53 protein-coding genes, 1 tRNA gene and 3 pseudogenes (2 of these 57 cut by a window edge) are annotated in these 55689 nt (G+C 71.1%); 30 read left to right on the forward strand and 27 right to left on the reverse strand.

The annotated features are described in order from the left end of the window. Together ACFYNL_RS28075 and ACFYNL_RS28080 are read right to left on the reverse strand one after the other, a co-directional pair. A protein-coding gene (locus tag ACFYNL_RS28075) for an ABC transporter permease (RefSeq protein WP_388807872.1) crosses the window boundary here: on the reverse strand, nucleotides 1–2240 show its 5' portion. It extends 295 nt beyond the left edge of the window; only the first 2240 of its 2535 coding nucleotides appear in the window; its start codon is at nucleotides 2238–2240; its stop codon lies off the left edge, out of view. After that, entirely contained in the window at nucleotides 2240–3010 is a 771-nt protein-coding gene (locus ACFYNL_RS28080) for an ABC transporter ATP-binding protein (RefSeq protein ID WP_388807874.1), read from the reverse strand. Before ACFYNL_RS28080 ends, ACFYNL_RS28075 begins: the two co-directional genes overlap by 1 nt. Before the next feature lie 413 nt (nucleotides 3011–3423). Here ACFYNL_RS28080 and ACFYNL_RS28085 point away from each other — a divergent pair. The 3 genes from ACFYNL_RS28085 (at nucleotide 3424) to ACFYNL_RS28095 (ending at nucleotide 5996) form a co-directional block, all read left to right on the forward strand. After that, nucleotides 3424–3507: transfer RNA gene (locus tag ACFYNL_RS28085), tRNA-Leu, on the forward strand. 202 nt (nucleotides 3508–3709) lie between these two features. Continuing rightward, complete coding sequence (locus ACFYNL_RS28090) at nucleotides 3710–4885, forward strand: 4-hydroxybenzoate 3-monooxygenase (RefSeq protein ID WP_388807875.1); 1176 nt, start codon at nucleotides 3710–3712, stop codon at nucleotides 4883–4885. Between the two features lie 214 nt (nucleotides 4886–5099). After that, nucleotides 5100–5996: a Bax inhibitor-1/YccA family protein gene (locus ACFYNL_RS28095; protein WP_388807876.1), complete on the forward strand. Its 897-nt coding sequence runs from the start codon at nucleotides 5100–5102 to the stop codon at nucleotides 5994–5996. Between the two features lie 81 nt (nucleotides 5997–6077). On the opposite strand, the gene ACFYNL_RS28100 is transcribed toward ACFYNL_RS28095, so the two are convergent. Further along, entirely contained in the window at nucleotides 6078–6308 is a 231-nt protein-coding gene (locus tag ACFYNL_RS28100; protein WP_030049879.1) for a DUF4287 domain-containing protein, read from the reverse strand. A 94-nt stretch (nucleotides 6309–6402) separates the two neighbouring features. On the opposite strand from ACFYNL_RS28100, the gene ACFYNL_RS28105 reads away from it, so the two are divergent. Continuing rightward, nucleotides 6403–6714, forward strand: a complete 312-nt coding sequence (locus ACFYNL_RS28105) for a hypothetical protein (RefSeq protein WP_388807878.1) — start codon at nucleotides 6403–6405, stop codon at nucleotides 6712–6714. Nucleotides 6715–6768: 54 nt separating this feature from the next. Here ACFYNL_RS28105 and ACFYNL_RS28110 read toward each other — a convergent pair whose 3' ends face one another. From ACFYNL_RS28110 to ACFYNL_RS28120, 3 genes are all read right to left on the reverse strand, one after another. Continuing rightward, complete coding sequence (locus ACFYNL_RS28110; RefSeq protein WP_388807880.1) at nucleotides 6769–7590, reverse strand: hypothetical protein; 822 nt, start codon at nucleotides 7588–7590, stop codon at nucleotides 6769–6771. Nucleotides 7591–7874: 284 nt separating this feature from the next. Then, nucleotides 7875–9095 carry an acetyl-CoA C-acetyltransferase gene (locus ACFYNL_RS28115; protein WP_388807882.1) on the reverse strand — a complete coding sequence of 407 codons (1221 nt, stop codon included), beginning with the start codon at nucleotides 9093–9095 and terminating at the stop codon, nucleotides 7875–7877. A gap of 212 nt (nucleotides 9096–9307) precedes the next feature. After that, nucleotides 9308–10360, reverse strand: coding sequence for an SGNH/GDSL hydrolase family protein (locus ACFYNL_RS28120; protein WP_388807884.1), 1053 nt, complete (start codon nucleotides 10358–10360; stop codon nucleotides 9308–9310). 159 nt (nucleotides 10361–10519) lie between these two features. Between ACFYNL_RS28120 and ACFYNL_RS28125 the strand changes: the two genes are divergently transcribed. Then, on the forward strand, nucleotides 10520–11908 hold the full coding sequence (locus ACFYNL_RS28125) for a cystathionine beta-synthase (RefSeq protein ID WP_388807885.1): 1389 nt from the start codon (nucleotides 10520–10522) through the stop codon (nucleotides 11906–11908). A gap of 463 nt (nucleotides 11909–12371) precedes the next feature. On the opposite strand, the gene ACFYNL_RS28130 is transcribed toward ACFYNL_RS28125, so the two are convergent. From ACFYNL_RS28130 to ACFYNL_RS28145, 4 genes are all read right to left on the reverse strand, one after another. Then, nucleotides 12372–12803: a hypothetical protein gene (locus ACFYNL_RS28130; protein WP_388807989.1), complete on the reverse strand. Its 432-nt coding sequence runs from the start codon at nucleotides 12801–12803 to the stop codon at nucleotides 12372–12374. Between the two features lie 295 nt (nucleotides 12804–13098). Further along, nucleotides 13099–14046 carry a DUF389 domain-containing protein gene (locus ACFYNL_RS28135; protein ID WP_388807887.1) on the reverse strand — a complete coding sequence of 316 codons (948 nt, stop codon included), beginning with the start codon at nucleotides 14044–14046 and terminating at the stop codon, nucleotides 13099–13101. Nucleotides 14047–14087: 41 nt separating this feature from the next. Then, a complete protein-coding gene (locus ACFYNL_RS28140; RefSeq protein ID WP_388807888.1) occupies nucleotides 14088–14348 on the reverse strand; it encodes a hypothetical protein in 261 nt (86 codons plus the stop codon). A 137-nt stretch (nucleotides 14349–14485) separates the two neighbouring features. Further along, complete coding sequence (locus ACFYNL_RS28145) at nucleotides 14486–14851, reverse strand: hypothetical protein (protein ID WP_388807890.1); 366 nt, start codon at nucleotides 14849–14851, stop codon at nucleotides 14486–14488. A gap of 224 nt (nucleotides 14852–15075) precedes the next feature. Here ACFYNL_RS28145 and ACFYNL_RS28150 point away from each other — a divergent pair. The 3 genes and pseudogenes from ACFYNL_RS28150 to ACFYNL_RS28160 all read left to right on the forward strand — a co-directional run. Next, nucleotides 15076–15414 (forward strand): annotated as a pseudogene (locus ACFYNL_RS28150) (histidine ammonia-lyase); the annotation flags it as partial. Further along, a complete protein-coding gene (locus ACFYNL_RS28155; RefSeq protein ID WP_388807892.1) occupies nucleotides 15411–16271 on the forward strand; it encodes a MurR/RpiR family transcriptional regulator in 861 nt (286 codons plus the stop codon). The pseudogene ACFYNL_RS28150 and the gene ACFYNL_RS28155, both read left to right, overlap by 4 nt. A gap of 79 nt (nucleotides 16272–16350) precedes the next feature. After that, the gene (locus ACFYNL_RS28160; RefSeq protein ID WP_388807893.1) at nucleotides 16351–16944 is read left to right on the forward strand and encodes a hypothetical protein; all 594 of its coding nucleotides are present in this window, start codon (nucleotides 16351–16353) and stop codon (nucleotides 16942–16944) included. A gap of 24 nt (nucleotides 16945–16968) precedes the next feature. Here the strand turns inward: ACFYNL_RS28160 and ACFYNL_RS28165 are convergent, their stop codons facing one another. The 5 genes from ACFYNL_RS28165 to ACFYNL_RS28185 form a co-directional block, all read right to left on the reverse strand. Continuing rightward, entirely contained in the window at nucleotides 16969–17343 is a 375-nt protein-coding gene (locus ACFYNL_RS28165) for a hypothetical protein (RefSeq protein WP_019756493.1), read from the reverse strand. A 14-nt stretch (nucleotides 17344–17357) separates the two neighbouring features. Beyond that, nucleotides 17358–17876: a roadblock/LC7 domain-containing protein gene (locus ACFYNL_RS28170; RefSeq protein WP_388807895.1), complete on the reverse strand. Its 519-nt coding sequence runs from the start codon at nucleotides 17874–17876 to the stop codon at nucleotides 17358–17360. Between the two features lie 79 nt (nucleotides 17877–17955). After that, nucleotides 17956–18750: a transcriptional regulator gene (locus ACFYNL_RS28175; RefSeq protein ID WP_388807896.1), complete on the reverse strand. Its 795-nt coding sequence runs from the start codon at nucleotides 18748–18750 to the stop codon at nucleotides 17956–17958. Further along, nucleotides 18747–19139 (reverse strand): hypothetical protein, encoded by a 393-nt coding sequence (locus ACFYNL_RS28180; protein ID WP_388807897.1) that lies wholly within the window; start codon nucleotides 19137–19139, stop codon nucleotides 18747–18749. The genes ACFYNL_RS28175 and ACFYNL_RS28180 overlap by 4 nt, the downstream gene beginning before the upstream one ends. 181 nt (nucleotides 19140–19320) lie before the next feature. Further along, complete coding sequence (locus ACFYNL_RS28185) at nucleotides 19321–20715, reverse strand: diaminopimelate decarboxylase (protein ID WP_388807990.1); 1395 nt, start codon at nucleotides 20713–20715, stop codon at nucleotides 19321–19323. 166 nt (nucleotides 20716–20881) lie between these two features. Here ACFYNL_RS28185 and hutU point away from each other — a divergent pair, with 166 nt between their 5' ends. The 4 genes from hutU to hutI are packed head-to-tail and all read left to right on the forward strand — an operon-like array spanning nucleotide 20882 to nucleotide 26428. After that, nucleotides 20882–22546: a urocanate hydratase gene (gene hutU, locus ACFYNL_RS28190; RefSeq protein ID WP_388807899.1), complete on the forward strand. Its 1665-nt coding sequence runs from the start codon at nucleotides 20882–20884 to the stop codon at nucleotides 22544–22546. 50 nt (nucleotides 22547–22596) lie between these two features. Beyond that, on the forward strand, nucleotides 22597–23799 hold the full coding sequence (locus ACFYNL_RS28195; protein ID WP_388807991.1) for an allantoate amidohydrolase: 1203 nt from the start codon (nucleotides 22597–22599) through the stop codon (nucleotides 23797–23799). After that, nucleotides 23790–25142, forward strand: a complete 1353-nt coding sequence (locus ACFYNL_RS28200) for a formimidoylglutamate deiminase (protein ID WP_388807992.1) — start codon at nucleotides 23790–23792, stop codon at nucleotides 25140–25142. The genes ACFYNL_RS28195 and ACFYNL_RS28200 overlap by 10 nt, the downstream gene beginning before the upstream one ends. Beyond that, on the forward strand, nucleotides 25139–26428 hold the full coding sequence (gene hutI / locus ACFYNL_RS28205) for an imidazolonepropionase (protein WP_388807900.1): 1290 nt from the start codon (nucleotides 25139–25141) through the stop codon (nucleotides 26426–26428). The genes ACFYNL_RS28200 and hutI overlap by 4 nt, the downstream gene beginning before the upstream one ends. 21 nt (nucleotides 26429–26449) lie before the next feature. Here hutI and ACFYNL_RS28210 read toward each other — a convergent pair whose 3' ends face one another. Beyond that, the gene (locus ACFYNL_RS28210) at nucleotides 26450–28015 is read right to left on the reverse strand and encodes a ricin-type beta-trefoil lectin domain protein (protein ID WP_388807902.1); all 1566 of its coding nucleotides are present in this window, start codon (nucleotides 28013–28015) and stop codon (nucleotides 26450–26452) included. A gap of 317 nt (nucleotides 28016–28332) precedes the next feature. Beyond that, on the reverse strand, nucleotides 28333–29274 hold the full coding sequence (locus tag ACFYNL_RS28215; protein ID WP_388807903.1) for an RNA polymerase sigma factor SigF: 942 nt from the start codon (nucleotides 29272–29274) through the stop codon (nucleotides 28333–28335). Nucleotides 29275–29513: 239 nt separating this feature from the next. On the opposite strand from ACFYNL_RS28215, the gene ACFYNL_RS28220 reads away from it, so the two are divergent. From ACFYNL_RS28220 to ACFYNL_RS28250, 7 genes are all read left to right on the forward strand, one after another. Beyond that, nucleotides 29514–29900: an STAS domain-containing protein gene (locus ACFYNL_RS28220; protein WP_388807904.1), complete on the forward strand. Its 387-nt coding sequence runs from the start codon at nucleotides 29514–29516 to the stop codon at nucleotides 29898–29900. A 237-nt stretch (nucleotides 29901–30137) separates the two neighbouring features. Then, nucleotides 30138–30650, forward strand: coding sequence for an ATP-binding protein (locus tag ACFYNL_RS28225; protein ID WP_388807906.1), 513 nt, complete (start codon nucleotides 30138–30140; stop codon nucleotides 30648–30650). A 354-nt stretch (nucleotides 30651–31004) separates the two neighbouring features. Beyond that, complete coding sequence (gene serS, locus ACFYNL_RS28230) at nucleotides 31005–32294, forward strand: serine--tRNA ligase (RefSeq protein ID WP_388807907.1); 1290 nt, start codon at nucleotides 31005–31007, stop codon at nucleotides 32292–32294. Between the two features lie 134 nt (nucleotides 32295–32428). Next, nucleotides 32429–33115: an LPXTG cell wall anchor domain-containing protein gene (locus ACFYNL_RS28235; RefSeq protein ID WP_388807908.1), complete on the forward strand. Its 687-nt coding sequence runs from the start codon at nucleotides 32429–32431 to the stop codon at nucleotides 33113–33115. Nucleotides 33116–33144: 29 nt separating this feature from the next. After that, a complete protein-coding gene (locus ACFYNL_RS28240; protein ID WP_388807909.1) occupies nucleotides 33145–33579 on the forward strand; it encodes a hypothetical protein in 435 nt (144 codons plus the stop codon). Then, nucleotides 33576–34661: a hypothetical protein gene (locus ACFYNL_RS28245; protein ID WP_388807910.1), complete on the forward strand. Its 1086-nt coding sequence runs from the start codon at nucleotides 33576–33578 to the stop codon at nucleotides 34659–34661. Before ACFYNL_RS28240 ends, ACFYNL_RS28245 begins: the two co-directional genes overlap by 4 nt. A 62-nt stretch (nucleotides 34662–34723) precedes the next feature. Next, nucleotides 34724–36007, forward strand: coding sequence for a hypothetical protein (locus ACFYNL_RS28250; RefSeq protein WP_388807994.1), 1284 nt, complete (start codon nucleotides 34724–34726; stop codon nucleotides 36005–36007). A gap of 129 nt (nucleotides 36008–36136) precedes the next feature. On the opposite strand, the gene ACFYNL_RS28255 is transcribed toward ACFYNL_RS28250, so the two are convergent. Then, a complete protein-coding gene (locus ACFYNL_RS28255) occupies nucleotides 36137–37648 on the reverse strand; it encodes a peptide MFS transporter (protein ID WP_388807911.1) in 1512 nt (503 codons plus the stop codon). A 486-nt stretch (nucleotides 37649–38134) separates the two neighbouring features. On the opposite strand from ACFYNL_RS28255, the gene ACFYNL_RS28260 reads away from it, so the two are divergent. Together ACFYNL_RS28260 and ACFYNL_RS28265 are read left to right on the forward strand one after the other, a co-directional pair. Then, a complete protein-coding gene (locus ACFYNL_RS28260; protein ID WP_018566970.1) occupies nucleotides 38135–38812 on the forward strand; it encodes a response regulator transcription factor in 678 nt (225 codons plus the stop codon). Nucleotides 38813–38844: 32 nt separating this feature from the next. Beyond that, nucleotides 38845–40119, forward strand: coding sequence for an ATP-binding protein (locus tag ACFYNL_RS28265; RefSeq protein WP_388807913.1), 1275 nt, complete (start codon nucleotides 38845–38847; stop codon nucleotides 40117–40119). Nucleotides 40120–40252: 133 nt separating this feature from the next. Here the strand turns inward: ACFYNL_RS28265 and ACFYNL_RS28270 are convergent, their stop codons facing one another. Beyond that, nucleotides 40253–40816, reverse strand: coding sequence for a GtrA family protein (locus ACFYNL_RS28270; protein WP_388807915.1), 564 nt, complete (start codon nucleotides 40814–40816; stop codon nucleotides 40253–40255). 164 nt (nucleotides 40817–40980) lie between these two features. Here ACFYNL_RS28270 and ACFYNL_RS28275 point away from each other — a divergent pair, with 164 nt between their 5' ends. The 3 genes from ACFYNL_RS28275 to ACFYNL_RS28285 are packed head-to-tail and all read left to right on the forward strand — an operon-like array spanning nucleotide 40981 to nucleotide 43855. After that, entirely contained in the window at nucleotides 40981–42141 is a 1161-nt protein-coding gene (locus ACFYNL_RS28275; RefSeq protein ID WP_388807917.1) for a 5-(carboxyamino)imidazole ribonucleotide synthase, read from the forward strand. Beyond that, nucleotides 42138–42665, forward strand: coding sequence for a 5-(carboxyamino)imidazole ribonucleotide mutase (gene purE, locus ACFYNL_RS28280; RefSeq protein ID WP_388807918.1), 528 nt, complete (start codon nucleotides 42138–42140; stop codon nucleotides 42663–42665). The genes ACFYNL_RS28275 and purE overlap by 4 nt, the downstream gene beginning before the upstream one ends. 5 nt (nucleotides 42666–42670) lie before the next feature. Continuing rightward, nucleotides 42671–43855 (forward strand): dipeptidase, encoded by a 1185-nt coding sequence (locus ACFYNL_RS28285; protein WP_388807919.1) that lies wholly within the window; start codon nucleotides 42671–42673, stop codon nucleotides 43853–43855. Here ACFYNL_RS28285 and ACFYNL_RS28290 read toward each other — a convergent pair. Further along, nucleotides 43804–43977, reverse strand: a pseudogene (locus ACFYNL_RS28290) (alkene reductase); the annotation flags it as partial. The gene ACFYNL_RS28285 and the pseudogene ACFYNL_RS28290 overlap by 52 nt on opposite strands. A 17-nt stretch (nucleotides 43978–43994) precedes the next feature. Here ACFYNL_RS28290 and ACFYNL_RS28295 point away from each other — a divergent pair. Together ACFYNL_RS28295 and ACFYNL_RS28300 are read left to right on the forward strand one after the other, a co-directional pair. Then, nucleotides 43995–44347 (forward strand): annotated as a pseudogene (locus tag ACFYNL_RS28295) (MerR family transcriptional regulator); the annotation flags it as partial. 113 nt (nucleotides 44348–44460) lie between these two features. Then, entirely contained in the window at nucleotides 44461–45597 is a 1137-nt protein-coding gene (locus tag ACFYNL_RS28300) for a dipeptidase (RefSeq protein WP_388807920.1), read from the forward strand. A gap of 51 nt (nucleotides 45598–45648) precedes the next feature. Here the strand turns inward: ACFYNL_RS28300 and ACFYNL_RS28305 are convergent, their stop codons facing one another. Beyond that, nucleotides 45649–46035, reverse strand: coding sequence for a VOC family protein (locus tag ACFYNL_RS28305; protein WP_388807922.1), 387 nt, complete (start codon nucleotides 46033–46035; stop codon nucleotides 45649–45651). A 47-nt stretch (nucleotides 46036–46082) separates the two neighbouring features. Beyond that, a complete protein-coding gene (locus tag ACFYNL_RS28310) occupies nucleotides 46083–46442 on the reverse strand; it encodes a VOC family protein (protein WP_388807923.1) in 360 nt (119 codons plus the stop codon). A gap of 118 nt (nucleotides 46443–46560) precedes the next feature. Here ACFYNL_RS28310 and ACFYNL_RS28315 point away from each other — a divergent pair, with 118 nt between their 5' ends. Next, a complete protein-coding gene (locus ACFYNL_RS28315; protein WP_388807925.1) occupies nucleotides 46561–47061 on the forward strand; it encodes a CGNR zinc finger domain-containing protein in 501 nt (166 codons plus the stop codon). 151 nt (nucleotides 47062–47212) lie between these two features. Here the strand turns inward: ACFYNL_RS28315 and ACFYNL_RS28320 are convergent, their stop codons facing one another. After that, the gene (locus ACFYNL_RS28320; RefSeq protein WP_388807926.1) at nucleotides 47213–48556 is read right to left on the reverse strand and encodes a UDP-glucose dehydrogenase family protein; all 1344 of its coding nucleotides are present in this window, start codon (nucleotides 48554–48556) and stop codon (nucleotides 47213–47215) included. A 189-nt stretch (nucleotides 48557–48745) separates the two neighbouring features. Here ACFYNL_RS28320 and ACFYNL_RS28325 point away from each other — a divergent pair, with 189 nt between their 5' ends. Beyond that, entirely contained in the window at nucleotides 48746–49903 is a 1158-nt protein-coding gene (locus tag ACFYNL_RS28325) for an acyl-CoA dehydrogenase (protein WP_388807928.1), read from the forward strand. A 67-nt stretch (nucleotides 49904–49970) separates the two neighbouring features. On the opposite strand, the gene ACFYNL_RS28330 is transcribed toward ACFYNL_RS28325, so the two are convergent. Beyond that, complete coding sequence (locus ACFYNL_RS28330; protein ID WP_388807929.1) at nucleotides 49971–50528, reverse strand: acyl-CoA thioesterase; 558 nt, start codon at nucleotides 50526–50528, stop codon at nucleotides 49971–49973. Nucleotides 50529–50646: 118 nt separating this feature from the next. Between ACFYNL_RS28330 and ACFYNL_RS28335 the strand changes: the two genes are divergently transcribed. Beyond that, complete coding sequence (locus ACFYNL_RS28335) at nucleotides 50647–51915, forward strand: LCP family protein (protein ID WP_388807930.1); 1269 nt, start codon at nucleotides 50647–50649, stop codon at nucleotides 51913–51915. 60 nt (nucleotides 51916–51975) lie between these two features. Here ACFYNL_RS28335 and ACFYNL_RS28340 read toward each other — a convergent pair whose 3' ends face one another. Together ACFYNL_RS28340 and ACFYNL_RS28345 are read right to left on the reverse strand one after the other, a co-directional pair. Beyond that, complete coding sequence (locus ACFYNL_RS28340) at nucleotides 51976–52338, reverse strand: four-helix bundle copper-binding protein (protein ID WP_388807931.1); 363 nt, start codon at nucleotides 52336–52338, stop codon at nucleotides 51976–51978. A gap of 207 nt (nucleotides 52339–52545) precedes the next feature. Continuing rightward, complete coding sequence (locus ACFYNL_RS28345) at nucleotides 52546–53997, reverse strand: LCP family protein (RefSeq protein WP_388807933.1); 1452 nt, start codon at nucleotides 53995–53997, stop codon at nucleotides 52546–52548. 142 nt (nucleotides 53998–54139) lie between these two features. On the opposite strand from ACFYNL_RS28345, the gene ACFYNL_RS28350 reads away from it, so the two are divergent. Beyond that, entirely contained in the window at nucleotides 54140–55168 is a 1029-nt protein-coding gene (locus ACFYNL_RS28350) for a glycosyltransferase family 2 protein (protein ID WP_388807935.1), read from the forward strand. Nucleotides 55169–55196: 28 nt separating this feature from the next. Here ACFYNL_RS28350 and ACFYNL_RS28355 read toward each other — a convergent pair whose 3' ends face one another. After that, nucleotides 55197–55689, reverse strand: the 3' portion of a protein-coding gene (locus ACFYNL_RS28355; protein ID WP_388807936.1) for an LCP family protein. 1094 nt of this gene lie beyond the right edge of the window; only the last 493 of its 1587 coding nucleotides appear in the window; its start codon lies beyond the right edge, outside the window; it ends in the stop codon at nucleotides 55197–55199.

Raw genomic sequence — 55689 nt, forward strand, 5'->3', positions numbered from 1 at the left:
ATCTCCTGCTGCCGTTCGAAGACCGACATCGCCAGGGTGTTGACGACACCCAGCACGGCGATGATGAGGGCCATCGCCAGAAGGCCGTACATGATGTTCAGCATGGTGTTGATGGCACCGCCGAACTCGTTGCGGATGTCCTGCCGGTCCATGACCTTGATCGCGGGACTGTCGCCCAGCGCGTCGACGAGAACCTTCTCGTTGGCCGCGGACTGGCCGCCGTCCACCTTCACGAAGATCTGCTGGATGGACGGCTGCACCTCGTGCGGGTTCACGACCTTCGTGTCGACGAGGACGGGGGAGAGGAACTCGCTGTCCTTGAAGACGGCCCCGACCTTGAGCGTGTCCTTCTTCTCGTCGCCGAAGGTCACGGAAACGCTCTCGCCGGGCTTCCAGCCCTTGCTCTTGGCCGTCTTCTCGGCGACCGCGATCTCGCCCCGGGCGAGCGAGCCGATGTCGCCGTTGACGACGTCGACGTTCAGGACCCGCTCGATGTCGCCCGGTGTGACCGCCGAAGCGGACACGTAGTCCTCGTCACCGACCTGGAAGTAGACGCTCTGCTGCGGTGATACCGCGGAGACGCCCTTGGCCTTCTCCAGCGCCTTGAGCGCGGACTCGTCGAGGGACCCGCCGTTCGCCATCGAGACCATGTAGTCGGCCTTGATGTTGTCCGTGGTCATCTTGTCGATGGCCGTGCCGACCGTGGCACCGAGCACCGAGAGGCCGGTCACCAGGGTCAGTCCGATCGCCAGCGCCGAGGCGGTGGCGCCGGTACGGCGCGGATTGCGGACCGCGTTCAGGCCGGCCAGCCTGCCCGCCACCCCGAAGGGGCCGACGAGCAGCGGACGGACGAGCGCGATCACGGGCCGGGACAGCAGCGGGATCAGGATGATCACACCGACCAGCGCGAAGAACGCGCCCGCCGCGATGTACATCCGGCCGCTGTCGCCGCCGGACGAGGCACCCGCCATGATCCCGACCGCGCCGAGAGCGGTGACGGCCGCGCCGATGGAGTTGCGGACCACCAGCGACTTGGTGGTCGCCGCCGCGTGGACGCTGCTCATGGCCGCCACCGGCGGGATCTTCGCTGCCCGGCGGCCGGGCAGCCAGGCGGCGAGCATGGTGATCAGCACACCGACGCCGATCGCGGCGAGCACCGGCGTGGCGGACAGGATCAGCGGGCCGTCCGGGATCTTCATGCCGAACGCGGCCATTCCGGACCGCAGCCCGACCGCGAGACCGACGCCGAGGACGAAGCCGATCAGCGAGGCGACCAGGCCCACCACCGCGGCCTCGGCCAGCACCGAACGGGTGACCTGCCGGCGCGAGGCGCCGACGGCCCGCATCAGCGCGATCTCCTTGGTGCGCTGGGCGACCAGCATCGTGAAGGTGTTGGAGATCAGGAAGATCCCGACGAACAGCGCGATGCCCGCGAAACCGAGCAGCACCTGCTTGAGCGAGCCCATGCCCTGTTCGATCTGCTCGGCCTGCTCGTCCGCGAGCGCCTGGCCGGTCTTGGCCTCGGCACTGTCCGGCAGCAGCGGCTTGACCTGGCCCAGGATCTTCGTGTCGGAGGCGCCGGGGGCGGCGGTGACGGTGGCGCTCGCGAAGTAGCCCGGCTTGAGGTACTGCTTCTGGGCGACCGCGGTGTCGAAGAGGACGAGGCTGCCGCCGGCGTTCACGGCGCCGTCCTCGGTGGTGAACACGCCGCTGAGGGTGTACTCCTTCACCGGCCCGTTGGTGGCGACCCGCACCCGGTCGCCGACCTGGTACTCGCCCTTGGCCGCGGAGTCCTTGTCCAGGGCGATCTGATCGTCCTTCACCGGGCCCGAGCCGTCGGTGAAGGTGTAGGCGGGGTCCTTGCCGTCCTTGCCGGGGGCGAAGTTGGAGCCCTTGTTGGACCAGCCGACGCCGATCAGCTTCCCGTCGGGGTCGGCGACCCCGGCGAAGCCGTCGACGCGGCCGTACGCGGCGGCGACGCCGTCCACCGAGGAGATCTTGTCGAGGGTCTCGCGGGAGAGGCCGGGCTCTTCCTTGGCGTTGTCGGGGTCGGCGTACGAGGTGACGGCGACGGCGACGTCGTCGTAGCTCTTGGCCGACTGGTTGCGGAAGGCGTTGGAGAGGGTGTCGGCGAAGACCAGGGTGCCGGAGACGAACGCGACGCCGAGCATCACGGCGAGCACGGTCATCAACAGCCGGGCCTTGTGCGCGAGTACGTTGCGCAGGGCGGTGCGGAACATCAGCTGGTGCGGCCCTTCGCGTCGAACTGCTTCATGAAGTCGAGGACGTTGTCCGCGGTGGGCTTGTACATCTCGTCGACGATCCGGCCGTCCGCGAGGAACACCACCCGGTCCGCGTACGCCGCGGCCACCGGGTCGTGCGTCACCATCACCACCGTCTGCCCCAGCTCCCGAACGGAGTTGCGCAGGAAGCCGAGCACCTCGGCGCCGGAGCGCGAGTCGAGGTTTCCGGTCGGCTCGTCACCGAAGATGATCTCGGGCTTGGAGGCCAGGGCGCGGGCGACGGCGACGCGCTGCTGCTGGCCGCCGGAGAGCTGCGCGGGACGGTGGCTCAGGCGATCGGCCAGGCCGACCATCCGGATGACCGAGTCCACCCACTGCTTGTCCGCCTTGCGGCCCGCGATGTCCATCGGAAGGGTGATGTTCTCCAGGGCGGTCAGCGTGGGCAGCAGGTTGAACGCCTGGAAGATGAAGCCGATCTTGTCGCGGCGCAACTTGGTGAGCTGCTTGTCCTTCAGGGAGCCCAGCTCGGTGTCGCCGATGCGCACGGAGCCGGAGGAGAAGGTGTCCAGGCCGGCCACGCAGTGCATCAGCGTGGACTTGCCGGAGCCGGACGGGCCCATGATCGCGGTGAACTCGGCCTGCCGGAACTCGACGGAGACCCGGTCCAGCGCGACCACCTGGGTCTCGCCCTGTCCGTAGATCTTCGACAGATCCGTGGCACGCGCGGCCACGGCGGTGGTCCGGCCGGCGATGGATGAGGTGGTCACGAGTGAAACGCTCCTGAGGGACGACGATGTGTTCGAAGGACTCGTCCATCGTCCCGGTCGTGAGCCGCCGTGTAGTCAGTCGCTGTTCCGGTTCCGAAGACAGACTGCGGATGGACCGGACGGGGCGGCGTCATACCTGAGGATGACGAGGACCCCTGAGGAGCCGACGGGCCGCCGGCTGACCGCACTCGTGCCGTAACAGGTGGAGCGTCCTCCTTTGGACGGTGAAATTCCGTCATTCCGCATGCGTCACGGACCGTCACACGCAAGGCTATTGGCAAGTGCGGATGGCGTGTTCCCGGGGCTGATGCACCCTCAGACGTCAATAAAATAAGACAACATCGGTCCGCCCGTCCGCTGTTCGGGGGAGGTATCCCGATAGGCTCGGGACCTCGATGCGGAGCCCATGGCCTGCCCAGATGGTGGAATGCAGACACGGCGAGCTTAAACCTCGCTGCCCCTTCGCGGGCGTGCCGGTTCAAGTCCGGCTCTGGGCACTTCCGATCACCACTTCCTCCCCGCCGGGCTCCCCTTCGTTGGTGCGTCGCCCGTTCAAGAGTTCACGTACGACCGTTGACAGCAGACGTGTGCGGTCGGAGACTCACGTCAGAAGATGGTGAATAAAAGTTCACCACGCGAACGCAGGGGCAGCGGTCCACGGAAGACAGGGACAGCGGTCCACGGAAGAAGGGACGACCGATGCGCACCACCGTCGGCATCATCGGAGCAGGCCCCGCCGGGCTCCTCCTCGCCCGGCTGCTCCACAACGCCGGCATCGACTCGGTCGTCCTGGAGAGCCGCGACCGCGCCTACGTCGAGAACCGCCAGCGGGCCGGGATCCTGGAGCAGGGCACGGCGGACGTGCTGCGCGCGGCCGGCGCCGGGGAACGCATGGACCGCGAGGGGCTCAGGCACGACGGCATGGAACTGCGCTTCGCCAGGCGGCGCCACCGCGTCGACTTCCCCGCCCTCACCGGCGGCCGGTCCGTGACGGTCTACGCCCAGACCGAGGTCTGCAAGGACCTCATCGCCCTCCAGCTCAAGGAGGGCGGTCCGCTGCTGTTCGGGGCGGAGGCGCTGGCGGTGGAGGGCGCCGACACCCGGAACCCGCGGGTGCGCTTCCGTCACCAGGGCGTCGAGGACGTCCTCGTCTGCGACTACGTCGTGGGCTGCGACGGCTTCTGGGGTGTGGCCCGAGGAGCGATCCCCGCCGAGCTGACCCAGGTCTTCGAGCGGACGTACCCCTTCGGCTGGCTCGGCATCCTCGCCGACGTCGCCCCCTCGCACGACGAGCTGGTCTACGCCCGCCACGACCGCGGCTTCGCCCTCCTCTCCATGCGCTCCCCGTCCGTCTCCCGCCTCTACCTCCAGGTCCCCGAGGGCACCGACGCGCGGAGCTGGGCCGACACGGAGATCTGGGACGAACTGGAGCGCCGGTTCGAGACCGCCGACGACTGGCACCTGGAGCGCGGCCCCATAACCCAGAAGTCGGTCACACCCATGCGCTCGTACGTCCACGAGCCCATGCGGTACGGCCGCCTCTTCCTCGCCGGCGACGCGGCGCACATCGTGCCGCCGACGGGTGCCAAGGGGCTCAATCTCGCCGTCGGGGACGTCGTCACCTTCGCGCGGGCGCTGACGCACGAGAAGGAGACGGGTTCGGCCGAGCTCCTCGACGCCTACTCCGAGACCTGTCTGCGCAGGGTCTGGCAGGCCGAGCGGTTCTCCTACGACATGACCACGCTGCTGCACCGCGCCCCCGGCGCCACGCCCTTCGAGGACCGGCTCCAGCTGGCGCGACTGGAGCGGCTCACGCAATCCCGGGCGGCCGAGACGGACCTCGCCGAGGGGTACACGGGGTTTCCGTTCGGGTGAGCGCACGCGGGGTCCGGGCGAGTGATCTCCGATCGGTTCCGGCCACGTCGCAGCTTGGTCATGAATGATCCCCTCCGTGGCTGGGAATCACCGAGCCGCGTAGCGTGTTGCGCAGCACGACGAGGGAAAGATCCTCCCCAAGCACTAGGGTCAATCCTTTGCCTACCTATTACTCTTGAGCCAAGGCCACGCACGGTGGCCATGGAGGAGTGAAATGAGGAGCAGCAACCCGGTCTTCTCGCGACGGGGGTTCAGCCGCGACAACGGCTACGCGGGCTTCAACACCGCGCCGCAGGCCGGGGGCGCCGCTGTCGGCACGCAGGGCAACCCGTACGCCCAGCCGCAGGCGGGCAACCCGTACGCGCAGAACCCTTACGCCCAGCAGGACCTTCAGTACGGCGCGCCGCCGCAGGCCCCGGCCACCACCGGCAGGATGACGATCGACGACGTCATCCTGCGCACGGGCACCACGCTCGGCACGCTCATCGTCACGGCCGCGCTCGCCTGGGCGCTGCTGCCGGTCGACGCCGCGAACATCAACCGGTCCTACGGCATCGCCATCGGTGCCGGTCTGATCGGCATGGTGCTGGCGCTCGTGCAGTCCTTCAAGCGCAAGGCCTCGCCGGCGCTGATCCTGGCGTACGCCGCGCTGGAGGGTGTCTTCCTCGGCGTCGTCTCCAGCATCGTCGACACCCACATCGCCAGTGGCGCGGCCATGCAGGCGGTGCTCGGCACGATGGCGGTCTTCGCCTCGGTGCTGGTGGCGTACAAGGCGGGCTGGATCCGCGTCAACCGCCGCTTCGTCGGCTTCGTGATGGCGGCAGCCCTCGGCTTCATCCTGCTGATGGCGATCAACCTGCTGTTCGCCGTCTTCGGCGGCGGTGACGGCCTCGGCTTCCGCAGCGGCCCGCTCGGCATCGTCTTCGGCATCGTCGGCATCCTGCTCGGCGCCTGCTTCCTCGCCCTGGACTTCAAGCAGGTCGAGGACGGCATCGCCTACGGCGCGCCGCGCGAGGAGGCCTGGCTCGCGGCCTTCGGTCTCACGATGACGCTGGTGTGGATCTACATGGAGTTCCTGAGGCTCATCTCGATCCTCAACAGCAGCGACTGACTCTCGACGCCGTAGCGCGGCGACGGTCGAAGGCGAAAGGGCCCCGGGTTCGTCCCGGGGCCCTTCGTCGTCTGTGCGCGCCTAGAGGAATTTGCGCGCCGCCCTCCTCAGGTCGTACTCGTGGACGATCGCCTTCGCGTGGCCGTACGCGAGGTCGTACTCGTGGCGAAGCCAGCTGACCTTCTCCTCGAAGCGAACGAGGGCCGGTCCTTCTTCTACGGTGCGGAGCCAGTCGGAGACTTCACGACCGGTGCAGTGGGGGATGCGGGCGAGCATGTTGCGGTGGGTCTCCTCGGAGAGGACGTGGGACATCGGCGCCTCCGGACGCAAAGGGGATGTAAGCCGGTCCTTCAGGTCACCGTGCCTGAGCGTTCGCCCGTTGGCAACAGTCGCGTACGCTCACGGCGTGGTTGATACGACGCCTCTGACTCGTGCCGTTGATCATTTCGCTGATCGTCTGCGGGCCGCGCCGCAGAGCCGGCTGCAACGAAGTGCGGCTTCGGAGGCGCTGGGACTGGCCAGAGAGCTGGCCCGCAGGGCTCAGGTCCTGGAGGCGCCCGAGGTGGAGCCCCGGGTCATGCCGGACGCCGGGATGTTCGCGGCGGCGGACCAGATCACCGTCGCCGTGCACGACTTGGCGACGGTGATCGAGACGGAGGCCGAAGTCCTGGAAGCGGTGCGGCTGGTGGAGGAGGCGCAGAAGCGGGCGGGGGTGTGATCCGCGGCCTCCGCCCCAGGGCCTGTCGTTCGGATCGTGCCGGCGTCGCGGTTCCTAGAGGGACGCTATGACGCGGTCCGCCAGGATGTAGACGTTCTCCCCGCCGCACGCGAAGGTCAGCGTGTAGGCGCCGGAGACTCCCGACCCGCCCAGCAGCACCGGCGTCTCGCCCGCACGCAGGGCCGCCGCCAGCCGCTCCGCCGTCTCGCGGTGGCCCGGCGTCATGCACAAGGTGGTCCCGTCGGCGAAGACGTAGACGTCGAGGGTGCCCAGCGGGCCCGGCCGGACATCGGTCAGTTCGACGGCGGACTCGGCCAGTTCCTCAAGGGTGGCCACGGTGCGCTCGTGGTCGTTCACGGCCGGTGAGGAGACCGGGACGAAGTCCGGGTGGGAGGGGTGGCGGCGGCGCGCCGCGGCCAGTTCGGGCGACTCACTGGGGGTGGTGCCCTGGACGAAGTCCTTGGCGGCCACCTCGTCGGCGTCCGCGCTCGGCTCCGTCACCGGCTCCAAGTGCTCCAGGCCCGCGAAATCGGCCTGCCGGGGCAGGAACAGCTCGCTGTCGGTCAGGCCCAGCAGGGTGGGCGCGTCCGAGGCGTCGCGGGCCTCCTGGGCGGCCCAGAAGGCCCGGGCCTCGGCCAGTTCCCGCTCGCGCTCCTCGGCGAGTGCCTCGGCCACGGCCGCGCGTATCTCATCGGCGTCCGCGGAGATGCGGGCGGGCGGGACGAGACCGCGGGCCGCGGTCGCGTTGCTCTGTGCCAGCTCGGTGTGCAGGGCCGCGACCTGTCGACGCAGCACCATGAGGGTGCGCAGGACGGCGACGCCCACGGCGCCGGTGGCGGCCGTGGTGAGCAGCAGGGCGATCGGCATGGCGCTCACGGACGTACTCCCGGTTCAAAGTCGACCCCCGACTTCCTACATCAGCTTGAAGGGCGGACTATCCAGCTGTCAGTGCGTAACGTCACGAAACGGACAGGTCTTTGGGCCTGGGGTTTGGTGGTGCAACGGCTCTGAGCTGCGCGGATCCCTCCGTGGAGGGAGATAGGTCACATCCTGGGGGAGATTGGATCACAAAACGGCCCAGAACCAAGGGGTTTCCCGGGTTCTGGGCCGAAGCCTCACGCTGGGTCGTGACTTGACTACGCGGAGGGTCGCTCGGTGACTCAGCTCAGGCGCTCGATGACCATCGCCATGCCCTGGCCCCCGCCGACGCACATCGTCTCCAGGCCGAACTGCTTGTCGTGGAACTGGAGCGAGTTGATGAGCGTGCCGGTGATGCGCGCGCCCGTCATGCCGAAGGGGTGACCGACGGCGATGGCGCCGCCGTTGACGTTCAGCTTGTCGAGGTCGATGCCCAGGTCGCGGTAGGAGGGGATCACCTGGGCGGCGAACGCCTCGTTGATCTCGACCAGGTCGATGTCGTCGATGGTCAGGCCGGCCCGGCGCAGGGCCTGCTGGGACGCCTCGACCGGGCCGAGACCCATGATCTCGGGCGACAGGCCCGAGACACCGGTGGAGACGATGCGGGCGAGCGGGGTCAGGCCGAGCTCACGGGCCTTGGTGTCGGACATGATCACGACCGCGGCGGCGCCGTCGTTGAGCGGGCAGCAGTTGCCGGCGGTGACCAGGCCGTCGGGGCGGAAGACCGGCTTCAGGCCGCCGACCGCCTCCATGGTGACGCCGGCGCGGGGGCCGTCGTCCTTGCTGACGACGGTGCCGTCGGGGAGCGTCACCGGGGTGATCTCGCGCTCCCAGAAGCCGTTCTTGATGGCTTCCTCGGCGAGGTTCTGGGAGCGGACGCCGAACTCGTCCATGTCCTGACGGGTGATGCCCTTCCAGCGGGCCAGGTTCTCGGCGGTCTGGCCCATCGCGATGTAGGCGTCCGGCACCAGGCCGTCCTCGCGCGGGTCGTGCCAGGTGGTGCCTTCCTGCTCGGCGACCGCGGCGGTGCGGGCCTCGGCCTCCGCGAAGAACGGGTTGTGCGTGTCCGGGAGGCTGTCGGAGTTGCCCTTGGTGAAGCGGGAGACCATCTCGACGCCGGCCGAGATGAAGACGTCGCCCTCGCCGGCCTTGATGGCGTGCAGCGCCATGCGGCTCGTCTGCAGCGACGAGGAGCAGTACCGGGTGATCGTGCAGCCCGGCAGGTGGTCCATCCCCATCTGCACGGCGACGATACGGCCGAGGTTGTTGCCCTGCTCGCCGCCGGGGAGGCCGCAGCCGAGCATCAGGTCGTCGATGTCGCGCGGGTCCAGCTCGGGGACCTTGGCGAGGGCGGCCTGGATGATCGTGGCGGTGAGGTCGTCCGGACGCAGGTCCTTCAGGGAGCCCTTGAAGGCGCGGCCGATGGGCGAGCGGGCGGTCGAGACGATCACGGCTTCAGGCATCACGGCTCCAGTCGAAAGGTGCGGGCGCGCAGCGCCTCGTTCAGGGGTGGTGGTCGGGCGGCGGTGGGCATACCGGAGGGTCGGGCAGGGCTGTGAGGGAAGTTACCCGCACGTAGCGGCGGGGTCACGGGCAGGGCGGTGTGACCCTTGCCGCAATTTTCTAAGCGCTTGCTTGGCTCGGGTGCCCGGTCTCCCGGAACGGGGCCTCGTCCTCAGGGTCCCTCGGCGGCGGAACCGCCGTACAGACCGGACGGCGTGGACGCCGGCTCCACTTCCTGCACCCGGCGCCGACGGCGCCTCTTGAGCAGGGCCCAGGGCCCCTTCGGGCCGGTCGGCATGGCCGCCGTGACCTCCGTGCCCGCCTCCGACGCGGCCTCCGCGGCCGCACGGGCGACCGGCAGGAAGCCCTCGCGACGGGTGACGTCGGGGCGTTCCTCCTCCGCCGGCCACAGGCCCAGCGCCGCGCAGACCGTCGGCAGAACCGCCATGGCCGCGGTGGCGTAGCCCTCCGCCGAGGGGTGGTAGTTGTCGGGGCCGAACAGCTCACGCGGGTTCGCCGCGAACTCCGGGCCCAACAGATCGCCCAGCGACACCGTGCGCCCGCCCTGCTCGACGACGCCGATCGTCTGGGCGGCCGCCAGCTGCCGGGAGGCCCGGCGGGCCAGCCAGCGCAGCGGCTGCTGGACGGGCTCGATCGTGCCGAGGTCGGGACAGGTGCCGACCACGACCTCCGCGCCGGCCGTGCGCAGCCGCCGTACCGCCGCGGAGAGGTGCCGGACCGAGCGCGTCGGCGGCATCCGGTTCGTGACGTCGTTCGCGCCGATCATGATCACGCAGATGTCGGGCGTCAGGGCCGGGTCGGCGAGCACCAGGGCCACCTGGCGGTCCAGGTCGTCCGAACGGGCCCCCGGCAGCGCCACGTTGCGCAGCAGCACCGGCCGTTCCGCCACCGCCGCCAGCCCCGACGCCAGCAGCGCCCCCGGCGTCTGCCCCGCCCGGTGGACGCCCTGTCCGGCGGCGGTCGAGTCACCCAGCAACGTCAGCCGCAGCGGCGCCGCGCCGACGGTGCCGTACAGACGGCCGTACCGGCCGTCGGCGTTCGGCACGTGATTGTTCGTCCCGTTGCCCACATGGCGCCTGGCCAGCCGCACCTCGGCGAGGAGCAGACCCACGCCCGCCGCACCCACCAGCCCGATCCCGCCGCCGCCGTACGCGGCGCCCGCCGCGATCCGCCGGGCCACCCTCGCCCTCGACATGCTCGTCATGCGTCGCCGCCACCTCCTCGTAGCCGTACATCAACTGCTTGCCCCGCACGGACCGTGGCCCAATCCCAACGAGCAGTGAACGACCGTCATGGGCTCCGCGCAGGCCATAGGCTGGCGGAACCACTAAGACCATTTCTTTTGCAGCATCCGGAGACAACGGTGCATTTCCACGACTCGATGATCAGCCTCGTCGGCAACACCCCGCTGGTGAGGCTCAACAACGTGACCAAGGGCATCCGGGCGACCGTCCTTGCCAAGGTGGAGTACTTCAACCCGGGCGGCTCCGTGAAGGACCGCATCGCCCTGCGCATGATCGAGGCGGCGGAGGAGAGCGGCGCGCTCAAGCCCGGCGGCACGATCGTCGAGCCGACCAGCGGCAACACCGGTGTCGGGCTCGCCATCGTGGCTCAGCAGAAGGGGTACAAGTGCATCTTCGTGTGCCCCGACAAGGTCAGCACCGACAAGATCAACGTACTGCGGGCCTACGGCGCCGAGGTGGTCGTCTGCCCGACCGCCGTCGACCCCGAGCACCCGGACTCGTACTACAACGTCTCCGACCGGCTGGTCCGTGAGACGCCGGGTGCCTGGAAGCCGGACCAGTACTCCAACCCGAACAACCCGCTGTCCCACTACCACTCCACCGGTCCCGAGCTGTGGGAGCAGACCGAGGGGAAGATCACCCACTTCGTGGCGGGTGTGGGGACGGGCGGCACCATCTCCGGCACCGGTCGCTATCTGAAGGAGGCCAGCGACGGCAAGGTGCAGGTCATCGGCGCCGACCCGGAGGGCTCCGTGTACTCCGGCGGCTCCGGGCGGCCGTATCTCGTCGAGGGCGTCGGCGAGGACTTCTGGCCGACCGCCTACGACCGGACCGTCGCCGACGAGATCGTCGCCGTGTCCGACAAGGACTCCTTCCAGATGACCCGGCGGCTGGCCCGCGAGGAGGGTCTGCTGGTCGGCGGTTCCTGCGGGATGGCGGTCGTGGCCGCGCTGGAGGTCGCCGAGCGGCTCGGCCCGGACGACGTCGTGGTGGTCCTGCTCCCGGACAGCGGCCGCGGCTACCTCTCCAAGATCTTCAACGACGAGTGGATGGCCGACTACGGCTTCCTGGAGGACGAGGGCCCGAGCGCGCGCGTCGCTGACGTCCTCAACGACAAGGAGCACGGCGCCATCCCGTCCCTCGTCCACATGCACCCGGACGAGACGGTCGGTCAGGCCATCGAGGTGCTGCGCGAGTACGGCGTCTCCCAGATGCCGATCGTGAAGCCGGGCGCCGGTCACCCGGACGTCATGGCGGCGGAGGTCGTCGGGTCGGTCGTCGAACGGGAGCTGCTGGACGCGCTGTTCACCAAGCGGGCCTCGCTCGACGACCCGCTGGAGAAGCACATGTCGGCTCCGCTGCCGCAGGTCGGCTCCGGTGAGCCGGTCGCGGATCTGATGTCCGTGCTGGGCGCGGCCGACGCGGCGATCGTCCTCGTCGAGGGCAAGCCGACCGGTGTGGTGAGCCGTCAGGACCTGCTGGCCTTCCTCGCCAAGGGCGGGAAGTAGCGGCGAACGTGCGGTGAACGGGCCGCGTCCGGAGCGAACCCACGATGACCGGGGCTGCTCGGAACGTCGCGGAACTGGTACGAGCGCGTCACGTTCACGCAGCACCCGCTTAACACGGGTCCGGCAGATTAGGGGATGTCGGCAGGGCGGCGGCACGACCCGGGTGTTGAGCACTCGGGGAGGCTTCCCGCCCGGTCGGCGCCGAACGGCGCCAAGGACCTCCGGAGCGGCTCCCGGACCTCCATGGACGCCACGGACGCGCAAGCCCGGCCCTGACCCGGCCCGCGTCCTTCGCGGGGACCGCCGTCGTCCCGCCCCCCGGCAACGGGGGAGCGGCGGTCCCCGCGCACCTTCCTTCTGCGGCTGAACCGCCGCCGCTCTCGCGGACGTGGTTGCCCGCCGTCGGAGTTCCTCGATGGATGGGTGCGGTGGTCGTCGTCCTCTTCCGGCGACCTGGGGCCGGTCAGTCCTCCCAGCTGTCCCCGTCCTTCGCCGGCCTGCGCCGCCAGCCGCGGAAGAGACCGGGGTTGGTACGGGCGGCCTGGACGACGTTGATGCCGACGATGCCGATCCAGGCGACGAGCAGACCGCGCAGGCCGGCGACACCGCCGCCGATGCCGGACAGCGGGATCGCCATGACCAGCGAGATGATGCCGAATCCGAAGCGCTCCCCGAAGGAGTCCGTCGTCACCGGGGACCGGGTACCCCGTGCCGCCGCCATCTGCTGCTCGGCCACCTGACGGCGCATCCGGCGCTCGACCGCCCCGTCGATGCGCTGGTCGACCTTCTCCATGAACGAGTCGACCAGCGCGGACTCGTACTCCTCACCCAGCTCCCTGCGGGCCTGCAGGGTGGCGTTGAGTTCCTTCTTGAGCTCGGTGTCCCGCGCGTCCATTCCCGTCATGCCACCCACGGTAGGCAGCGGGGACGAGCGGTGCACTGGGGTTAGCCCCCCTGTCGGTGCGGGGGGCGCCGGGAGCGGGGGAGCCCGCCGTGGCCCTTCCCCGCCGTGGCCTGTCCCGCTCGCTGGCCGCGTCTCCGGTCGTGGCCCGTCCCATGCCGTGGCCCGTCCCCGGTCGTGGCCCGTCCCCGGTCGCGGCCCGTCCCCGGCCACAGCTCGTTCCAGGGCCTGGGACCGTTCCAGGGCCTGGGACCGTTCCAGGGCCGGGGACCGTTCCAGGGCCGGGGACCTAGGAGGGGGACTGGATGCGCAGCCCGAAGCGCGCCCAGAGCAGACGTTGGATCAGCAGCGTGAGGACGCCCGCGATGATCATGCCCGCGAGGTTCACGCCGAGCTGCTTGAGAGACGCCCCCACCTCCCCCCAGTGCGCCAGGGGGATGGCGACGGCGATGTTGCCCGCGGCCGGTACGGTCGTGACGGAGATGAAGACCCCGACCAGCACGGAGGACTTCCCCGCGGTCAGCGACAGGATCCCGGCGATACCCGCCAGCAGCGCCACGATGAACGACCAGCGGTCGGGATGCGCGATGAACTCCGTCATCGGCCTGTCGTCCAGCATGTCCGGCGTGATCCAGCCGAGCAGGCGGCTGACCCCGGCGCACACCGTGGTGACGGCGATCGCGACCGCGAAGCCCACCACCAGCGCACGTAGGGCGGTGCCCATGAGAACGGGACGGCGCCGCAGGATCGCGAAACACAGTGCGGCCACCGGGCCGAACTCCGGGCCGAGCACCATGGCGCCGACGATCAGGATCGGCTGGTCCAGGAGGACACCGATGCCCGCGATCTGCGTGGCCAGAGCCAGGAAGGCCAGGTAGGACCAGTTCAACCGGGTGTCGGCGGTGACCCTGGCCTCCAACTCCGCCCACACCACGGCGTCCTGCGGATCTCCGGGCGCAGCCTTCTCGGCCCGCTCCGCCGCCGCCGAGAGGGCGAGGTCGATCTGCTCGACCGTGATCGAGCCACTGTCCTCAAGGCCCAGCTCGCGCAGCTGGTCGAATATCGCGTTCGCGGCCTCCCTGGTGACGACGAACTCGACCACATCGCCCTCGGGCGACGTGGCGGCACCGGGGAACTTGACGACGTTGACGGCTCCCGGGCAGTCCAGGGCGGTGCGAAGCACCTCTGCCGTCCGGTGGGCGGGACTGATGACTCGTACATGCAACACGCTGCGCATTGTGCCCCGCCCGCTTCTCCACCGGAACGCGCGGTGGCGGGTCAGTTCGCCGATCGTCGGCCCAGCACCTGGGCCACCAGCAGGCCCGCCAGCAGGGCCCACGCCACGACGCCTCCACCCATGTGGGGCCAGCCGAGGGCGGCCAGGGACGCTGCGGTCAGCAGGCCGCCGGCCCAGGCGACCCGGTCCGTGACGAACGTCCACTCCCGTCGAGCGCTGCCGGGATCACGCAGTTCCAGTACCGCGGCCCTGATCACCAGCGCGGCGGCGATGACCACCACGGTCGTCACTGAGGGGTCCACAGCCGGTTCCTCCGCTTCGTGTTCCGGGGACCGCAGGGCATCCGTCGTGCGGGCGGCCAGGATCCCGCTGCGCTGTCCGACCCAGTGTGCGCCCCCGGCCCCGGCCGGCCACCCGACGCGGCGCTCCTGTGCCCTGTTCACCGCTCAGCGGATCGGCCCAGGCTCTTGATCTTCTCGAAGGGGTAGGCACCCACGATCACCACGGCCAGTCCGTAGAGGGCGAGAACCACCAGTCCCCGGGTGCCGACCGATCGGCCACCGCCGCTCATGAGGACCGTGCCGATCGGCACCAACGGGGCGAAGCCGAGCACCGCGGCCCCGGTGCACCAGAAGGCCACCAGGTCGTTCGCCCGTTTCCTCAGCTCGGGGTCCGCCTTCACCTGTGCCGGGACGTCGTACCCGTCGGACCTGTCACAGACCTTGCCCCGGTACCCGGTGCGTGCGGCCAGTGCGCCGGCCAGGCCCAGCAGGAGGAAACAACCGAAGACGAACGCGTAAGCCATGGATGCCCCAGGGGTGGTGCGATGCCGAGCAGCGGCAGCGGCTGTACTTGATGATGAAGGCGATCACCCTGCCCGGGGGCGTCGTGGGCGCACTCAGCGCCCAGCTGCTCCACCAGCCGCCCCTTGCCGGACTGTATAAGGTCATGCAGAGTTCTTGCTATCTGAATAGGCCGGGCCTCCGGAGTGAGGGGTGAGTGGGCTTCATGTCGGCTCCGACCATGGACGCGCGCGGCTCCCTGCGTACCGCCCCCGCGTCGCTCGGGCACGCTGTACTCTCCCGGGGCGTGGCGGAGCAGGGCGGCTGCGCCTCACTCGCCGCGCGGCGGACACCGCGCGCCTGCCGCGCGTACCGTCTTGCCGTGGGCCGCGAACTCGTCTCCACCGTACGGGCCTTGCGGCAGCGCGGCCTCGGACCCGACCCGGAGCGCAGGGTGGGCCGGGCAGCGGTGCCGGCCGGGTCGGTGCTCGACGACGACCTGCACGACCGGCCGCTCACCGGCGATGCGGCGGCGGCAGAACTGCTGGACCGGTTCACGGACATCTGGAGGGGAAGCGCGGCATGAGCGCGGACAGGAACACCACCGGGACGGACAGCCCCGCCGCGCGGCTGCAGGCGCTCTTCGAGGGGCACCGGCTGACGCCGACCCAGCGCCGTATCGCGCACAGCATGGTGCGGCGGGCCGCCGATGTGCCGTTCCTGTCCAGCGTCGAGCTGGCCGAGCTGGCCGGGGTCAGCCAGCCGTCCGTGACCCGCTTCGCCGTCGCCCTCGGCTTCGACGGCTACCCGGCGCTGCGCCGGCACCTGCGCGAGGTGGCGCCCGTCGAGCAGCCGGTGGACGCCGGCTCGTACAACGAGTACCAGCAGGCCGTGGAGGCCGAGATCGAGAACCTGCGGCATCTGGCCGAGGTGCTCGCCGACCCGCGGCCCGTGCAGAAGGCCGGGCGGCTGCTCGCCGCCTCGCGTCCGCTCCCCGTCCTCGGCCTGCGCGCCGCGGCCTCCCAGGCGTACGGCTTCGCCTACTTCGCCGCCAAGGTCCACCCGGACGTACGGCTGCTGCACGAGGGCGGCACCATGATCCACGACCGGGTCGACGCGGCCGTCCGGGCCGGTGCGACCGCCCTGCTGTGCTTCGCGCTGCCCCGGCATCCGCGGGAGGTCGTGGACACGCTGGCGTACGCCAAGAAGGCCGGTCTGACGGTGGTGACGGTGGCCGACTCCGCCTTCGCGCCGGTCGCCAAGGTCTCCGACCTGCTGCTGCCTGCGGCCGTCGGCACGGGCCTCGCCTTCGACACCGCCTGTGCGCCGATGCTGCTGGGCCGGGTCCTGCTGGAGGCGATGTGCGACGACCTGCCGGACGCCCAGGCCCGGCTTGAGGAGTTCGACGCGCGGGCGGCGGCACGGGGGCTGTTCGTCGAGTGATTTCTTAAGACTCGTCTCACGTTCCTTCACTAATCTGCCCGTCCGACAGAACTGTGCCAGGACGACGAGGAGGCGGAACGTGGCACGCGGAGATCGCAGAGCTCAAGGTCTGACTCGGGTGGCGGTCGTCGTACGGTCCGGGGCGGCGCCGTTGTGGTGGGTCGGGGTGGTCGCGGCGGGCGTCGGGATGCTGGTGCCGGGGCTGACGGGGCGCCGGATCGGCGTGACGGCCGGGGCCGCGCTGTTCATCGTCGCGCTGGCGGTCGCGGCGTACGCACGTCGCGGGCGCTACAACGACCTGATCCGCACGGCGGTCCGCGCCGGCAAGCACGATGTGCTCCAGGACCGCGCGGTGACCGCGCGCAACTGGCGCCGGGGGCACCGCTGGTGGCTGGTCCTCGCGTTCCTCGCCGCGCTGGGCGGCGCGTTCGCCGTGCCGGCGGCGGGCGGGATGCTGCTGGCGGGGTGCGGGGCGGGGCTGTGGCTCAAGGCCGCGTGGCTCGGCCGGCGCGAGCGGGACGAGAACGCCCTGCTGTGGGTGCGGGTGGACTGGCTCGACCGGCGCGGCGGCAGGCCGGCGGGCAAGGCGGTCAAGGCCTACCGCAGTACGGGGATCGCCGCGGGCGACGCGGCCCCCGGTGGGGCCCGCCGCCGCACCGCGGCGCTGGTGTAGGTCGGGCTTCGCGGCTGCCGCGCGTCAGACCTCCAGCTCCTCCTCGATCTTCCGCAACTGGTGCCGGGCCATGGCCAGGTTGGCGCGCTTCGCGTCGAGCACCAGGTACAGGAAGAGGCCGTTGCCCCCGCGTCCGGTGATCAACCGGATCAGGTGGTACTGGTCGCTGAGGGTGATCAGGATGTCCTCGATGCCGCCCTTGAGGCCGAGGTGCTCCATCGTGCGCATCTTGGCGCGGACGACGTCGGTGTTCCCGGCGGCGGCGACGTTCAGGTCGAAGGTCTTGCCGCCGCCCAGCGTGCCGAGCGCCATCCCGCTGGTGTAGTCGACCAGTGCGGCTCCGGTCGCGCCCTCGATCGAGGCGAGGCATTCCTTCAGCGTGGTCTCGGTGTTGGCCATGATGGTGTGTCCTTTCAACTATCCGTAGTGGTACGCGCGTTGCCGGAACTTCCGGCGTTGGTGGCAGTGGTGCGTGAGGCGCGCGCGGTCCTCGGGCGGGTGGTCAGGGGTCTGGCGGGCTCCTCGGCGACGTCCTTGGCGGGGCCGCGCCGCAGGGGCACCGCCTCGGCGTCGACGAGCTCGCCGATGCGGGCGCCGGCGCGGCGGCCCTCCAGATGGAGCCGGCCGACGTTGACGTTGTCCTGCGCGAGCAGCGTCAGGACGGCGGTGCGGCCCGCGGCGTACGTCGCCACGTAGCCGCCCGCCCCGCGCACGAGCAGTTCGCGGAAGTCGCCCCGGCCGGTCGCGTCCGCCACCCGCACCGCGACGCCGAGCGCGGCGGCGGTGAGGGCGGCGAGGCCGTCCGGCTCGACACCGGGGGTGTCGTGGGCGAGCACCAGGCCGTCCACGCCGGCGGCGAGCGCGCCGGTCAGCTGGGGCACGCGGGATCTGAGTCGACGGAACTCGTCGAGTATCGGTGGCTCGGCCGCCATCAGGCGTCTCCTCTCGGCGCCGGACCGCTGCGACGGGCGCGGCGGCCCGGTCTGCTCGCGGTCCTCGAAGGGTTTGCGGTCAAAGGGCCTCCAGCGCATCCCTGACCCTCTTCAGCAGCGCGATATAGGGATCGGCGGCGTCGGGTGGTGGTGGGTGGTCCTCGGCGGGCGGGGCCTGTGGGGAGACGAGCCCCGCCGCGGCCAGCCGCCGGATGTGCACCAGCGTGTGGAACGCCGGCCTGCCCAGCTCCCGCGCGATGTCCGTGGCCCGCCGTACGCCGTCCACCCGGGCCAGTACGGCGGCCTGCCGGGGCGGCACCGCGGGCGCCGCGAGCGGGTCGGCGCGGATCAGGGGTGCGGCGTCGGTCGCCGGGTCGGGCCAGATGCGGCGCAACAGGGCGCGGCGGCGCAGCGTCTCCCGCTCCAGGCCGGCCACCGGCACGGGGTGCACGGCGGCGAGCCAGTGCGCGGTGCCGTAGCGGAACCGGCCGGGCGTGCTGCTGGGGGCGAGCGCGAAGTACGCGGCGTCGTACAGGGCACTCGCCTGGGCCAGCTCCAGTGCGCCCGGGGTGACGCCGTGGCCCAGGAGCCGGGATCCGTCGGCGCTGTCCTCGGCGGCCCGCCAGGTCCCGGCGTCCAGGGTGCCGTGGGCCGTGAGGACCACGTCGAGGCCGGGAGCGAGGGGGCTCTCGGCGTGCACCACCCTGCCCTCGGCCAGGTGGAGCGTGCCGTGCTCGCGGACCAGGACGCCGGTGGCACGCTCGTCGGCGAGCCGGGTCAGCATCGGGGACAGGATGCCCCGGACCCGCTCATGGGCTCCGGCGCTGTCCCGGACCGGCAGCGGAGGCGGCGGGGTGGTGTCGACGACGGTCATGCCAGCACCAGCCGTTCGGCCATCTCGCCCAGCCGGATACGGGCCAGTGCGAGGTTGCCGTCCGAGCGGGCCAGCCACAGGTACAGCACCACGCTGCTGTCGAAGGTGGTCGGTACGAACCGCAGCACGTGGTAGCTGTCCCGGTTGCTGAGGATCACGTCCTCGACGGGCGGGTCCGCTGCGCCCGCGTCGTCGGCGGGCCCGAACGCGTGCTGCTCGGCCGCCAGCCGTGCCAGTTCCGCCGCTTCCGCCGCCGCCACCTCGTGGTCGCCGCCGGGAGGGTCGCCCACCGTGCCCAGGGCCAGCCCGCTCGTCCAGTCGACCAGCGCGGCGCCCCTGGCACCGGGCAACCGCATCGTCTCCAGCAAGCACTCGTCGATTCCGGGCACCGTCGCTCCCCTCCCGCCTGGGGTCCGGCTGAGTGACCGCCAAACTACGCAACGTGTGTGCGGCGAGTGAGCGTTCGGGCATTTTCCAGTGGAACATGCGCGAAGTGGCTAGGGTGGGTCAACTGAGCTCGTTTTCAAGCGGGTTGATCACCCCTGTCCTGCCGGTGTTTCTCGGTGTGCGTCAACGGCGCTTCGGCGCGGGCAGGGTGGTGAGCGAGGCGGCGTGCGCCGCACCGGATTCGGCCACGATCTCGTCGAGGGACTGAGGTTCGCGCACGGTGGCGAAGGCGACTCCCTCGGAGCCGTCCGGGGCGAAGCCGTAAATGCCGGGCCGAGCAAGGGAGTTGTAGGCGTAGTGATGCGCGAAGTAGTACGCCCCCGTGTCCAGCGCCGCCACATGGTCGCCCTGCTCCAGCAGCGGCAGCGCGCACCCCTCGGCCAGCAGGTCGCCCGAGAAGCACGCCGGACCGGCCACGTCCTGCACCACGGCCGGGCCCTCCTTCGGGCGCCCCTTGCCGTCGTACGCCCTGATCCGCAGCGGCCAGCTCCCCGGCGCGTACACCGTCCGCGTCGCCACCTGCACACCCGCGTGGGTGACCGCCACCGGGCGACCTCCGGCGCTCTTGGCGTACTCGACCCGCGCCACCACCGTCCCGTGCTTGGCGAGCAGTGAGCGGCCGAATTCGGTCACCAGGCCGTACCGGCCGTCGAACAGCCCTGGCACGGCCTCGCGCAGCAGTCGCGCGTACTGCGCGTAGGTCGGCGTCGTGGCGTCCGAGGCGAAGTTCACCGGCAGTCCGCCGCCGATGTCGAGCGTGTCGATCTGCCGCCGGCCGATCCGCCGGTTGATCTCCTCCGCGAGCGCGTACGCCTGCGCCACCCCCTGGGCCATGAGTGACAGCGGGATGCCCTGCGACCCGGTGTGCGCATGCAGCCGGGTCAGCCACGGACGGTCCTGATAAGCCCGTACGACCCACTCCCGCGCCCCCTCGTCGCGCAGCGCCACACCGAACTTCGAGGTCGCCGTGGCCGTGGACGTCGACTCGATGGAACCGCCTCCGATCTGCGGGTTCACCCGGATCCCGAGAGGGGACCGGCTGGACGCCGACCTCATCAGGCCGTCGATGCGGTCCAGCTCCTGCGGGTTGTCCGCGTTGACCGCGATGCCCAGCGCCAGCGCCTCACGCAGTTCTGCCGGTGTCTTGGCGGGGGAGTCCAGCACCGTCATCTCCGGGCGCACCCCCGCCGCGCGCGCCAGCGCCAGCTCGCCCGGGCTGGCCACCTCCGCGCCGACGCCCTCCTCGCGCAGCAGCCGCAGCACCGGTACCAGGGGAGTGGCCTTCACCGCGAAGGCGTGCAGCACGGGGGTGCCCGGCGCCACCACCGCCTCGAACGCCGCTCGCAGCGCCGCCGCCGACTCCCGGATGCCGGTGACGTCGAGCAGGCCGACGATGGGGGAGCCGGGCCCGAGCAGCCCCTGCTCCACGACGGCCCGCACCGCCTCGTCCCGCCGTGCCACCCTTTCGGCGTCACCTGTCGGCATCCCGGCCCCGCTGTCCACCGTGCCCCCCGCCATGTGGTTCACCCGCCCCGTCCCGTCGTCGTCCGAGCCCATGCATCCAGCCAAACATCCCCGGCAGGGAGACGCGGGCGCCCGCACGTATTGACTAGTTCTATTCAGACCGCCAGGATGTGAATACCCACTTCAACAGTCCGCAGTCACAGTCCGCTGGAGGCAGACCATGTCAGGACCCCGCCCCGTCCGAGCGCCGCGCGGCACGGAACTGAGCGCCCTGGGATGGCAGCAGGAAGCCGCCCTGCGGATGCTCCAGAACAACCTCGACCCCGAGGTCGCCGAGCACCCCGACAAACTCGTCGTCTACGGCGGCACCGGAAAGGCCGCCCGCGACTGGCGGTCCTTCGACGCGATGGTCCGGACGCTGAAGACCCTCAAGCAGGACGAGACGATGCTCGTCCAGTCGGGTCGCCCCGTCGGCGTCATGCAGACCCACGAGTGGGCTCCGCGCGTCCTCATCGCCAACTCCAACCTCGTCGGCGACTGGGCCAACTGGGAGGAGTTCCGCCGCCTGGAGCAGCTCGGCCTGACCATGTACGGCCAGATGACCGCCGGCTCCTGGATCTACATCGGCACCCAGGGCATCCTCCAGGGCACCTACGAGACCTTCGCCGCCGTCGCCGCGAAGAAGTTCGGCGGCACCCTGGCCGGGACGATCACCCTCACCGCCGGCCTCGGCGGCATGGGCGGCGCCCAGCCGCTCGCCGTGACCATGAACGACGGCGTCGCCCTCTGCATCGACTGCGACCCGCGTGCCATCGAGCGCCGCATCGAGCACCGCTACCTGGATGTGCAGGCCGACTCGCTCGACCACGCGCTGCAGCTGGCCACCGAGGCCCGCGACGCCCGCCGCCCGCTGTCCGTCGGCGTCCTCGGCAACGCCGCCGAGCTGGTGCCGCAGCTGCTCGCCATGGGCGCCCCCATCGACATCGTCACCGACCAGACCTCGGCCCACGACCCGCTGTCGTACCTGCCGCTGGGCGTGGCGTTCGACGAGATGGCGTCCTACGCCGCGAAGGACCCGGCGGGCTTCACGACCCGGGCCCGGGAGTCGATGGCCCGGCATGTCGAGGCCATGGTCGGCTTCATGGACGCCGGTGCCGAGGTCTTCGACTACGGCAACTCGATCCGCGGCGAGGCCCGACTCGCCGGATACGACCGGGCCTTCGCCTTCCCCGGGTTCGTCCCGGCCTACATCCGCCCCCTGTTCTGCGAGGGCAAGGGCCCCTTCCGCTGGGCGGCCCTGTCGGGCGACCCGGCCGACATCGCCAAGACCGACAAGGCGATCCTCGACCTCTTCCCGGAGAACGAGTCCCTCGCCCGCTGGATCAAGATGGCGGGGGAGCGGGTGCACTTCCAGGGGCTGCCCGCACGCATCTGCTGGCTCGGCTACGGCGAGCGGGACAAGGCCGGAGAGCGGTTCAACGACATGGTGGCGAGCGGGGAACTCACCGCCCCGCTGGCGATCGGGCGGGACCATCTCGACTGCGGTTCCGTCGCCTCGCCCTACCGCGAGACCGAGGCCATGCTCGACGGCTCCGACGCGATCGCCGACTGGCCGCTGCTGAACGCCATGGTGAACGTGGCGTCGGGCGCCTCCTGGGTGTCCATCCACCACGGCGGCGGCGTGGGGATGGGACGGTCCATCCACGCCGGACAGGTGACGGTGGCCGACGGCACGAAGCTGGGCGGGGAGAAGATCCGCCGGGTGCTGACCAACGACCCCGGCATGGGAGTCATCCGGCACGTGGACGCGGGCTACGACATCGCGGAGTCGGTCGCCGACGAGCGCGAGGTGCGTGTGCCGATGCGCGAGGGTGACGACGCGTGACGCAGCACGACAGTGGCCCATCGCACGGGGGCGGCAGCTCGTTCCACGCCATGTGGCGCGAGCTCCTCCCCGTCGGCCGGCACCCCGACACCCAGGGCTACCGGCGCTTCGCCTGGACCGGCGCCGACTCCGAATGCCGGGCCTGGTTCAAGGACCAGGCCGAGGCACGCGGACTCACCTACGAGGTGGACCGGAACGGCAACCAGTGGGCCTGGCTCGGCGACCCTGCCGCCGGGGACGCCGTGGTCACCGGCTCACACCTCGACTCCGTGCCCGACGGCGGTGCCTTCGACGGACCCCTCGGCGTCGTCTCCTCCTTCGCCGCGCTCGACGAACTACGGCACAGAGGAGCGCAGTTCGCCAAGCCCCTCGCCATCGTCAACTTCGGCGACGAGGAGGGAGCCCGCTTCGGCCTCGCCTGCGTCGGGTCCCGGCTCACCGCCGGGCAGCTCACCGTGGCGGACGCCCACAAGCTGACCGACGGGGACGGGATCAGCCTGCCCCGGGCCATGGAGGCCGCCGGATACGACCCCGACACCATCGGCGCCGACCCGCAGCGCCTCGCCCGCATCGGCGCCTTCGTCGAGTTGCACGTCGAGCAGGGCCGCGCCCTGGACCTGTCCGGCGACCGGGTCGGCATCGCCAGCGCCATCTGGCCGCACGGCCGCTGGCGGTTCGACTTCCGGGGCGAGGCCAACCACGCCGGGACGACCCGGCTCGTGGACCGGCGCGACCCGATGCTGTCGTACGCCGAGACCGTGCTCGCCGCCCGCCGGGAGGCCGAACTCGCGGGCGCCGTGGCCACCTTCGGCAAGATCGCCGTCGAGCCGAACGGCGTCAACGCCGTCCCGTCCCTCGTCCGCGGCTGGCTGGACTCCCGTGCCGAGGACCAGACCGCCCTCGACCGCGTGGTCGGCGGCATCGAGAAGGCCGCCCGGGAGTACGCCGCGGCCCACGGCATCGACCTCGACGTCGTCCGGGAGTCCTTCACCCCCGTCGTCGAGTTCGACCACGCCCTGCGCGACGAACTGGGCCGCGTCCTGGGCAAGCACACCGGCATCACCGTGCCCGTCCTCGGTACGGGTGCCGGACACGACGCCGGAATCCTCTCCGGGAGCGTCCCGACCGCCATGCTGTTCGTGCGCAACCCCACGGGCGTCTCGCACTCCCCGGCCGAGTTCGCCGCCGAGGACGACTGCGTGGCCGGAGTGCTCGCCCTCGCCGACGTACTGGAAGGACTGGCCTGCCGGTGACCACAGCAGCCACACGGACGTACTGGCTGGAGCACGCCTGGCTCGACACCCGCGTCGAGCCGGGTGTGGCCCTCGACGTCCAGGACGGTCGCATCACCGCCGTCCGGACCGACGTGCCGGCCCCGCCCCCCGGCGCGGAGATCCTCCGCGGGCTGACGCTCCCCGGCCTGGCGAACGCCCACAGCCACGCCTTCCACCGCGCCCTGCGCGGCACCGTCCAGGTCGGCTCCGGCACCTTCTGGACCTGGCGCGAGGTCATGTACTCCGTCGCCGACCGGCTGACCCCGGAGACCTACCACGCCCTCGCCCGCGCCGTGTACGCCGAGATGGCGCTCGCCGGCGTCACCGCCGTCGGCGAGTTCCACTACGTCCACCACGCGCCGGGCGGCACCCCGTACGCGGACCCCAACGCCATGGGCGAGGCCCTCGTCGCGGCCGCCGCCGAAGCCGGCATCCGCATCACCCTCCTCGACACCGCCTACCTCTCCTCCGGCTTCGGACAGCCACCCACCGCCCACCAACTCCGCTTCTCCGACGGCACGGCGGACGCCTGGGCCGAACGCTGTTCAGTTCTCAAGGAGCGGGATCACGCACGGATCGGGGCGGCCATCCACTCCGTACGGGCCGTGCCCGCCGACCAGTTGGCGACCGTGGCCCGCTGGGCCGAGGAGCGGCGGGCCCCGCTCCATGTGCACCTGTCCGAGCAGACCGCCGAGAACGACGCCTGCCGGGAGGTCCACGGCTGCACCCCGACCCAGCTGCTGGCCCTGCACGGCGTGCTCGGCCCGCGCACCACCGGCGTCCACAACACCCACCTCACCGCCGAGGACATCTCCCTCATCGGCGGCAGCGGCACCGGCACCTGCATGTGTCCGACGACCGAGCGTGACCTCGCCGACGGCATCGGACCCGCCGCCGCCCTGCAGAACGAGGGCTCCCCGCTCTCCCTCGGCTCCGACAGCCACGCCGTCATCGACCTGCTCGAAGAGGCGCGGGCGATGGAGCTGAACGAGCGCCTGCGCACCCGCACCCGAGGTCACTGGACGGCGGCGGCCCTGCTGCGGGCCGCCTCGGCCGACGGCCACGCGGCGCTCGGCTGGGACGGCGCCGGCGCCCTGGAGGCCGGAGCGCTCGCCGACTTCACGACGATCGCGCTCGACTCGGTCAGGACGGCAGGGCCGCTTCCGCGGCTCGGGGCCGAGACGGCCGTATTCGCCGCGTCGGCAGCAGACGTGTCGCATACGGTCGTGGGAGGTCGGCACGTCGTCCGGGACGGGGTGCACACCCTCGTACCGGATGTGCCGCGAGCCCTCGCGGACGCCGTCGCAGCCCTGCGCGGATGACTCCGGGCCGCTCCGCCGCGTGGGCGGCCCCCGACCCCGACCCCACCGCCGACCAGGCAACCAAGGACGCCATGAGCAACGCGACGACCGTCAGCCCCGCCCACTCCGCGAGCACCGCAAGCACGCTCATCACCAACATCGCCGCCCTGGTCACCAACGACCCCTCCCTCGGTGACAATTCCCCCCTCGGACTGATCCAGGACGCGGCCGTCGTCATCGAAGGCGACCGCGTCGCGTGGACCGGTGATCAAAGCAAAGCACCCGCCACTGACAATCGGGTCGACGCCGGTGGCCGGGCGGTCCTCCCCGGCTTCGTGGACTCGCACTCCCACCTCGTCTTCGCGGGCGACCGGACGCAGGAGTTCAACGCCCGGATGTCGGGGCGGCCGTACAGTGCGGGCGGCATCCGCACGACCGTCGCCGCCACCCGGGCCGCGAGCGACGAGGAACTCGACGCGAACCTCACCCGCTATCTCGCCGAAGCCCTGCGCCAGGGCACCACCACCTTCGAGACCAAGTCCGGCTACGGCCTGACCGTCGAGGACGAGGCCCGTGCGCTGCGCATCGCGGCCGCCCGCACCGACGAGGTCACCTACCTCGGCGCCCACATCGTGTCCCCGGACTACGCGCAGGACCCGGCGGCGTACGTCTCCCTCGTCACCGGCGAGATGCTCGACGCCTGCGCCCCGTACGCCCGTTGGATCGACGTCTTCTGCGAGAAGGGCGCCTTCGACGGCGACCAGGCCCGCGCGATCCTCACCGCGGGCAAGGCCAAGGGCCTGCACCCGCGCGTCCACGCCAACCAGCTCTCCTACGGCCCGGGCGTCCAGCTCGCCGTCGAGCTCGACGCCGCCTCCGCCGACCACTGCACCCACCTGACGGACGACGACGTCGACGCGCTCGCCAACAGCGACACCGTCGCCACCCTGCTCCCCGGCGCCGAGTTCTCCACCCGCGCCGAGTGGCCGAACGCCCGGCGCCTCCTCGACGCGGGCGTCACCGTCGCCCTCTCCACGGACTGCAACCCGGGCTCGTCCTTCACCTCGTCCGTGCCCTTCTGCGTCGCGCTCGCGGTACGCGACATGGGGATGACCCCCGACGAGGCGGTCTGGTCGGCCACGGCGGGCGGCGCCGCCGCCCTGCGCCGCGAGGACGTCGGCCGCCTCACCCCGGGCGCCCGCGCCGACCTGCTGCTCCTCGACGCCCCGAGCCATGTGCACCTGGCCTACCGGCCGGGCGTGCCGCTGGTCAGCGGGGTGTGGCGACGGGGCCTGCGGGTCGCCTGAGCGGGCGCAAGGCCGCCTGGATCAGGCGGCCCCCGCCCGCCACCGCTGGTTCTCCCGACCCGTCTCCCGCACCAGGGACAGCGGGCCGTCCTCGTCCGGGGTGACCGCGTGGTCCGGGGCGATCCCGGGGCGGATCACCCCGCGCGCGTCCACGGCGAACCTGAGGTTCTGGCCGTTGCGTCCGTACACCGAGTCGCACTCCCAGATGCCCAGTCCGCGCTCCAGGGAGCCGCGGCTGTCCAGGCAGTAGTCGGGGTAGGCGTAGGACTGCAGCACGCCGCGTGCGGCGTCGACCCGCCAGCGCTGGTCGCGCGCGGACGTGCAGGTGGCCGTGACGACGTCCGTGCCGTTCCACGGGCCCCCGTCGACGTCCAGGCACCGCCCCGAGGCGATGTTCACGACCTGGGCGAAGGCGCCGTTGGGCGGGAGGGCGGACGGGGAGGGCGACGGCTTCGGCCGGGGGGTCCTCGTGGGCGCCGGGCGCTTCGTGGGCGACGGCGACCGGGACGTCCGCGACGGTGACGGCGAGGGCGACGACGACGGCGACGGCGTCGCCGACACCGTGGTCGTGACCGTCACCGCGACCGTCGGCAGGCTCACCGCCGTCCCGACCGACCCGACCGGCTCCTGGGCCGGCGGCGAAGCATCCTGCGTGGCCAGGACGACCACCAGCGGCAGCAGCGCCGCCCCGAGCGCCGCGGACACCAGCACCACCCGGCGACGCTCCCGCGGCAGGCCCGCCAGCGGCCAACTCCGCACGGCGGCAGGCCGGACGGCCGCGCGATCGGCGGCGACGTGTGTCGCGTACGTCCGCCCGCCCCACGGCAACAGCCCCTCCACGAGCGCCCCGCACGGCGCGTCCCGCAGGGCCGAGAGCTCCTCGTACGCCGTCGTGCAGTGCGGGCAACGCGTCATGTGGGCCTGCAGGTCGGTGCTGCCACGGGGGCCGTCCGGCCGTACCGACTCCTCGATGAGACGTCCGAAGTCACGGCAGTCCGGGTCGTCGGAGCCCGCGAGACGGGTGCGCAGACAGGCCCGGGACAACTGCTGGAGGGCCGGCCTGATGCCGTACGCGACGTCCTCGCGGGTGAGGCCGAGGAGTCCGGCCGTCCGTTCCACCGGCTCCCGCTCCACGACGCCGTACCAGAGCAGGCCCTGCGCACGGGCCGGCAGGGACTGGAAGGCCGTGAGCATGGGCGGGACGGGGCCGGCGGGTCCGGCGGTGTTCAGCACGAGCAGCAGGCTCGCGTCGAGGCCCGCGGCCCGCTCGTCCATGGCCCACGTCCCGGCCACCCGGGCGGTCAGCATCAGCAGCCGGTGCCGCCAGGGCAGGCCCGGGTCGTCGCCGCGCGCCGTCTGACGGGCCGCGAGCGTGAACGCCTGGGCCGCCAACTGCCGGGCCGTGGACTCGTTGGGGGTGCACAGGCGGGCGTAGGTGAGGACGGAGGCGTGGTGGCGGGTGCGCAGCTCCTGCAGGGCCGTGTACGCGGTGGCCGTGTCGGTGCGCAGCAGCTCGGTCAGCCGCGCGTCGGACGCGCCCGCGTACACCCCGGGATCATGGTCCCTGCCTTCGTCGGCCCGAGCCATCCGCCTGCCTCCTTGCAGCCTTGCCGCCCGCTACGGCAACTGACTTACCGGCGGGTATGACGGCTCATAGTGAACGAAGGGAGGCGCTGGGGAAAGGGTTTCTGTGGGTAACCCGCGGCTTGAATGTGATCTGGAGCACGCGTACGTTGCTCGAAATCCCGAACAACCGCGTCCGAAGTGCCGAACAACCGGGGCTCGGATGCCGAAACACGTGCCCGATGTCCACAACGCGCTGTGCCCGGTATCCGGCCGACGGATTCGGCGGGGTACCGGGCACAGCGCAGGTCGGCGGGAGGGGTTCCTCCGTCGCCGACCGGTCATTCCTCGACCGTCAGCCCCTTCCGGAGCCGGATCAGGGTGCGCGACAGCAGCCGCGACACATGCATCTGGGAGATACCGAGTTCGTCGCCGATCTCCGACTGGGTCATACCCGCGACGAACCTCAGGGAGAGGATCTTGCGGTCTCTGGGCTGCAGTTCGGCGATGAGCGGCTTCAACGACTCGACGTACTCGATGCCTTCGATGCCGTGGTCCTCGTAGCCGATGCGGTCGGCCAGCGCGCCCTCGGCGTCGTCCTCCTCGGGCTGGGCGTCCAGCGACGAGGCGGTGTACGCGTTCGACGCGGCCATGCCCTCGACGACCTCGTCGTTGGTCAGGCCGAGGCGCTCCGCGAGCTCCGCCACCGTGGGGGCGCGGTCCAGCTTCTGGGCCAACTCGTCGCCGGCCTTGGCCAGGTCGAGTCGGAGTTCCTGGAGTCGGCGCGGTACCCGCACCGACCACGACGTGTCGCGGAAGAAACGCTTGATCTCGCCGACGATGGTCGGCATCGCGAAGGTCGGGAACTCCACGCCGCGGCTGAGCTCGAAGCGGTCGATCGCCTTGATCAGGCCGATCGTGCCGACCTGGATGATGTCCTCCATCGGCTCGCTGCGCGAGCGGAAGCGGGAGGCGGCGAACTTGACCAGGGCGAGGTTGAGTTCGACGAGCGTGTTGCGTACGTACGAGTACTCGTGGGTCCCTTCCTCCAGCGACTCCAGCCGCTCGAAGAGGGTCTTGGACAGGGCTCGCGCGTCAACCGGCCCCACCTCGTCGTACGGGGGGATGTCCGGAAGCCCGGCGAGAGCGTCGTCCTGACCGAAACCGTGTTCGGAATGTACGTCGCTGTTCTGCTCGATGGGATCCAGATGTTCCGGTCGGGATGCCGACGTCGCGCTCTGGGTATGCGATGCGTCGAGCCGGGGTGACATGATGTCCTCCATCGTTCTCGGCATATGGCTGCCGAAGCCTGTGCGTGCACTGCGGTGTGCGGCGCCTCCAAAGCCGGCCGAGTCGGTTACGTGTCTCTACTAGCCCTACCCGCTTTCGTGAGCCCACCGCAAGTGCGCTCTGTTCCGAAATGTCCGTTTCTGGGTGGATGTTCGGGTGTTGGAGGGCGTAGGGAAGGCGTAGTGTTCGGGAGCGTCAGTCAGCAGCCACGACGTCGGGAGTGAGACACGGCATGGACCGCGGGACGGTCGGCAGCGCACAGTCTGGCCGACTTCTGGTCGAGGTGCGGGAAGAGGGCTCCAGCGCCGTCGTGACCCCGGCGGGTGAGTTGGACCACCACACCGCCGATTTGTTGCGTGAGCCCATCGAGGACTGCCTCGCCAAGGGCTTCAGTCGACTGGTGGTCGACTGCTCGCGGCTTGAGTTCTGTGACTCCACAGGGCTGAACGTGCTGCTCGGGGCGCGTTTGAAGGCGGAGGCCGCCGGTGGCGGGGTGCACCTCGCGGGCATGTTGCCCGCCGTTGCGCGTGTGTTCGAGATCACGGGGGCCGAAGCGGTCTTCACGGTCCACGACTCGCTCGACGCGGCCCTGGGCGACAGGGCCGACGGCTCGGATTGACCCCTCCTGTCCGACGCCGCATCGGACGTCACATCTTTCGTGGCGAATACGGGGGTGTTCCCTCGGCGTGGTCGGGCAGGAGACATCCTGAACATGTCGACTGTGAAGTCGGCCACGGGGGGTGGGGGACTGTGACCGACGTATCAGGCAAGGGCCGTGTACGGACGTACTGACTCTGCGTACTGATCTCTGAATCGTGTGAACGTTGAACTGGTGAATCGGTGAGGTGAAGCGCTGATGAGCACCACCCGGCCTTTCTCGCCGGGCGACCGCGGCCATGAGCCCAGCGGCGCTTCCGGGGCGTCCGAGGGGACCGCGTCGTCCGCCGAGCCGTCGGTGGGGCCTCAGGTCCGTCGGCTGGACTTCGAGGGCCAGAGCGGGGTCGTGCCGCTCGCCCGTGACTTCGCCCGCCAGGCGTTGTACGCGTGGGGCTGGCTGCCCGCCGCGACCGCCGACCAGCGGGCCGCCGCCGAGGACGTACTGCTCGTCGTCTCCGAGCTGGTCACCAACGCCTGCCTGCACGCCGAAGGCCCCGACGAGCTGCTGATCGCCTGCGACAACAAGGTGATCCGCGTCGAGGTCTCCGACAAGGGCACGGGCCAGCCCGCCCCCCGCACCCCGCACCGCGCGGGCCGGCCCGGCGGCCACGGCATGTTCATCGTGCAGCGGCTGTGCCTGGACTGGGGGGTCGTAAGGGCCCCGGGCGTCGCCGGCAAGACGGTGTGGGCGGAGCTGGGCGCGCCGGCCTAGAGTCACTCGTCCAGCTCTGCGGAAAATTCGTTTCCTCACCGCTGAGGTGCTGCTCTACCCTCCCCGTAACGCGCTGACGGAGACAAGTACCCCGGGTCCGCGAGCTCAGAGAGAGCCGCCGTTCGCTGTGAAGGCGGCCTCGCGCTCCGGGGGAATCCACTCCCGAGTGCGGGGAGGAAATGCCCCGCCGGCCGGCCCCCGTCATCGGGCCCGAACGAGTCCGTCGTACGGCCACACGGATGGTGTACGGCGGTGAAGGCGTGGTGGCACCGCGAGCACCCTCTCGCCCACGCCCCGAGGGACCACCCCGGGGCGGACCGCGCCGCTCCGGACGACCGGACGGAGCGGAGCGCCATGCTCGACGTCACCCTCATCCGACAGCACCCCGACCAGGTCCGCGAAGGTCTGCGCAAACGCGCCGTGGACGCCGACATCCCGGGCTTCCTGGCCCTCGACGCCGAGTTCCGCGAGGCCCGGGCGGGCGTGGAGCGGCTGCGCGGCGAGCGGCGGCGGATCTCGGCCGAGATCGCCGCACGACGCCGTACGGACGCCCCCGTGGACGAACCGAGGGCCGCGGCCAAGGCCCTGGGCGACCGGCTCGCCGAGGCCGAAGCGGACCTCACCCGCCTGGCCGCCCGCCACCAGGAGTTCCTGGACGCGCTGCCCAACCTCCCGGACGACGACGTCGTGGCGGGTGGCAAGGAGAACAACGAGGTCGTACGGAGCGTGGGCGCCCCGCCCGCCTTCGCTTTCCCGGCCCGCGACCACGTCCGGCTCGCCCAGGACCTCGGCCTCGTCGACCACAGGCGGGGCACGGACCTGGCCGGCAGCGGCCACTGGATCTACCGCGGTGAGGGCGCCGCCCTGGAGTGGGCGCTGCTCAACCACTTCCTGGACGCCCATCGCCGGGCGGGCTACGAGTTCGTGCTGCCGCCGCATGTGCTCACCTACGAAGCCGGTTACACGGCGGGCCAGTTCCCGAAGTTCGCCGGGGACGTCTTCGTGGTGGAGGAGGGCGAGGGCGGCCGGCCCGAGCGGTTCCTGCTGCCCACCGCCGAGACGGCCCTGGTCAACCTCCATCGCGGCGAGACGCTCGACGAACGGGAACTGCCGCGCCGGTACGTCGCCTACACCCCCTGCTACCGCAGGGAGGGCGGCAGCCACCGCACGGCGGAACGCGGGACGCTGCGGGGCCACCAGTTCAACAAGGTCGAGCTGTTCCAGTTCGCGCGACCGCAGGACTCGGACGCCGCGCATCGCGAACTGCTCACGCGGGCACAGGAGTTGGTGGCGGAACTCGGCCTGCACCACCGGGTCACCAAGCTGGCCGCCGAGGACACCAGCCCGGCCCAGGCCAAGACCTACGACGTGGAGGTCTGGCTGCCCAGCCTGGGTACGTACACCGAGGTCAGCTCGGTGTCGAACGCCCGCACCTACCAGGCCCGGCGCGGCGGCATCCGGTACCGCCCGGCCGGTGGCGGCAAGGCGGCGTACGTCCACACCCTCAACGCCTCGGGTCTGGCCACCAGCCGCCTGCTGCCCGCGATCCTGGAACAGCACCAGCGGGCCGACGGCACCGTGGTCGTGCCCGAGGTGCTGCGGCGGTGGGGGCTGCCCGAGGTGCTGCGCCCGGCCCACCCCTGAGCCCCCGGGGTCACGCCCTCCACTCGGTGCACGCCGGATCGCCACAACTCCGGCGTGCACCGTGTCTTCCTTCCTCAAGGCCCCGGGCGTACCTTGACGGCCCGATCTGATATGCCGTCAGAAATGAGGGGACCGTGCCGAAGCAGAAGCGAACCGCCGCGCTCGCGACCGCCGCGGCCCTGGCCGGCTCGGCGGTGCTGATGGCCGCCCCCGCGGCCCGGGCCGACGTGGTCGAGGTCAACTACGCCTGCAAGACGCCGATCGGCGACAAGAGCGCCGTCTCGCCCATCGACATCAAGGGCGTCAAGAGCGGCAGCGGTTACAAGATCACCATGTCGTGGCAGAAGGGCGTCTCCTCCAGCCCGGTCGAACTGGGCAAGGGGGCGATGAACCCGAGCGCCACCATCGAGCTGGGCGGCGCGGACAGCGGCACCCTGACGGTCAGCGGCCCCGCCAACCAGCAAGCCGTTCCGGCCGACACCCCCATCAAGATCAGCGATCTGACGGGCACCTACACCCCGAAGAAGTCCGGCAAGGTCACCTTCACGGCGGGTGTGCTCACCATCAAGGCTCTCGGTACGACGACCACGTGCTCGCCGACCAACAGCCCCGGGCCGGCGCTGACCCTCGACGTCACGGCGGCGTCCGGGGGCGGCACGGGCGGTACGGGGCAGAGCGGCTCCGGCTCCGGCGCCGAGCTCCCGCAGACCGGTCCCGAGGACTCGGCGATCGCCCTGGGCACCCTCGGCGGCACCGTGCTGCTCGCGGGTGCGGCGGGCGCGCTGTGGCTGAGCCGGAGGGGACGTACGGCGCACCGCTGACCGTTTCGCACGACCCGCTGGAGCCGCCGATGACGTCAGCCGCCCGTGTCCCGTGCCTGTCCCCGCTGCTCGTGCTCACGGCCGTCCCGGCGGCGAGCGCCGACGGCACCACAACCCCCATCCCGACCCCGGCGGTCCGCGCCGACGGTGTCCTCGGGCGCGTCCTCCACCGTGCCCCGCGCCCCCTCACCACCGCCCTGCCCCCGGGCAGCCGTACCCGGCTCACCGAGCCCTGGCCGGACCGGCCCGCACCGGACGCCGTGGACGTGCGGCTGACCGTGCGGGCCGCGGGCGGGGCGAGCGACACGGCGGAGTCCTCGGCGGGGTTCGTGCCCGGAGCGCCGCGGGGTGCGTGGGGTGTGGTGTCGGGGGCCGCCGGGTGCGTGGTGGCGGCGGGTGCCTTCCTGGCCGTACGCCGTCGTGGGTGTCGTACGGACGACGAGTCGACGGGAGCGGGCACGTGAACGGCAGGGCGCGGATCTCGGCACTGGTGGCGGTGGTGGCGCTCCTGCTGTCACCGACGACGGCTCCGACCGCGTCGGCGGCCGACGGCCCGCCCGTCGTGAAACTCTCCAGGTCCCAGGCGGGTACGGGCGGTTCGGTCACGGTGAGCGGCAGCGGTTGGCGCCCGCGCGCCCTGCTGATGATCCTGATCTGCGGCCAGTCCGTGCCGTCGACGGGTGTGCGAGGCGGCACCAACTCCTGCGCCAACGCGGACGGCAGGGCCGTGACCACGGACGCCGAGGGCCGCTTCAGCAGGAAGCTGCCGGTGGCCGAGCCGCCCGTGCCGTGCCCGTGCGTGGTGCATGCCGCGACGGTGACCGGGGCCCGGGCCGAGGCCGACGCCGTCTTCCGGGTGGCCGGTCACACCGTCGAGCCCTTGCCCACGGAGCCGGACGGCGGACGGCTGTCGGTCCTCACCGACACCCGGCTGGACGGCTCCGACAGCCTGCTCACCCGGTTCGGCGCACCGCCGGCGCGCACCCTCGTCTTCACCGTGGGCAACGTCGGCACCTCCGACGTCCGCGACCCGGTCTTCCACGTCGGCACCTCCCACGGTGTGTTCGCCCCGCAGTGGCAGGAACAGCAGTGGCGCGGCACGATCCGGCCGGGAAAGAAGGCCCGGGTCGAACTGTCGGTGGAACTCGCCGCCGGGGCGCACGGCGACTACACCGTCTCGCTGAAGTACGGCGGCAAGGTGATGGCCGAACAGCCCTGGGGCGTCAGCCGGCCCTGGGGCGTGACGCTGTTCTGGATCCTGGCCTGCCTGGTCGTACCGGCCGCGCTCTTCCGCCTCGGGATGGCGGTCGTGGACCGTGTACGGCCGCGGCAGAAGGCGCGCCGCCCGAGGCCGCGTCTGCCCGAAGTCGCCCTGCGCCTGCCGGGGTTGCGGCCCCGCCAAGAGGCGCGGCACTCCATGCGTTCGTCCTCGGCCCTGCCGTGGTTCACCCCGGACGACGACCCGGGCACGGCCGGCCGGCTCTCCGCACCGCACGACGACGGCCCGACGAGTCCTGGGACTCCGACCACGAAGGGACCCCCGTGAGCAAGCGAAGGAGAGTCAGACCGGCGCGTCCGCGAAGAGCGAGTGCGGCGGGCGCCGCCCTGATGCTCGGCGGCGCGGGCGTGCTGCTGGGCGTGGCCGCCGCGCCCGCGCAGGCGGCCGAGGTGTCGTACGCGACCGAGTGCGTCCCGCCCGCCATCTCGGGACTGCCGCCGGTCCAGGGCACCACGGAGGTGGAGGTCATCGCGCCCGCGGAGGCGAAGGTCGGCGACGAGGTGGAGGTCGTCTGGAAGTTCGTCCGGGCGGCGTCCAAGAACCCCGACATCCTCGACCTGGGCGAGAACACCGTCCGGCCGACGGGGGTGGTGAAGGCGGCCGGTGCGCAGACGGGCGACATCGCCATGCAGGGGCCGCGGCAGAACCCGCCCATTCCCAAGGGCGGCGACATGAAGCTGTCCGACATGAAGGGCCGGCTGAAGCTGACGGCACCCGGCGAGGTGACGCTGACGCCGGACGGGTACGACATCAACGTCGACAAGCCGATCTCCACGGACACCAGGTGTGCGCCGAAGGAGACGGTGAAGCCCGCGGCGACCATCAAGGTGACGAGCGGGGGCGGGAGTTCGGGCGGCACGACGGGAGGGCAGCCGACGGTCGGTCCGACGGAGCCGACGGGCGACCCGACCGGACCGGCCGAGCCGACGCCCGGTGGTAGCGAGACGGGCGGGGACACCGGCGGCACGAGCACGGGAGGCGGGGGCGGCGGCCGGACCGACTTCACGGGCTCGGAGGTGAAGGTCCCCTACGAGTGCAAGACACCCATCGGCGACAAGAACGCCACCTCGCCGGTCCGGATCGACGCCACGAAGAACGGCGGGAGCTTCGACCTCACCGTCCGGTTCGGGAAGTCGGTGATGGACAGCCCCGCGGACATCCCCGAGGGCTCGGTCAAGCCGTCGATGGAGGTCGTCCTCGGCGGCGCGGACCAGGGCACGGTCCATGTCGAGGGCCCGGCCAACGCCGAACCGATCAAGGCGGGCGCCCCGATCGAGATCCCCGATCTCAAGGGCACCTACCGGCCCGGCGCGAGCGGCGAGTCGACCCTCTCCCCGGGCGTCCTGACGGTGCAGGCCCTGGGCACGACGACGACATGCACGCCGACGAGGACGGCGGTGTCGTTGACCCTGGACACGAGCGAGCAGGCGAGCGGGGCGTCGGGAGGCGGTTCGGCCGGAGGCTCGGCGGGCGGCTCGTCGACCGACGGCGGCCTGGCGGCTACGGGAGCGGAGGACCGCGGGTCGCTGAAGGCGCTGGGCCTGGTGGCGGGAACGGCACTTCTGCTGGGCGGAGCGGTGTTCACCTTCATGCCCAGGCGAGGGATGCGCTGACCGGCCTTTCTCGGGGGCGCGGGGCTGTAGCCATGTGCGGCTCCGCCGCGTGGGCGCACAGCCACAAAAGGCGACGGGGCCGCTGAAACCCACCTGGATCCCAGCGGCCCCACCGGCCCGAGCCGAGCGCTAGCGGACGTCGCCCATCAGCGCCCGGATCTTCCGCCCGGCCATCATGAACGCCAGCCCCGCGGCGACGGCGATGACTGCCCACATCGAGTAGTACACGGCATCACCCAGCGGAGCGTTCAGCTTGGTGGTCCAGCCGTTGAGGGCGTTGCCCGTCGCGGTGGCCAGGAACCACAGGCCCATGATCTGGCCCACGAACTGCTTCGGCGCCAGCTTCGTCGACAGGGACAGGCCGACCGGCGACAGGCACATCTCGCCGAGGGTCTGCACCAGGTAGACGCTCAGCAGCCAGAAGACCGTGACCTTGCCGGTGTCGCTGTTCGCGGCGGCGGCGCCGGCCAGGCCCATGATGCCGAACGAGCCACCGATGAGGAGCATCGCCAGGGCGAACTTCATCGGCGTGCTGGGCTCACGGTTGCGCTGGGCCAGCTTCACCCACACCGCGGCGAAGACCGGGGCCAGGACGATGACCATCGCCGGGTTCACCGACTGGTACCAGGACGCCGGGAACTCCCAGCCGCCGATCATGCGGTCGGTCTTGCCGTCGGCGAAGATCGTCAGCAGCGAACCGGACTGGTCGTAGATCATCCAGAACAGCACGGCGGTGGCGAAGAACCAGGCGAAGGCCTGGATCTTCGGCTTGTCCTCGGCGGCCAGGGCCGGGTTGCGGTACATGGTCACGAAGTAGACGACCGGGACCACGATGCCGAGGATCGCGAGCACATTGACGATGTGCTCGATGTCGTACGTGCCCAGCGCGATGTCCGCGACCAGCGCGGCGACGGCGATGCCACCCCACAGGCCGACCTTGCGCAGTGCGGCGCGCTTCTCCTCGGGGGAGGCCGGGGTGCCGGGCTCCTTGCCGATGTCGCCGAGGTGGCGGCCGCCGAGGACGTACTGGACGACGGCGAGCGTCATACCGACACCGGCGACACCGAAGCCGAGGTGCCAGTCGACGTTCTCGCCGAGGTAGCCGACGACCAGCGGGGCGGCCATGCCACCGATGTTGATCGCCATGTAGAAGAGGGTGAAGCCGGCGTCGCGGCGGGCGCTGGGCTGCCCCTCGTAGAGGCCGCCGACCATCGCGGAGATGTTCGGCTTCAGCAGACCGGTGCCGATCGCGATCAGGCCGAGACCGCAGAAGAAGGCGATGTCCGCCGGGACGGCCAGGGTGAAGTGACCGGCGGCGATGACGATGCCGCCGACGAGAACGGCCTTGCGGGCACCCCAGAGGCGGTCCGCGACCCAGCCACCGGGCATGGCGGCCATGTACACGACCGCGTTGTAGACACCGTAGATCGAGGCGGCCAGGGCCTCGCGGCCCGCCAGGGGGCCGTCGAGGACGCCCGCGATCAGGTAGAGGACGAGGATGCCGCGCATTCCGTACCAGGAGAAGCGCTCCCACATCTCCGTCATGAAAAGCGTGGCCATACCGCGGGGGTGGCCGAAGAAGGTCTTCTCGGTGCCGGGGGTGCCCGGGGAGGCCGAGTCCTTCGTCAGGCTGGACGCCATGGTCGATCCTTGCTGGTCGGGACGCGTATCGACACAGAACGGTCACGCGCCCGGTGGGGGGCGGCCGGCACCGGCGGGTACGGCCGCCCGCCCCACGCCCGAAGGGGGTCCCGCTCCGGGTCTCGGAGCGGAAGACGGCGACCGCCGGGATCCTCGCCCCCGTCTTCGGGGGCCCGGCCACAGGTCATTCCTTGTTCGGTCCGCACATGGAAGAGACCCCCGGCGTCAAGCCGAAGGTCCCCGCAGTGCTACAGGCGTGAGGTCACCATACGTCAGGACAGTGCCTGAAATGGAAGGACTTGAGACACGGATCACAGGTGTCGAGGGAACCGCAGGCACCCTTTCCAAGGTCCTTTCCAGGATCCCACCTCTCAGACATGGTCTGTACCACAGGGGGGCGAAGGTAAGAGAAGCGTCAGAAGCGAGTAAGGATCCAGACCCGCGATCACACCTCGGCTCTTGTCCCGGGCGGACTACCATCAGCTCATGACCCGTGTACTGCTCGCCGAGGACGACGCGTCCATTTCGGAGCCGCTGGCCCGCGCACTGCGCCGGGAAGGGTACGAGGTCGAGGTGCGGGAGGACGGCCCCACCGCGCTCGACGCAGGAATGCAGGGCGGCGTCGACCTTGTCGTGCTGGACCTGGGACTGCCCGGCATGGACGGACTGGAGGTGGCCCGCCGCCTGCGCGCCGAGGGCCACACCGTGCCGATCCTCATCCTGACCGCGCGCGCCGACGAGGTGGACACCGTGGTCGGTCTGGACGCGGGCGCCGACGACTACGTCACCAAGCCGTTCCGGCTCGCCGAACTGCTCGCCCGGGTGCGGGCCCTGCTGCGGCGCGGGGCGGCCGAGCCCCAGCAGCCGCCGGCCACGCACGGGGTGCGGATCGACGTCGAGTCGCACCGGGCGTGGATGGGGGACGAGGAACTCCAGCTCACGGCCAAGGAGTTCGACCTGCTGCGGGTGCTCGTGCGTGACGCGGGGCGGGTCGTCACCAGGGACCAGCTGATGCGCGAGGTCTGGGACACCACCTGGTGGTCGTCGACCAAGACGCTCGACATGCACATCTCCTGGTTGCGTAAGAAGTTGGGCGACGACGCGGCGAATCCCCGCTACATCGCCACCGTGCGGGGCGTCGGCTTCCGCTTCGAGAAGAGCTGAGCCGCAGGGCCGGCACGGACAAGTAGCAGGACATGCGTCGTCGACTGATCCAGTCCACGCTCGCCGTCGTTCTCGTCGTCATCGCCGTCTTCGGGGTGTCGCTCGTGATCGTCGAGACGCGGACCATCACCACCACCGCGCAGGAGCGCGTGGACACCGAAGCGGTACGGCTGGTCAGCATCGTGGACAGCCGGCTCCTCGGGGACGAGACCGTCAACGCCTCGGTGCTGCGGGAACAGATCCAGGGGGACCGCTACGCCGAGATCCGCATCCCCGGCCAGGCCCTCATCGCGGTGGGGGACAAACCCACCGGTGACGTCATCAGCGCCACCGAGAAGGGCGAGGAGGGCGAGACGGTCACCGTGCAGGAGCCGCGCTCCTCGGTCACGCGCGAGGTCGGCCGCACGTTGGTGATCATCGGGGCGGTGGCGCTGCTGGCGGTGATCGCGGCGGTCCTGCTGGCGGTGCGCCAGGCCAACCGCCTCGCCTCACCGCTGACCGACCTCGCGGAGACGGCGGAGCGCCTCGGCTCGGGAGACCCCCGCCCCCGTCACAAGCGGTACGGCGTGCCGGAGCTGGACCGGGTGGCGGACGTACTGGACGCCTCCGCCGAGCGCATCGGCCGCATGCTCACGGCGGAGCGCCGCCTCGCCGCGGACGCCTCCCACCAGCTGCGCACCCCGCTCACGGCACTGTCCATGCGCCTGGAGGAGATCACCCTCACCGACGATCCCGACACGGTGAAGGAGGAGGCGACGATCGCGCTGACGCAGGTGGAGCGCCTCACGGACGTGGTCGAACGCCTGCTGACCAACTCCCGCGACCCGCGCAACGGCTCCGCCGTCACCTTCGACCTGGACGAGGTGATCCAGCAGCAGCTCGCGGAGTGGCGCCCGGCGTACCGCAGCGCGGGGCGGGCGATCGTCAGCTCCGGCAAACGCCACCTGGAGGCGGTCGGCACCCCCGGCGCGGTCGCTCAGGTGCTTGCGGCCCTGATCGAGAACTCCCTCATGCACGGCGGCGGCACGGTGGCGCTGCGCACGCGTGTCACCGGCAACCAGGCGGTCATCGAGGTCACGGACGAGGGGCCCGGCATCCCGGCGGACCTGGGCGCCCGTATCTTCGAGCGGGCCATCAGCGGCCGCAACTCCACAGGCATCGGCCTGGCGGTCGCCCGCGACCTCGCGGAGGCGGACGGCGGCCGCCTGGAGATGCTCCAGGCGAACCCCCCGGTCCTCGCCCTGTTCCTGTCCCGCACGCCGCCGCCGAAGAAGACGGCGCAGGATTCGGGCCCTACGGTCAGGTGACGGTGGGCCTCCGGGCCCTACGGTCAGATGACGATCGGCCTCCGGGACCGACGGTCAGATGACGATCGGCCTCCGGGACCGACGGTCGGCCTCCGGGCCCTGGCGCGTGGCGGGCCCGCCGACCGCCGGCGGGTCAGCCCACTCGCTGCTTGACCCGCGGCTTGGGCTTCTCGGCCCGCTTGCCCGTCTCCAGGAACGATTCCGCGCCGCCGGTCGCCGGCTCCTGAGCCGGAAGCGCACGGAACACCCAGGTCCGGTACGACCAGAACCGGAACAGCGTCGCGACACCGATGCCGAGGAACTTGAAGATGTTGCTCTGCAGCGGGCTGTCCCAGCCGAAGCCGTAGGTCGCCGCGTACAGCACACCGTTCTCGATCACCAGGCCGACCACGCTGAACAGCAGGAACAGGCTCAGTTCCCTGGTGCGCCGGCCCTTGTCGCGGTCCCGGTAGGTGAAGTAGCGGAACCCGATGTAGTTGAAGATGATCGCGACGACCGTCGCGATGACGCTCGCCCGCACCACCTGGAGGTCGGTCACATGCCGCACCAGGTTGAACACCGCGAGGTTGACCAGGAGCCCCGCTCCACCCACCGCGCCGAACTTGGCGATCTCCCGCACCAGCCGGTCGACGCGTTGCCGAACGGCACTGCGGGGTACCGGAGGCGCCGCCTGAAGCCCCGAGGAACCACGTCCCATGGTCGTGAAGGCTCCTGTCGGTCGGTTCGTCGATCGGTTTCCGTCAACCCAGCCATGCTAACCACCCCCCTGCGCGATTGCCTGTGGGCGAGCTCATAGGCCGGGAAGAGCCCCGAAAAAGTCCGGGAAGAGGGTCGCTCCGGCACGGCCGATACCCTAGGGGCGTGACGTTCCCGGTAGTCGGCATGGTCGGCGGTGGCCAGCTCGCTCGTATGACACACGAGGCGGGCATCCCGCTGGGCATCAGGTTCAAGCTCCTCAGTGACACCCCTCAGGATTCCGCGGCGCAGGTCGTCGGCGATGTCGTCATCGGCGACTATCGCGACCTCGACACGCTGCGTGACTTCGCGCGGGGCTGCGATGTGATCACCTTCGATCACGAACATGTACCCACCGAGCACCTCAGGGCTCTTCAGGCGGACGGCATCCCCGTCCGCCCGGGCCCCGACGCGCTTCAGCACGCCCAGGACAAGGGGGTGATGCGCGCCAGGCTCGACGCGATCGGCATCCCCTGCCCACGGCACAGGATCGTGAGCGACCCGCAGGACGTCGCCGCGTTCGCACGCGAGGGTCTCGCGGAAGGCGCCGAAGGGGACGGCTTCCCCGTCGTCCTCAAGACGGTCCGCGGTGGCTACGACGGCAAGGGCGTGTGGGTCGTCGACTCCGTCGAGGAGGCCGCCGAGCCGTTCCGCGCCGGCGTGCCCGTGCTCGCCGAGGAGAAGGTCGACTACGTCCGCGAGCTCGCCGCCAACGTCGTACGCTCCCCGCACGGCCAGGCCGTCGCCTACCCGGTGGTCGAGTCGCAGCAGGTGAACGGCGTCTGCGACACGGTGATCGCCCCCGCCCCCGACCTCGACGAGGCCCTCGCGCTCAAGGCCGAGGAGATGGCCCTCACCATCGCCAAGGAACTCGGCGTCGTCGGCCACCTCGCCGTCGAGCTGTTCCAGACCCGCGACGGCCGCATACTCGTCAACGAACTGGCGATGCGCCCGCACAACTCGGGCCACTGGAGCCAGGACGGCGCGATCACCTCGCAGTTCGCCAACCACGTCCGGGCGGTCCTCGACCTCCCCCTCGGCGACCCGCGCCCGCGCGCGAAGTGGACCGTGATGGTCAACGTCCTCGGCGGCGACTACCCCGACATGTACTCCGCGTACCTGCACTGCATGGCCCGCGACCCCCAGCTCAAGATCCACATGTACGGCAAGGACGTGAAGCCCGGCCGCAAGGTCGGTCACGTCAACACCTACGGCGACGACCTGGACGACGTGCTGGAGCGCGCCCGTCACGCTGCCGGCTACCTGAGAGGCACGATCACCGAATGAGCCCTGTTGTTGGCATCGTCATGGGGTCGGACTCCGACTGGCCTGTCATGGAGGCCGCCGCCAAGGCCCTCGACGAGTTCGAGATCGCGTACGAGGTCGACGTCGTCTCCGCGCACCGCATGCCGCGCGAGATGGTCACCTACGGCGAGCAGGCCGCCGAGCGCGGCCTGAAGGTGATCATCGCGGGCGCCGGCGGCGCCGCCCACCTGCCCGGCATGCTCGCCTCGGTCACGCCGCTGCCGGTCATCGGCGTCCCGGTCCCGCTGAAGTACCTCGACGGCATGGACTCGCTGCTCTCGATCGTGCAGATGCCGGCCGGTGTGCCCGTGGCCACCGTCTCGGTCGCCGGCGCGCGCAACGCCGGACTGCTCGCCGCCCGCATCCTCGCCACCCACGACGAGGACCTGCTCCAGAAGATGCGGGACTTCCAGCAGGACCTCAACGACCAGGCCACCGAGAAGGGCAAGCGCCTGCGCGCCAAGGCAGAGGGCGCGGGCGGCTTCGGCTTCGGCACGGGGAAGTGACGACGATGACCTCCTTGGAGGCAGCCCGGGAACTCCTGCGCGAGTTCCCGGTCGTCGACGGCCACAACGACCTTCCCTGGGCCCTGCGGGAGCAGGTCCGCTACGACCTCGACGCCCGCGACATCGCCGGCGACCAGGCCGCCCATCTGCACACCGACCTCCCGCGTCTGCGCGCGGGAGGTGTGGGCGCACAGTACTGGTCGGTGTACGTCCGCTCGGACTACGCCGGCGACAAGGCGGTCAGCGCCACCCTCGAACAGATCGACTGCGTACGGCAGTTGCTGGCGCGCTACCCGTCCGACCTGCGCCCGGCGCTGACGGCGGCCGACATGGAGGCCGCCCGCGCCGAGGGCCGTATCGCCTCCCTCATCGGCGCCGAGGGCGGCCACTGCATCGCCGACTCCCTCGCGACGCTACGCGCGTTGTACGCGCTCGGCGTCCGCTACATGACCCTCACCCACAACGACAACATCGCGTGGGCGGACTCCGCGACCGACGAGCCCGGGGTGGGCGGCCTGACGGCCTTCGGCCGCGAGGTGGTCCGGGAGATGAACCGCGAGGGCATGCTGGTCGACCTCTCGCACGTGGCGGCCACGACCATGTGCGACGCGCTCGACACCTCCGTCGCGCCGGTGATCTTCTCCCACTCCTCGTCCCGCGCCGTGTGCGACCACCCCCGCAACATCCCGGACGACGTCCTGGAGCGCCTGCCCGGCAACGGCGGCGTCGCGATGGTGACCTTCGTGCCCAAGTTCGTCCTCCAGGCCGCCGTCGACTGGACCGCCGCCGCCGACGAGAACATGCGCGCACACGGCTTCCACCACCTCGACACCACCGCCGAGGCGATGAAGGTGCATCGCGCCTTCGAGGAGAGCACCCCGCGCCCGGTCGCCACGGTGGCCACCGTCGCCGACCACCTGGACCACATGCGCGAGGTCGCCGGCATCGACCACCTCGGCATCGGCGGCGACTACGACGGCACCGCCTTCACCCCGGACGGTCTGAACGACGTCTCCGGCTACCCCAACCTGATCGCCGAACTGCTGGACCGCGGCTGGTCGAGAACCGACCTGGCCAAGCTGACCTGGCAGAACGCGGTACGGGTGCTGGGCGCGGCCGAGGACGTGGCGCGTGACCTTCAGGCGACGCGAGGGCCCTCCAACGCCACCATCGGGGAACTGGACGGCTGAGCGCCGAGGGCGGGGTGGTCGGTGTACCCGGCGGCCCCGCCCGTGTACATCAGGTACCGGTCCCGCACCGGGTTGAGCGGTGCGCCCGGACGCAGCCGGGCGATCAGGTCCGGGTCGGCGAGGGCGAGGGGGCAGCGGCATGCGCATCGGGGAATTGGCCCGGCGCACCGGCGTGAGCGAGTGGTCGCTGCGCTACTGCGAGACCCAGGGGCTGCCGCGTGCCGAGCGCACCCCCGGCGGGCACCGCCACCACCCCGAGGCGGCCGTCGACCGGGTCATCCGGATCCAGGAGCTGTTCGCCTCCGGGCTGCACAGCAGCAGGATCGCCCAGCTGCTGCCGTGCATGCGGGAGCCCGACGGCGCCCATCCGAGATCGCCACGCCCCGGCTGGTGGAGGACCTCACCGCCGAGCGCGACCGCATCGACCGCATGATCGCCGACCTCCTGCGGTCCCGGGACACCCTGGACGAGGTGATCGAGGTGGCGCGCGGCGCTGACCGCCGGGCCGTACCCCCGAACGCCCCGTCCACCAGGAAGCAACACCGGGTCCGTGCGACGGTGAACCGTACTGCTGATCAGGACGCCGAGCACGTACGGAGACCGCCATGGCAGACCTCAAGGACGAACTGGACGCCGGCTCCGAGGTCGGCGAACTCGATGACCTGTCCGACCGGTCCGCCCGGCTCCCCGACGAGCCGTCCGCAAGCGTCACCGGAACCGGCGAGGACACCGACGCGGACCTTCTCGACCGCGCCCACGCCCTCCTGGCCGCCCACCCCGTCGCGGACGGCTACAGCGGGCTGCCGTGGGCCCTGCGCCACCTGACCTTCTTCGACCTGGAGCTCGGTGAGAGCGCGGTCGACACGGACATACCCCGCATGCGCGAAGGCCACGTAGGCGCGCTGTTCTGGGCGCTGCACCTGCCCGAGGGGATCGGCGGGGACCGTGCCGTCGCGGCCACACTGGACCAGCTGGACCTGGTCAAGACCGTCGTACGGGCCCATCCCGACGGGCTGCGCCTCGCCGACGCCCCCGGCCCGATCACCGACGTGCGGCACCGCGGCCGGGTCGCCGTCCTGCCAGGCCCGGCAGGAGCCACGGCCATCGGCGACTCGCTCGGCATCCTGCGTTCCCTGCACGGTCTCGGACTGCGCGCCCTGACCCTGTGCGGCACCTCCTGGGCGAGCGAGGCGGGGCTGACCCGGTTCGGCGAGGAGGTGCTGCGCGAGATGAACCGCCTCGGAGTGCTGGCCGACCTCTCCGGTGCCTCCGAGGACACCGTGCGCAGGGCGTGCGCCGTGTCCAAGGCGCCGGTCCTGTGCGCGCGCTCCGCAGCCCGCGCCCTGCGCCCCCATCCGGCCAACCTCAGCGACGAACTCCTCCGCCAGCTCGGCGCCGCCAAGGGCCTGTGCATGGTGCCGCTCACCGCCGAGCAGGCCGGCCCGACCGTCCGGGACGTCGCCGACCACCTCGACCATGTGCGCGAGGTCGCGGGCCCGGAGTGCGTCGGCCTCTCCGGCACCTACGACGCCGGCACCGCCCATCCCCAGGACCTCGCCGACGCCTCCCGCTACCCCCACCTCATCGCCGAACTGCTCCGCAGAGGCTGGCCCGACTCCGATATCGCCCTGCTGACCTGGGGCAACGTCCAGCGGGTGCTGCGCGAGGCGGACTTCACGGCGCGGGAGGCACAGCGGCGCCGGGAGCCGTCGACGGCGAAGATCGCGGATTTCGACGGCTGACGGGTCCCGGGCCCGGCAGAGGGATCACCCGTGCCCGATCCGGCAGAGGGATCACCCGTGCCCGATCCGGCAGAGGCAGAACGGGTGCCCCGCAGGATCGGCGTACACCCGGAAATCCTCCTTGTCCTCCGCGTGCAGCAACCGCGCGCCCAGCGCCAGCACCTTCTCCTGGGCCGCCTCGACCTCCTCCCAGGTGGACCCCGCGTCGAAGTCGAGGTGGAACTGCTGGGAGTTGCGGTCGGCCCGCGGCCACTCCGGCGCGGTGTACCCGGGCGCCGGCTGGAAGGCGAGGCGCGGCCCGCCCGGCAGCCGGAGCACGACCCAGTCCGGGTCCTCTTCCTCCGGTGTACCGCCGCCGATGCCGGCGTAGAAGCGGGCCAGGGCGCTCGGGTCGGGGCAGTCGATGACGACGGAGCGCAGGGCTGCCACTGGGGCCATGACTTCCTCCCGGCGGATCAGGCGCGATCAGACGCGATCAGGGGCGATCAGCAGGCGCACAGGCAGAACGGGTGCCCGGCAGGATCCGCGTAAACCCTGAAGGTCCGTGTGCGGTCCTCGGTGTCCAGGGGCTTCGCGCCCAGGGCCAGGACCTCCTTCTCGGCCGTGTCCAGGTCCTCGACGGTCAGGTCCAGATGGAACTGCTGCGACTGCTCGGGCGACGGCCACTTCGGCGGCACGAACCCGGGAGCGGCCTGGAACGCCAGCGTCCGTCCGCCGGGCAGTTTCAGGTCCACCCAGTCCCCCTCGCCCTCGACGCTGCCGCCGACGACGCGGGCGTAGAAGTCGGCGAGTGCGCGCGGGTCGGGACAGTCCAGAACGACGGCGCCCAGTTCGGCGATGGCCATGGCTTCCTCCTCGAAGCGTCTGTTACCTGTATTCGGCCTTAACAGGTAACTGCGTTACCGCATACTCCCGTATTGGCGGTAACGTCGCAAGGGGAAATGCGGGAGGTAGCGTGCAGCCATGAGTGAGAGATCGCCCGCGCCCGGAGGGCTGGGGCTGGTCCAGTCCCTGGTCAACACGCTGGACGTGGAGTCGGGTGCCGACTCGCTGGACACGGCGGAGGGCCGGGCGCGTTTCGGGCTGGCGGAGGAAGAGCTGCCGCGAGCGCGGGAACTGCGGGAGTCGCTGCGCGTGGTGCTCCTCGCTCACGCGGGCCACCCGCCGCACCGTGAGGTGACGCCGCTCGGCGAGCTGCTCTCCGCGGCCCCGCTGCTCGTCCGGGTCGATCCCGAGGACGGCTCGGCCATGCTCTGCGCGGCCGACGACACTCCGCTGCTCTCCCGGGTCGCGGCCGCTGTCGCCCGGTCGCTCGTCGAGGGCACCTGGTCACGGCTGAAGGCGTGCGAGGCGGCCGACTGCCACTGGGCCTACTACGACCGCAGCCCTGCCGGCCGCGGCCGCTGGTGCTCGATGCAGGTGTGCGGGGCACGCGCGAAGATGCGGCGCTACCGAGCCAAGTGAGCCTTTTCGAAAGGTTGTTGAAGATTCACTCGGCGCCGGGCGGCCGTTGTGGGGCAGAATGCCACAAGACGCCGTTTCGGCCGACTGAGCCTCGGCCGAAACGGCGTCACCCGTCCGCGCCGCGCGGCTCCACCTGGCCCCGTCCCAAGGGTCAGGCCGTCGGCCGGCCCATCGCCCGGTAGGTCCAGCCGGCACTGCGCCAGACCTCCGGGTCGAGCGCGTTGCGCCCGTCCAGCACGACCCGGGCCGCCGCGACCTCACCCAGCTGCGCCGGGTCCAGTTCGCGGAACTCCCGCCACTCCGTCAGGTGCAGGACGACATCGGCGCCCCGCACCGCCTCGATCGCGCTGTCGGCGTAGCCGAGGGTGGGGAAGAGGCGGCGGGCGTTGTCCATGCCCTTGGGGTCGTACACCGTGACCTGGCCGCCCTGGAGATGGATCTGCCCGGCGACGTTCAGCGCGGGCGAGTCCCGTACGTCGTCCGAGTCCGGCTTGAAGGTGGCGCCGAGCACGGCGACCCGCTTGCCCAGGAACGGCCCGCCGCCCAGCGCCTGCCGCGCCAGCTCCACCATCTGACCGCGCTGGCGCATGTTGATCGAGTCGATCTCGCGCAGGAAGGTCAGCGCCTGGTCGGCGCCCAGCTCGCCGGCCCGGGCCATGAAGGCGCGGATGTCCTTGGGCAGGCAGCCGCCACCGAACCCGATCCCGGCCCGCAGGAACTTCTTCCCGATCCGGTCGTCGTAGCCGATGGCCTCCGCGAGCTTGGCGACATCGCCGCCGGCGGCCTCGCACACCTCCGCCATCGCGTTGATGAAGGAGATCTTGGTGGCGAGGAAGGAGTTGGCGGAGGTCTTCACCAGCTCGGACGTGGGGAAGTCGGTGACGACGAAGGGGGAGCCGTCGGCGATCGGCGTCGCGTACACCTCGCGCAGCAGCTTCTCGGCCCGCTCGCTGCGCACGCCGACCACGATCCGGTCCGGGTGCAGCGTGTCCTGGACGGCGAAGCCCTCGCGCAGGAACTCCGGGTTCCAGGCCAGCTCCACCTCGCCGCCCCCGGGAGCCAGCTCCAGGATGCGGGCGGCGAGCCGGTCCGCGCTGCCCACCGGCACGGTCGACTTGCCCACCACCAGGCAGGGCTTGCGCAGATGCTTGGCGAGCGATTCCATGGCCGTGTCGACATAACTCATGTCACACGCGTACTCGCCGTGCTTCTGCGGAGTGTTCACACACACGAAGTGCACATCGCCGAACTCGGCGACCTCCGCCCAGTCCATCGTGAAGCGCAGCCGCCCGGTGGAGCCCTCGATACCGGCGACGTGCTTGCGCAGCAGCTCCTCCAGACCCGGCTCGAACATCGGGACCCGGCCCTGGCCGAGCATCTCGATCTTCTCGGGCACCACGTCCAGTCCCAGCACCTCGAAACCGAGTTCGGCCATGGCCGCGGCGTGGGTGGCGCCGAGATAGCCGGTACCGATCACGGTGATCTTCAGGGCCATGGAGACTCCAGCAAGAGGGACGGAGGCAGTGCGGGCTTGAGCATAGTCGGAGGGCTTGACGGGCAGCGTTCCAGCTGTCGCCAAGCTCACGTATCACTCCCGTGAGCCGACCCTTAAAATTTGAGTTACTTAACGGTAGTTAGCGCGCATCGCACACAGACACACAGCGTCCTTGGAGCGTGAGAAACCTTGGCCGGATCGGCTGACTTCGACTTGTACCGCCCGTCCGAGGAGCACGACATGCTCCGTGACGCGATCCGCTCACTGGCCGAGGCGAAGATCGCGCCGTACGCCGCCGCGGTCGACGAGGAGGCCCGCTTCCCGCAGGAGGCGTTGGACGCCCTCGTCGCCAATGACCTGCATGCGGTGCACGTGCCCGAGGAGTTCGGCGGCGCGGGCGCGGACGCCCTCGCCACGGTGATCGTGATCGAGGAGGTGGCCCGCGTCTGCGCGAGCTCCTCCCTCATCCCGGCCGTGAACAAGCTGGGCTCGCTCCCGGTGATCCTCTCCGGCTCCGAGGACCTGAAGAAGAAGTACATGACCCCGCTCGCCAAGGGCGACGGCATGTTCTCGTACTGCCTCTCCGAGCCCGACGCCGGTTCGGACGCGGCCGGCATGAAGACCAAGGCCGTCCGCGACGGCGACCACTGGGTCCTCAACGGCGTGAAGCGCTGGATCACCAACGCCGGCGTCTCCGAGTACTACACGGTGATGGCCGTGACGGACCCGACGAAGCGCTCCAAGGGCATCAGCGCCTTCGTCGTCGAGAAGTCCGACGAGGGCGTCTCCTTCGGCGCTCCGGAGAAGAAGCTCGGCATCAAGGGCTCCCCGACCCGCGAGGTCTACCTGGACAACGTCCGCATCCCGGCGGACCGCATGATCGGCGAGGAGGGCACCGGCTTCGCCACGGCGATGAAGACCCTGGACCACACCCGCATCACCATCGCGGCGCAGGCCCTCGGCATCGCGCAGGGCGCCCTCGACTACGCCAAGGGCTACGTCCAGGAGCGCAAGCAGTTCGGCAAGCCGATCGCCGACTTCCAGGGCATCCAGTTCATGCTCGCCGACATGGCGATGAAGATCTCCGCCGCCCGCGCCCTGACCTACCAGGCCGCCGCCGCCTCCGAGCGCGGCGACGCCGACCTCACCTACCTGGGCGCCGCCGCCAAGTGCTTCGCCTCGGACGTGGCGATGGAGGTCACCACGGACGCCGTCCAGCTCCTCGGCGGCTACGGCTACACCCGTGACTACCCGGTGGAGCGCATGATGCGGGACGCCAAGATCACACAGATATACGAGGGCACGAACCAGGTTCAGCGCATCGTGATGGCCCGCAACCTGCCGTAACGGCTGCCGAGTAGATGACTGAGGGGCGCCGTACCGGCGCCCCTCACTCGTCGGGACGTTCCGGCCCTCAGTCCTCGAACCCCTCCGCCGCCCGCTTCTCGCGCAGTTCCTTGATCGCGCGACGGCGGGCGAGCCGGTGGGTCCGCCGGATCTGGGCCTCCTGGTAGCGCCGCTTGTCGCGCTCGGTCTCCGGAATCACCGGCGGCACCTGGCGCGGCTTGCCGTCCGCGTCCACCGCGGCGAACACCAGGTACGCCGAGCCGACCTGGGTGGGCGGCGCCGACTCGTTCCAGCGCTCCGCCAGGACGCGTACGCCGACCTCCATCGAGGTCCGGCCGGTCCAGTTGACCTGCGCCTTCACATGCACGAGGTCACCCACCCGCACCGGCTCGAGGAAGGCCATCTCGTCCATGGAGGCGGTGACGGCGGGGCCGCCGCTGTGCCGTCCGGCCACGGCACCCGCCGCGTCGTCGACGAGTTTCATGATCACGCCGCCGTGCACCGTCCCCAGAAGGTTGGTGTCGCTGTGGGTCATGATGTGGCTCAGGGTGGTGCGGGATGCGGCTGTCGGCTTGCCCGGGATCTCCGGAGTGCCCGACTCCGCGGCGGTGACCTGGTCTGTCATGACCTCCACCCTATGCCGCGTCGTCATTCGCGGACTTTGTGTTGGGTTCGCAACAGCCGTGCCCCTATTTTCCGCCGAAGCTTGTAAGACACCTGGCCGGGCCCTGCACACTAAGCGCATGAATGACTGGCCCCAGGGATGGTCCGACGACAACCGCGGCAACCACTACGGACGCGGCAGCGCGAGCGCACAGCCGGAGAGCGCGCGCGTGATGCGGCAGGTCCGCCGCGGCCAGGCGGCACCGCCCGGCCAGGGATACGGCGGCGTGCCGCAGCAGCCGTCGTACGTCGACGGCCGGGGCCACGGTGGCTACGACGACGGGTACGACAGCGGCTACAACACGGGCCAGGTCTACGGCGGCGCGGGCGGCTCCGGCGGTACGGGGATGCGCGAGCCGCGCCCCGCGCCGAACTGGCGGCGCCGCATCAAGGTGACCTCCATAACCGTCGTGACGGTGCTGCTGGTCACGACCGTCGCCACCTACTTCTGGGCCGACTCCAAGCTCAACCGCGAGGTCGACCTGTCCAAGGTCATCGACCGGCCGGAGGCGGGCGAGGGCACGAACTACCTGATCGTCGGCTCCGACAGCCGTGCGGGCATGTCGGCCGAGGAGAAGAAGAGGCTGCGCACCGGGTCCGCCGAGGGCAAGCGCACGGACTCGATGATGATCCTGCACACCGGCAGCAACGGCGACACGCTGATCTCCCTGCCGCGTGACTCGAACGTCACGATCCCGTCCTTCAAGGGCTCGGACTCCGGCAAGTTCTACAAGGGCACCGGCCGCCAGGTGAAGCTGAACGCGGCGTACGCGGAGGACGGCCCCGAGCTCCTGGTCCGCACCGTCGAGGCCAACACCGGTCTGCACATCGACCACTACGTCGAGATCGGCTTCGCGGGCTTCGCGAACATCGTGGACGCGGTCGGCGGCGTCGAGATGGACATCCCGCGGGACATCAAGGACTCCAAGTCCGGCGCGGACTTCAAGAAGGGCAAGCAGACCCTGAACGGCGAGGAGGCGCTCGCCTTCGTCCGTACCCGGTACGCGCTCGCCGGTTCCGACCTGGACCGTACGAAGAACCAGCAGAAGTTCCTGTCCGCCCTGGCCAACCAGGTCGCGACCCCGGGCACGGTCCTCAACCCGTTCAAGCTGTACCCGACCATGGGTGCCGGCCTGGACTCCCTGATCGTCGACAAGGACATGGGCCTGTACGACCTGGCGTCCATGTTCTGGGCGATGAAGGGCGTCAGCGGCGGCGAGGGCAAGTCCATGAACATGCCGATCTCGGGCAACTCCGCGAACGGCAACCTCCAGTGGGACACCGCAAAGGTGAAGCAGCTGGTGGAGCAGCTCAAGAACGACGAGAAGGTGACCGTCTCGGGCAAGTGAGCCGCACCCCGCGGACGACGAGGGCACCCCCGCCGGGGGTGCCCTCGCATGCGTCCGGCGTCACATGGTGGCGCCCGCCATCGTGCGACAGCTCTCGGCGCAGCGGCGACACGCCTCGGCGCAGCGCATCATCTGGGGATCGTCCGGCATGGACATACACGCCTCGGCGCACATCTCACAGGCCTTCGCGCACATCGCGCACATCTCGGCCGACATGGGCGAGCGGCGCATCATCATGTCCGCGCACATACGGGTCGTCTCGGCGCAGTCCATGAGCGCCCGCATGATCTGCATCTGCGGCTGACCGCCCATCTGCATGCAGGAGCTCATCGTCTCCTCGCAGATGGCGTGGCAGGACATGCACGCGTCGACGCAGGCCTGCATCTCCGTGCTCATGGCGCTCATGGTTCCGGGCTGGGTCATGGCTCCTCCTCGGGGTGCTGGAGCCCGGGAGCGGGCCCCGTGCCCTTCCGTCCTACGCCCGCCCGGGCCGCTGCGCCATCGGTGGGAGGGGACGATTCCGGTCGGATGCCGCATCTGCGGGGCCCCCGACGGTCCGCCGGGGCTGCGGGCATGAACCCATTGGAGTGACGGCCCGCATCTGCCCGGACACCAGGCGTGACCTTCCGCCTACGAGCACCCCGCCTCGTCACCCCGCAGCACGACGGCCTCGCCCTGCGCATCCTCCGCCCGCACCTTCCTGACCTGCTTGAAATCCTCCCCGACGATCACCTTCAGGGTCGGCCCCAACCCCTTCACCGGTCGCAGCTCGCTCCCCGGCAGCGCGGCCGCCAGGGACCTCGCCGAGCGGTCCCAGCCCGGGTCGTGCGCGACGACCGTCCGCTTCGTCGCGCGGTCCGCCGCGAACGCCGGCCGCCCTGTCGTGCGGAACCCGGTCGCCGCCAGCGCGGCGTCGACGCGTTTGCCAAGGTCCTCCGTCCGCGTGCCGTTCTCGACCTGGACGTGGATCTCCCGCGGGGCGACCTCCACCCGGACCGCCTTGCGCTTCGACCGGTGCGCGGCCAGCGGTCGGTCCTCACGCAGAGCCCTGAAGAGGCGCTCCGCCTTCACGGTGTCCCACTTCACGGTGGAACCGACGCCCTTCACGGTGTACCCCATCTGCTTGATCGGCACGGTCGTGAACTCCGACGACGACGGGGAGAAGTTCCGCATCGCCCGTCCCAGGTCGAGCAGCTCACCCGTCCCGAACCCCTTGTCGGCCCGCACCGAGCCCAGCACCGCCCGTGTCACGTCCCGGAACCGCATCGGGTTCAGCAGGATCCCGGACGACGTCGCCCGCTCGATCAGTGCCGCCATGAAACGCTGCTGGCGCTGCACCCGGCCCAGGTCGGAGTCGGTGTCGATGTGCCGGGCGCGGACGAACTGCAGTGCCTCGCCGCCCATCAGCCGGTGCGTGCCGGCCGACAGGTCGAGGCCGGTGTAGGAGTCCTTCAGCGGTGCGGCGGTGCAGATCTGCACCCCGCCGAGCACATCCACCGTCTTCATGAAGCTGGTGAAGTCGACCTCCAGATAGTGGTCGATCTTCACATGGGTCATGTGCTCGACCGTGCGCACGGTGAGGTTCGGCCCGCCCTCCGCGTACGCCGCGTTGATCTTGATGGGGTGTGCCTTGTGCCCCTCGCCGGCCGGCACCTCGGCGTAGGAGTCGCGCGGCAGGCTGACCACGCTCGCCCGCTCCCGGTCCTCCGAGATGTGCACGATCATCATCGTGTCGGTGCAGTGGCAGGGGGCGCCGCCCAGCCGGTACTTGCGCCGCTCCTCCTCGCTGATGCGGTCGCGGCCGTCGGTGCCGACGAGCAGGACGTTCATTCCGTGCCCGGCCTGCGGCCGGTTCTTCATGTCCTTGAAGGGGTCCACGCGCGCGATCTTCGCGTCCAGGCTGGTGACCACCGCGTGCCCGATCCCCGCGGAGGCGAGGACCACGACGGACAGTGTGGTCACCGCCCGCATGGCCCACCGCGGCCTCTTGCGTCGCACGGGCGCGACCGGCCGCGCCCCGCGGCGGGACGGCTGCGTGCGGCGCTGCGCAGGAGGGGGAGACTGGCGGGGCGGCGTGGGCATGGGGGAGATACCTCCACTGTCGCTTGCCCTGGGGGCCGTACGTGGATCCGTGAGCACCGTAGGCCCATACGATCTGCTGACCGGTGCAGCGACCCCGGCGGCGCGCACCGCTGTCCCCCGTTCGCGGTAACGTGAGCCCCCTATGAACGCCAAGCCCGACGTGCAGCTCCCCGCCGTGTCCGTCATCATGCCCGTCCTCAACGAGGAGCGGCATCTGCGCGGAGCCGTCCAAGCGATCCTCGCGCAGGAGTACGCCGGCGAGATGGAGGTCGTGATCGCCCTCGGTCCGTCCACGGACCGCACGGACGAGATCGCCGCCGAGCTCGTGGCCGAAGACCCCCGCGTGCACACCGTCCCGAACCCGACCGGCCGCACCCCCGCCGCCCTGAACGCGGCGATCAAGGCGTCCCGCCACCCGATCGTGGTGCGCGTCGACGGCCACGGCATGCTCTCGCCGAACTACATCGCCACCGCCGTGCGGCTCCTGGAGGAGACCGGCGCGCAGAACGTCGGCGGCATCATGCACGCCGAGGGCGAGAACGACTGGGAGCACGCCGTCGCGGCCGCGATGACCTCGAAGATCGGGGTCGGCAACGCCGCCTTCCACACCGGTGGCGAGGCGCAGGCGGCCGAGACCGTCTACCTCGGTGTCTTCCGGCGCGAGGCGCTGGAGCAGCAGGGTGGCTACAACGAGGAGTTCATCCGCGCCCAGGACTGGGAGCTCAACTTCCGGATCCGTGAGGCGGGCGGGCTGATCTGGTTCTCACCGGAGCTGAAGGTGTCGTACCGCCCGCGGCCTTCGGTGAAGGCCCTCGCCAAGCAGTACAAGGACTACGGCCGCTGGCGGCACGTCGTCGCCCGCTACCACTCCGGCTCCATCAACCTGCGCTACCTCGCCCCGCCCACCGCGGTGTGCGCGATCGCGGCGGGCCTCGTGGTCGGCGCCGCCCTGACCCCCTGGGGCTTCGTGATCCCCGGCGGCTACCTCGCGGCCATCACCGCGGGCTCCGTCCCGGCCGGCAAGGGCCTCCCGCTGAAGGCACGCCTGCAGATCCCGGTCGCTCTCGCCACCATGCACATGTCCTGGGGCTACGGCTTCCTGACCAGCCCGCGGTCCCTGGCGAAGAAGGTCATCGCGTCCCGCCGCCCGGCAGTGCTCAGCGTCGACTGAGCCCGCCGGGCGGGCGCCCGTCAGCGCGTCACCAGGTGAAGTTCGGGTCGACCTTCATACACGCCTTGGTGTCCGAGGCGTTCAGTGCCTCGGCCGTGTCCGGCGTCCTGTCGTTCTGCTTCGGGGCCTTGTACGCCGTGCCCTCGCGCCAGTCGGCGCCGACGACGAGGATGACACCGGAGACGTCCGTGGACTTCTCCACCGCGCTCATGGGGATACCGAGGGCCTTGGCGACCCGCTGGGCGTCGCCCTCCAGTTCGGCGCTCGGGTAGCGGACGACCGTCGTCTTCTCGATCGGCGCGGCCGACTGGTCCGCCACGGCCCGGGTGAAGCCCTCGTCGGCCAGTGCTCCGGCGACGGCGTGCGCGCGACCGCGGACCGGGGCGAGAGTGTCGGTGCGGGTGCCGTTCTGCACCTGGACGGCTATCTCGCCGTCCGCCGCGGCCGGGTCCGAGGAGGTCTTCTCCTCAGGGGTCTTCTTCTTGTCCTTGCCGTCGAGGGAGATGTCCTCACGCACCAGC

The organism is Streptomyces sp. NPDC007808 (assembly GCF_042868655.1).
Taxonomy (GTDB): domain Bacteria; phylum Actinomycetota; class Actinomycetes; order Streptomycetales; family Streptomycetaceae; genus Streptomyces.

Bases quoted from the DNA above. Each gene is read 5' to 3' on its own strand.
- ACFYNL_RS28165 (WP_019756493.1), bottom strand. From the start codon at position 17,343: ATGGCCAACACCGAGACCACGCTGAAGGAATGCCTCGCCTCGATCGAG.
- ACFYNL_RS28115 (WP_388807882.1), bottom strand. From the start codon at position 9,095: ATGCCTGAAGCCGTGATCGTCTCGACCGCCCGCTCGCCCATCGGCCGC.
- ACFYNL_RS28095 (WP_388807876.1), top strand. From the start codon at position 5,100: ATGAGGAGCAGCAACCCGGTCTTCTCGCGACGGGGGTTCAGCCGCGAC.
- ACFYNL_RS28215 (WP_388807903.1), bottom strand. From the start codon at position 29,274: ATGGAGGACATCATGTCACCCCGGCTCGACGCATCGCATACCCAGAGC.
- ACFYNL_RS28300 (WP_388807920.1), top strand. From the start codon at position 44,461: ATGGCAGACCTCAAGGACGAACTGGACGCCGGCTCCGAGGTCGGCGAA.
- ACFYNL_RS28175 (WP_388807896.1), bottom strand. From the start codon at position 18,750: ATGACCGTCGTCGACACCACCCCGCCGCCTCCGCTGCCGGTCCGGGAC.
- ACFYNL_RS28330 (WP_388807929.1), bottom strand. From the start codon at position 50,528: ATGACAGACCAGGTCACCGCCGCGGAGTCGGGCACTCCGGAGATCCCG.
- ACFYNL_RS28155 (WP_388807892.1), top strand. From the start codon at position 15,411: ATGAGCGCGGACAGGAACACCACCGGGACGGACAGCCCCGCCGCGCGG.
- ACFYNL_RS28335 (WP_388807930.1), top strand. From the start codon at position 50,647: ATGAATGACTGGCCCCAGGGATGGTCCGACGACAACCGCGGCAACCAC.
- ACFYNL_RS28260 (WP_018566970.1), top strand. From the start codon at position 38,135: ATGACCCGTGTACTGCTCGCCGAGGACGACGCGTCCATTTCGGAGCCG.
- ACFYNL_RS28315 (WP_388807925.1), top strand. From the start codon at position 46,561: ATGAGTGAGAGATCGCCCGCGCCCGGAGGGCTGGGGCTGGTCCAGTCC.
- ACFYNL_RS28220 (WP_388807904.1), top strand. From the start codon at position 29,514: ATGGACCGCGGGACGGTCGGCAGCGCACAGTCTGGCCGACTTCTGGTC.
- ACFYNL_RS28100 (WP_030049879.1), bottom strand. From the start codon at position 6,308: ATGTCCCACGTCCTCTCCGAGGAGACCCACCGCAACATGCTCGCCCGC.
- ACFYNL_RS28270 (WP_388807915.1), bottom strand. From the start codon at position 40,816: ATGGGACGTGGTTCCTCGGGGCTTCAGGCGGCGCCTCCGGTACCCCGC.
- ACFYNL_RS28350 (WP_388807935.1), top strand. From the start codon at position 54,140: ATGAACGCCAAGCCCGACGTGCAGCTCCCCGCCGTGTCCGTCATCATG.
- ACFYNL_RS28310 (WP_388807923.1), bottom strand. From the start codon at position 46,442: ATGGCCATCGCCGAACTGGGCGCCGTCGTTCTGGACTGTCCCGACCCG.
- ACFYNL_RS28210 (WP_388807902.1), bottom strand. From the start codon at position 28,015: ATGGCTCGGGCCGACGAAGGCAGGGACCATGATCCCGGGGTGTACGCG.
- ACFYNL_RS28120 (WP_388807884.1), bottom strand. From the start codon at position 10,360: ATGACGAGCATGTCGAGGGCGAGGGTGGCCCGGCGGATCGCGGCGGGC.
- ACFYNL_RS28195 (WP_388807991.1), top strand. From the start codon at position 22,597: ATGTGGCGCGAGCTCCTCCCCGTCGGCCGGCACCCCGACACCCAGGGC.
- ACFYNL_RS28340 (WP_388807931.1), bottom strand. From the start codon at position 52,338: ATGACCCAGCCCGGAACCATGAGCGCCATGAGCACGGAGATGCAGGCC.
- ACFYNL_RS28145 (WP_388807890.1), bottom strand. From the start codon at position 14,851: ATGGCTTACGCGTTCGTCTTCGGTTGTTTCCTCCTGCTGGGCCTGGCC.
- ACFYNL_RS28265 (WP_388807913.1), top strand. From the start codon at position 38,845: ATGCGTCGTCGACTGATCCAGTCCACGCTCGCCGTCGTTCTCGTCGTC.
- ACFYNL_RS28250 (WP_388807994.1), top strand. From the start codon at position 34,724: ATGCTCGGCGGCGCGGGCGTGCTGCTGGGCGTGGCCGCCGCGCCCGCG.
- ACFYNL_RS28240 (WP_388807909.1), top strand. From the start codon at position 33,145: ATGACGTCAGCCGCCCGTGTCCCGTGCCTGTCCCCGCTGCTCGTGCTC.
- hutU (WP_388807899.1), top strand. From the start codon at position 20,882: ATGTCAGGACCCCGCCCCGTCCGAGCGCCGCGCGGCACGGAACTGAGC.
- ACFYNL_RS28285 (WP_388807919.1), top strand. From the start codon at position 42,671: ATGACCTCCTTGGAGGCAGCCCGGGAACTCCTGCGCGAGTTCCCGGTC.
- ACFYNL_RS28320 (WP_388807926.1), bottom strand. From the start codon at position 48,556: ATGGCCCTGAAGATCACCGTGATCGGTACCGGCTATCTCGGCGCCACC.
- ACFYNL_RS28345 (WP_388807933.1), bottom strand. From the start codon at position 53,997: ATGCCCACGCCGCCCCGCCAGTCTCCCCCTCCTGCGCAGCGCCGCACG.
- ACFYNL_RS28305 (WP_388807922.1), bottom strand. From the start codon at position 46,035: ATGGCCCCAGTGGCAGCCCTGCGCTCCGTCGTCATCGACTGCCCCGAC.
- ACFYNL_RS28130 (WP_388807989.1), bottom strand. From the start codon at position 12,803: ATGGACGCGCGGGACACCGAGCTCAAGAAGGAACTCAACGCCACCCTG.
- ACFYNL_RS28225 (WP_388807906.1), top strand. From the start codon at position 30,138: ATGAGCACCACCCGGCCTTTCTCGCCGGGCGACCGCGGCCATGAGCCC.
- hutI (WP_388807900.1), top strand. From the start codon at position 25,139: ATGACTCCGGGCCGCTCCGCCGCGTGGGCGGCCCCCGACCCCGACCCC.
- ACFYNL_RS28185 (WP_388807990.1), bottom strand. From the start codon at position 20,715: ATGGCGGGGGGCACGGTGGACAGCGGGGCCGGGATGCCGACAGGTGAC.
- purE (WP_388807918.1), top strand. From the start codon at position 42,138: ATGAGCCCTGTTGTTGGCATCGTCATGGGGTCGGACTCCGACTGGCCT.
- serS (WP_388807907.1), top strand. From the start codon at position 31,005: ATGCTCGACGTCACCCTCATCCGACAGCACCCCGACCAGGTCCGCGAA.
- ACFYNL_RS28170 (WP_388807895.1), bottom strand. From the start codon at position 17,876: ATGGCGGCCGAGCCACCGATACTCGACGAGTTCCGTCGACTCAGATCC.
- ACFYNL_RS28090 (WP_388807875.1), top strand. From the start codon at position 3,710: ATGCGCACCACCGTCGGCATCATCGGAGCAGGCCCCGCCGGGCTCCTC.
- ACFYNL_RS28135 (WP_388807887.1), bottom strand. From the start codon at position 14,046: ATGCGCAGCGTGTTGCATGTACGAGTCATCAGTCCCGCCCACCGGACG.
- ACFYNL_RS28255 (WP_388807911.1), bottom strand. From the start codon at position 37,648: ATGGCGTCCAGCCTGACGAAGGACTCGGCCTCCCCGGGCACCCCCGGC.